Below are 56,222 nucleotides of genomic sequence, written 5' to 3'. Positions count from 1 at the left end.
GCCCTCGAAAGTCCTCATCTCCCAGGCAGGATGGCGCAGCATCTTGCCAGCATCAATTACATAATGATCGAACGGCAGACCAGGAGCATCCTCGCGCCATTGAGCGAGAAAGTGCCCAGCATCGGTGTCCGTCTCGACGAGTGCCTCAAGGGCTCGCAGGTCGCGGTGACTCATCAGGCACAACGGCAATACCCCCGAGCCGCCGAGCATCCCCATCTCCTGACTCCTCTCGATGGCTCGGCGGTGGACGACCTCGTTCCATCCGAGCCCCTCGTTTGGTGTTATTACAATGGGTACGAACCTGGTTCCAGGCGTCGGAGCGCGACCACAGAGCTTCGCCATGCCCCGGCGCAGCAACCGCGCTGTACTGTCGAGTTGCTCAGACTTCCTTTGGGTAAGAACGAGGTCGAGTTCCCGATCGAGTTCGACCGCGACGAGCGATCCATTGACAGCTGACTCTGGCAGCCGCCGTTCGGTCACCTCGACCATTAGCCACGTCTTACCGCAGTCAACGACGAAGTCACATGTCTTCGGGGCACTCCCTTTCCTCCCCCATGCACTTCGCATAGCGGCTTCATCGAAGACCCGACGCGCCAGTGTCCCGGAATTGAACATCCGCTTCAAGGTAGCGCCAACGTCCGCCTCGAAGCTGCTCCTGAGCGCTGCTCGGAAGGCGTCCGCTCGACGAGGGTCGATGCCCTTGAGATAACTCTCGACATCGAAGTATGTCGCGACGCCCAACGCGCGCTCGATGACGAATCCGATGCGTAGGACCAGAAACTCGTTTGACGCCAACTTCACGATCGGGTAACGCCGGAGCGCGTTGAACGCCCACTTGGCTGAGCCGACGCGTGCCCGTTCACTTGCCACAGCAGACCGGAGAGTCACGAGATCGGCAGAAGCAGCCCCAAGAAATAGGTCGACTGCAGCGCGGTCGAGACCGAGCCTGTCGAAGAAGCTCTGAGGAAATCGCACATGCCCGTGTAGCTGTGCTTGAGTCCAAAGATGTACGCAGACAGACATGAAGTCGTCGAGTGACACCTTCGTGGCCTCTTCAAAGAGCTCAGCCGGAGAACCTCCAGCAAGCGCGGCAGTCTTGGCTGCTACGGTCGGCGGCCAGCCTCGACGCCACGTTGTCTCTGCCCAGCTAACCAGGTATGGAATATTGGCTAGCCGATTGAAGTGCTGGTTCGCAACGAGCTCTGATACCAGTCGGACACTCAGTCCGCCCCAAGTCCCACCACCGTCATCTGGTGAAGCACCCGCCTCGCCGGCGATGCCCAGCATTGCCATTAGCACATGGTCAATGCCTTCCAACCCGTCGGAAGCTCGTCCTGCCGGGCACTCGGCAAGGGCTTCGATCGCCGCCAGAAGGAGAACCTGCGGAGCGATTAGGCGCCGTCGGCCCGACACAGCGCGCAGCAGACCAGGATTTAGCGGGGCCCCTGCCGATTTGGCCCAAGCGATCTGGACCGCGTCATGGTCGGCGGACGCCAGATCCAGGTCTCGGAGCATCAAGGCGATCAACGAAAGCGCCTGCTCTAGCGGGACGAGAGCCCACAATTGAGTACGCTCGCGCCTGTCGATGGCCCGACCTAAACGTCCATCGCAGTGAGGTAGACCTGCGCGCGTTGCGCGATCCCGTGGTGCTCGTTTGACATCAGTGCGATCGTACGCCGTCGCACACTCTCCGGCTCCGATCTGGCCAGCGACCACTGGATGGTCAGCTGAGATTGGCCCCGACTGGCCGATGCAGATGCGGGCACTGCCCGACTAAGCGTTGCCAACTGCGCGCGTTAGCCGCGTACACGCGCGGTAGCCCGCGCGAAGAGCTTGGCCGATGGGGTGGGCTAGCCAGTCGACGTGATTTCGATTCAACGGGACACGCCGACCATGGCAGTCGGCGGGCGCGGTAGCGCCCAAGGCGGGCGTTCGCCCGCGAGGGAGCAGGGGGTGGGTGGGCCGGTGCGTAGCACCGGAGGGGGTGAATGTACTTACCGGATGCGCATGCCCGAGATGGCGCGGGAGATGACCAGGCGCTGGATCTCCGACGTACCTTCGAAGATCATGGAGATTACGGCCGCAGCTCGCGGGAGCAGCTGGTCAGGCGTCGGCCTCAGGGTCGTCGGCCGAGAGGCTGTGCCAGATGTCGAAGGCTACGGATGCGGCGCCGGTTGCGTCGCCCGCCTCGATGAGATTGATCAGCTGCTCGTGCCGATCGACCGACGTTCCGCCGTCGACACCGAAGCGCATTCGCTCCGCACGGCGGATCAGCGGGTCGAAGCGCTCGAGGACGGCTTCGAGGGCCTGATTGCCGAGCGCGGCGACCGGGATTCTGTGCAGTTCCTCGTCCGCATCCAGGGCGGCGCCGACATCGCCCAATGCCACAGCCGCTGCGAACCGGCGGTTCGCGTCCCGCATCCGGTCCAAGTCCTGCGGGGTGAGCCGGCCCGCCACCTGCCGCACGGCCAACTCATGCATCGCGGCGACGACGTCTCTCGCGTCTCGCACCACCTGAATGTCGACGGCGGTGACTGTCGTGGATCGACCCGGCAGCGCCACCACCAAGCCACTCGCCCCCAGGCGTAGCAGCGCTTCGCGCACCGGGGTCCGGCTCACCCCAAGCCATTCAGCGAGTTCGCCGTCCCTGAGCTGCTCTCCCGGCCTGAACGTTCCGTCGACGATCGCGTCCCGGAGGCGTCGGTAGACGTCATCGCGCAGGAGGGTGCGGTCTACGGCGGCAGTGCCCGAGGGAATCGGCATGCAACATATTGCACCACATGGCCCGCACCTTCGGACGTGTTGCCGCCCAGAGCGGGGGCTTGCAACAACCGTACTCCCGGTGCAATATATTGCATATCAGAGACGGCGTCCGCCGGATCTTCGCACGATCCGCCCGGGACCTCCCGGTGCGAGATGGGGAGGACCAGACATGAGCACCGACCAGGAGATCCAGAACGTCGTACTGGTGCACGGCGCGTTCGCCGACGGCTCGGGATGGCGTGGCGTGTACGACAACCTGACGGCGCGCGGCTACAAGGTGACGATCGTGCAGAACCCGCTCACCTCACTGGAGGACGACGTCGCCGCGACCACCCGGGTTCTGAACCGGCAGGACGGCCCCACGATCCTCGTTGGTCACTCCTGGGGCGGCACGGTGATCACCGAGGCCGGAGTCCACCCGAACGTGGCCGGCCTGGTCTACGTCTCCGCACTGGCACCCGACGCCGGCGAGACCACGAGCCAGCAGTACGAGGGCTTCGCGGCAACCCCGGACTTCGTGATCGACGTCGGCGAGGACGGCTACGGCTTCCTCAACCACGACAAGTTCAAGGCCGGGTTCGCCCATGACGCGAGCGACGCGGACGCTGCCTTCCTGCGGGACTCGCAGGTCCCGATCAACATGTCGGTCTTCGGTACGGCGGTGAAGAACGCCGCCTGGCGCGACAAGCCCACCTGGGCCGTCATCGCCACGGAGGACAAGGCGTTCGACCAGGCAATGCTCCAGCACATGGCGACCCGCAGCGGCGCGAAGATCACCAACGTGTCCGCCAGCCACGCCCTGTTTATGACGCAGGCCGGCGTCGTCGCCGACACCATCGACGACGCCGCGAAGAGCGCTTCGCGCGCCGGTCGGTGAGCTGCTGATCCGCGGTCACTGCCGCATTCGGTCGGCGTGGCCACGGTTGGAGTGCGGGTCACGCCGGCCACGGGCAGTCGGTCGGGCGCGGTAGCGCCCAAGGGGCGGGCGGTAGCCCGCAACAGAGCAAGGGGTGGGTGGGGCCGGTGCGTAGCACGCGACGAAGGAGCGGGCGTAGCACCGGCGGGGGTGAAAGTACTTACCTGATGCGCATGCCGGAGATGGCTCGGGAGATGACCAGGCGCTGGATCTCCGACGTGCCTTCGAAGATGGTGTAGATCTTGGCGTCTCGGTGCATGCGCTCTACCGGGTACTCGCGGGTGTAGCCGTTGCCGCCGAGGATTTGGATGGCTTCTTCGGTGACCTTGACGGCTACTTCGCCGGCTTTGAGTTTGGCCATGGAGCCTTCGCCGTGGCGGTAGTCGGGGGTTTCGCCTCGCATCAGGGCGGCGGACATGTTGGCGGCGCGCCAGACCAGCAGGCGGGCTGCGTCGATTTCCATGGCCATGTCGGCGAGTTTGAAGGCGATGCCTTGGTTGTCGATGATGGGGCGGCCGAACTGTTCGCGGCCCTTGGCGTAGTCCAACGCAAACTCGTACGCCGCGCGGGCGATGCCTACGGCTTGGGCGCCGACGATGTGGCGGGTCATTTCGAAGGTGGCCATGGACGCGTTGCGGACCTTCGTGGAGCCTGAAGCAGCGGCGGCTTCGCGGGCGCGGGCTAGGCGCTCGTCGAGCTTTTCTTTGCCGCCGAGGACGTTGGCGGCGGGGATGCGGACGTTGTCGAAGAAGACGTCGGCGGTGTGGGAGGCGCGGAGACCGTGCTTCCTCAATTTCGTGCCTTGCTCCAAACCGTGAACCTCAGACTTGGGTACGACGAACGCCGCCTGGCCCTTGGTGCCCAAAGCAGGGTCGACGGTGGCTACGACGACGTGGATGTCGGCGATACCGCCGTTCGTGGCCCAGGCCTTCTGGCCGTTGATGACCCACTCGTCAGTCTTCTCGTCGTACGTCGCTCGGGTGCGGATCGCAGACACGTCGGAACCGGCGCCGGGCTCGGAGGAGCAGAAAGCGGCCACCTTAACGTCGTCGACAGTCCCGTAGCAGCGACCCATCCACTGCGACCACTGTTCCGGGGTGCCGTTGGAGAAGATGGCGGAGGACGCGAGGCCGGTGCCCTTCAACGACATGCCGATGCCGGCGTCGCCCCAGAAGAGCTCCTCGTGGACGAGCGGCATCAGGAGGCCGGAGGGGTCGACGAAGAGGTTGATGTTCATGTCGAGGCCGTAGAGGCCGATCTTGGCGGCTTCCTGGATGACCGGCCAGGGCGTCGTCTCGCGCTCGTCCCATTCGGCGGCGGCGGGGCGCATGACGTCGGCGGCGAAGGCGTGGGTCCAGTCGCGGATCTCGCGCTGCTCGTCGTTCAGGGCGAACGAGAAGGGGCTCCAGCCCGGCTTCGACCGCTCGGCGCCGAGCTCGCCGGCCAGTGCCATCACGTCGGTGGAGACGGCGGGCTTGGGATCGGTCATCGTCATCAACATCCTCCGGCGTACACAACAGGGGTACCGAAACGCATATGTTACCGATGAGTGTAACCGTCGTTTGCACCAGGGGGTACCGGTATGGCTAAGATCGGTGCATGAGCTCCGCGCTGCTCGCGATCGGACGCCGCCGGACCACGGCGGAGCGTCGGCGTGACCGGGAGCGGGACATCATCCGCGCGACCCGGGAGCTGTTCGACGAGCGGGGCACGATCGACGCTCAGATCGACGATATCGCCAAGCGGGTCGGGATCAACAAGGCGCTGATCTACCGGCACTTCGCGGGCAAGGAAGAGCTGTTCGCGCTCACACTGGTCGACTACCTCGGTGAGCTCGACCAAAGACTGCAAGAGGTCGACAACGCGCGCAAAGCACCGCTCAACCGGCTCAAGGCGCTCAGCGAAGTATTCGTCGACTTCTGCCTGGAGTTCCCGGCCTTCACCGACTGTGCGATGAGCCTGCTGAGAAGGACCGGCGAGGAGCTGTTCGGCGAGATCACCGAGCCGGTCATGATCACCCTCGGTACGGCGATGGCCGCAGCCCTCAACCGGATCGCCGTCGTCCTGGAAGCCGGCCAGCGCAGTGGCGCGTTCGCGAAGGCGGACACGGCGTACCTGGCCAACCATCTGTACACGCAGACGCTCGGATCGTTGCATATGGCAAGGGTCGGGCTGATCGTGTCGAGCGGGAAGCCGGGGCACCCGGTGGTGCATCATGCCGAGGTGGCGACGGTGCGGGCGACCGCGATCACCGCGACGTTGGCGACGGCAGTGGGGCGCTTCGCCTATGAGGTTCCCAAAAGAGCACGGAGAGCAGGAGACAAACCATGACCGAGCCCCGCAGGGTGGCCGTCGTTGCCGGCAACCGGATCCCGTTCGCGCGCCAGGACAAGACGTACAAGCACGCGTCGAACTCGGACATGCTGACCGCCGCGATCAACGGGCTGGTCGACCGGACCGGGCTCGGCGGGCAGGAGGTCGGTGAGGTCGTCGCCGGCGCGGTGCTCAAGCACGCTCGCGACTGGAACATGGTGCGCGAGGTGGTGCTCGGTTCGAAGCTGGCCGCGACGACCCCGGCGTACGACATCCAGCAGGCTTGTGGAACCGGTCTCGAGGCGGCGATCCTGGTCGGCAACAAGATCGCGCTCGGCCAGATCGACGCCGGGATCGCGGGTGGCGTCGACACGGCGTCCGACGCGCCGATCGCGGTCAACGACAAGCTGCGCAACATCCTGCTCGATCTGAATCGCGCCAAGTCGGTCCAGGACCGGTTGAAGGTGCTGGCCCGGGTTCGGCCGAAGGACGTCGTACCGGAGATTCCGCGGAACGCGGAGCCGCGGACGCGGAAGTCGATGGGTGACCATGCTGCGCTGACCGCGCTCGAGTGGGGCATCACTCGCGAGGCACAGGATGAGCTGGCGTACCGCTCGCACGTCAACCTGGCCGCGTCGTACGACCGTGGTTTCCAGCAGGACCTGATCACGCCGTACCTGGGTCTCGAGAAGGACCAGAACCTGCGCCCGGACACGACCTTGGAGAAGCTGGGCAAGCTGAAGCCGGTGTTCGGCAAGGGCGAGACCGCGACCATGACGGCCGGCAACTCGACGCCGCTGACCGACGGAGCGTCCGCCGTACTGCTGAGCACGGACGAGTGGGCTGAGGAGCACGGCCTGCGTCCGCTCGCCTATTTGACCCATTCGCAGACCGCCGCGGTCGACTACGTGAAGGGCGCCGAGGGTCTGCTGATGGCTCCCGCCTACGCGGTGCCGCGGATGCTGCAAAGGGCCGGGCTCACGTTGCAGGACTTCGACTACTACGAGATCCATGAGGCGTTCGCCTCCCAGGTGCTTTCGACGCTGAAGGCGTGGGAGGATCCCATCTTCTGCAAGGAGCGGCTCGGCCTCGACGGCCCGCTGGGCGAGATCGACCGCGCCAAGCTGAACGTGAACGGCAGCTCACTCGCCGCGGGCCACCCGTTCGCGGCGACCGGCGGGCGGATCGTCGCCGCGCTGGCCAAGCAACTCGACGAGAACGGCGGTGGCCGTGGCCTGATCTCGATCTGCGCCGCGGGCGGCCAGGGTGTCGTCGCCATCCTCGAGAAGTAGGAGCAACCCCATGACGGACCGCTACCAGACCTTCACCCGGACCCCGCTCGGCCAGACCCTGGTGAAGAACCTGGGTCTGCCCGACCCGGTGCCGCTGCAGCGCTGGACCGAGGGTTCGCGCGTCATCGACGGCTCGGTCGTCTTCGGCGCGATCGGTGAAACCGAGGCAGGCAAGGCGATTCAGGCCCTGCTGCGCGACATCGGCGCCTCGTTCAGTACGGCGACCGAGGGCGTGGCGTCGAGCCAGATCCGGCCCAAGGCGCTGGTGTTCGACGCGACCGGCGCCACCTCGACGGCCGACCTGACCAGCCTCCAGCGCTTCTTCTCCCCCGTCATCCGCCAGCTCGCCCCGGCGGGTCGCGTGATCGTGGTCGGCCGGACGCCGGAGCTCGCGACCTCGACCGAGCAGCACATCGCGCAGCGCGCGCTCGAGGGCTTCACCCGTTCGCTCGGCAAAGAGGTCAAGCGCGGCGCGACGGTCAACCTCGTGTACGTCGCTCCCGACGCGCACGAGCAGCTCGACTCGACCCTGCGCTTCTTCCTCTCCCCCAAGTCGGCGTACGTCGACGGCCAGGTGGCGCGGGTCGGAACCGGTCCCCTGGTCGGCAACGACCCGGAGCGCCCGCTGGCCGGCAAGGTCGCCCTGGTGACCGGCGCGGCCCGCGGAATCGGCGCCGCGATCGCCGACACGCTCGCCCGGGACGGCGCGACCATCCTCGGCGTCGACGTCGCGCAGAACGCGGACGCACTGCGCAAGGTGATCACCCGGCTCGGCGGTTCCGAACTCATCCTCGACGTGACCGCGGTCGACGCTGCACAGCGGATCGCCGCCCACGCCCAGGAGCAGTACGCCGGTCTCGACATCGTCGTGCACAACGCGGGCATCACGCGCGACAAGCGCCTGGCGAACATGCGCACCGACACGTGGGACGCCGTACTGGATGTGAACCTGCGCGCGCCGGAGCGGATCACCGAGTACCTCGTCGAGTCCGGCACGATCCGGCCCGGCGGCTCGATCATCGGTGTCGCGAGTATCGCCGGCATCGCGGGCAACAACGGTCAGACGAACTACGCGACCTCGAAGGCCGGGGTGATCGGTCTGGTCCAGGCGCTCGCGCCGAAGCTGGCCGAGAAGCAGATCCGGATCAACGCGGTCGCGCCGGGCTTCATCGAGACCGAGATGACCGCGAAGGTGCCGTTCGCGATTCGCGAGGTCGGTCGTCGGATCAACTCGCTGCAGCAGGGCGGGTTGCCGGTGGACGTGGCCGAGACGATCGCGTGGTTCGCGGACCCGGCCTCGGCCGGCGTCACGGGCAACGTGGTGCGCGTCTGCGGCCAGAGCCTGCTGGGCGCCTGACATGCCGACCCGTCGGTACGACGACTCCCCCGGCCTCGGTGGTCTCTACGCGAAGACGGTGAAGGCGACGCTGCGGCGTGCGGACTACGAGCCTGATGCGGACGGGCTGACGCTCGAGCTGCCGCATTCGGCGATCGATCAGGATCACTTGGCGGCGTACCGCGAGGTCACCGGCTTCCCGGCCGGCCCGGCTTTGCCGCCGACGTACCCGCATGTGCTGGCGTTCCCGCTGCACCTGGATCTGATGTCGGATCCGTCGTTCCCCTACAAGCCGATGGGGATCGTGCACCTGTCCAACACGATCACGCAGAAGCGGCCGCTGCCGATCCATGCGGAGCCCGCGATCCGCGTGCACAGTACGCCGGAGCGCCCGCACCCGAAGGGGATCGTCTTCGACATCGTCAGCGAGGTGCTCGTCGACGGTGACGTGGTGTGGACCGATCTGACGACGCTGCTGAGCCGCGCAAAGGGGTCCGAAGGCCACGTCGACCTGCTGCCGGATCCCGAGCTGCCGCCGCAGGCCTGGTGGGATCTTCGCGGGAACCTCGGTCGCCGGTACGCCGCTGCGTCCGGCGACCGGAACCCGATCCACCTGTTCAAGCTGACCGCGCAGGCGTTCGGGTTCCCGCGGCAGATCGCGCATGGCATGTGGGCCAAGGCCGCGGCGCTCGCTTCGCTGGAGCGGGCCGGACTGCGTGGATCGGGCGGGGTACCGGAGGCGTTCACCGTCCGGGTCGACTTCCGCAAACCACTGCTGCTTCCCTCCCGCGTCCAGTTCGGGTACGCCGTCGGCGGCAAGACCACCGACTTCGTTCTGTACGACGACGCCCACGAAGTGACCCACCTGATCGGTCAGCTCCAGGCGGACTGAACCGCGGCGGGCACCACCTCTCGGGCGATCTGGTCGAGCACCTCGCCGATGGGTGCGGCGTCGCGGCGGCTGCCGTCGCGTTCGCGGATCGCGAGCTGCCCGGCCGCGGCCTCGCGAGCACCGAGGATCGCCTGGTACGGCGCCAGCCGGTTCTCGCGGATCCGCGCTCCGAGGTTGCCCTCGTCGGCATGGGCGACCTCCACCCGGAGTCCACGGGACGACGCGCGCCGGGCGACCTCGACGGCGAGCTTCTCCTCGTCGTCGGAGATCGGCAGCACCACGAGCTGCACCGGCGCGAGCCAGGCCGGGAACGCCCCACCGTGCACCTCGATCACCTGAGCAACCGCTCTCTCGATGCTCCCGACGATCGCCCGGTGCACCATCACCGGCCGGTGTTTGTTGCCGTCGGCACCGACGTACTCCAGGCCGAACCGCTCGGGCTGGTTGAAGTCGAGTTGGATGGTCGACAGGCTGTACTCGCGGCCGGCCGAATCGACCACCTGGATGTCGATCTTCGGTCCGTAGAACGCGGCGTCGCCCGGCGATTCGACGTACTCGACTCCGGCGTTGTCGAGTACCTCGCGAAGCAGTTCGGCGGCTCGCGCCCAGCTCCCGGCATCGCCGACGTACTTGCTGTTCGGGCTGCCGATGGCTGCGTCCTCGGCCGGGAGCGCGAGCACGTACCGGGCGGCGCTGATGCCGAGGTCGGCGTACGCCTGCTTGATCAGGGAGAGTGCTCCCGCCGCCTCCTCTGCCACCTGGTCCAGGCGGCAGAAGATGTGCGCGTCGTTCAGCTGCATCGCGCGGACCCGGCTCAGCCCCCCGATCACACCGGAGAGTTCGGAGCGGTACTGGCCTCCGAGTTCGGACAAGCGCAGCGGGAGTTCGCGGTAGCTGTGGGAGCGAGATCGGTAGATAAGCGCGTGGTGTGGACAGATGCTCGGCCGCAGGACGAGTTCCTCGCCGCCCATGTCCATCGGCGGGTACATGTCATCGCTGTACTTGTCCCAGTGGCCGGAAATCTCGTACAGCGCTCGCTTCGCGAGCACGGGCGAATACACCTGCTGATAGCCGGCTCGTCGTTCGACTTCGGCGATGTAGCTCTCCAGGGCGTGCCGCACGGCAGCCCCCGCCGGAAGCCAGTACGGCAGACCCGCGCCGATCAGCGGGTCGGAGTCGAACAGGCCGAGCTCGCGGCCGAGTTTGCGGTGGTCGTACATGGTGATGGTCTCCTCGTTGAGATGGGGCGGCACCTCGAGGCAGGCAAGAAAAAACCCCGGGGCAATCGCCCCGGGGTTTGACAGTCAGGTGTCAGCGCGCCGGGACAAACTCCGGCGTCGTCGTCACTACTGCGCGCTGCAACATGCCGTCTACGGTAGCAGATCCGTTCACTTGCTCAAGTCCAGGCCGATGGGTCGGATGAGGCCTTCCTGGGCGACCGACGCGATCAGGCGGCCGTCTTCGGTGAAGAGGCGGCCCATGGCGAAGCCGCGGGCACCGGAGGCCGACGGCGAGGTCTGGTCGTAGAGCAACCATTCATCGGCGCGGAACTCGCGGTGGAACCACAGCGCGTGGTCGAGCGAGGCCGGCTGGATTCGGCGGTCGCCGATGACGATGCCGTGCGGCAGCAGGCTCGCGCCGAGAAGCGTCAGGTCGCTGGCGTAGGCGAGCACACAGGCATGGAGCGCGGGCTCGTCGGGAAGCTTGCCGGAGGCACGGATCCAGAACTGGCGTCCAGTCACCCCGGCCAGGCGGACGTCGAGCGCCGCCCACTCGCGGTCCCAGTCTGCTGCCGCGCGACCGGATCGAGCCTCCAGCACGCTGGCGAGGGTCGGCGCCTCGTCCGGCGGTACGACGTCGTCCGGAATCGGCTCCTGGTGATCGAGTCCGGGCTCGGGCTTCTGGAACGACGCGGACATGTAGAAGATCGGCTTGCCGTGCTGCGAGGCGACGACCCGCCGGCTGGAGAAGCTGCCACCGTCCCGGGTGCCCTCGACCCGATAGATGATCGGTACGGCGGTGTCGCCGCCGCGCAGGAAATAGCCGTGCAACGAGTGCACCATCCGCCCGGCGTCGACCGTTTGACCCGCGGCCGCCAGCGCCTGACCGAGCACCTGGCCGCCGAACACCCGCTGCAGCGCGGTCTGCGGCTGCCGTCCGCGGTACAGGTCGACGTCGATCATCTCCAGGTCGAGCAGCTCGACCAGGTCTTCCAGCGACTCAGGCATGCCTCATCCTGACAGGTCGCTCGATCAACGCCGTGTCATTCCACACCGGGGACCTGTGGATCCCGTCACGCGGACTCTTTCGGTGAGTTTTCGGTCGCTGTGGGTACGGTATTGATTGAGAGCTCAACCACCAAGCGATTGACCGAGGAGACCTGTTGTGAAGCTGCCCCCCATCGCCCGTGACCTCGTCCTGCTGATCTCGAGGGTCGGTCTGGGCGTCGTCTTCGTCGCGCACGGCTGGCAGAAGTTCCGGACCAACGGCATCGACGGCACCGCCCAGGCGTTCGAGAAGATGGGCGTTCCGGCGCCGACCCTCTCGGCGTACTACGCGACCGGAGCCGAGCTGCTCGGCGGCATCGCGCTGATCGTGGGCGTGCTGACGCCGATCGTCGGCGTACTGCTCGCGCTGGACATGGCCGGCGCGTTCGCCTTCGTGCATTTGTCGAACGGCGTCTTCGCCTCCGACGGCGGCTGGGAACTCGTCGCCGTCCTCGGCCTGCTGTCGCTCACGCTCGCCGCGGTCGGGCCCGGCCGCTTCAGCCTCGACCGGCTGATCGTCCGCACGCCAGAACGCGAATCGGTGTCGGTGTAGCCGCGTACGGACGGACTGTTAGTGCGCTGCCCTGGAGCGCCCCGGCGAGCCATGACAGCGTTGAAACGCGGAGGCAACGCCACCTAGTAACAGTCCGTCGGTACAGCACCTGGCCCAACAAAAGCGTCGGCCCACCCCCGCCCCGGGGTGGGCCGACGCCGTCTGGTGGGGACTACTTGTCGTCTTCGCGGTTCAGCTCGGCGAGGAACTGCTCGACCTCGGCGCCCAGCTCCTCCGCGGACGGCGTGGAGTCGGCCAGCAGGCTCTTGCGGCTGACCGAGCCGGCGGCAGCGTCGTACTGCGTTTCGAGCGCGTTGACGACAGCGGCCGCGTCGTCGGAGGCCTCGACCTGCTCGTCGACCATGCGGCCGGTGACCGCGGCCTCGTCGAGTAGGGCCTTGCTAGGGAGCAGCAGGCCGGTCGCGGCCGAGATCGCGTGCACCAGCGCCAACGCGGCACCCGGGAAGCGGTTCTCCGCCAGGTAGTGCGGGACGTGGACCGCGAAGCCCATCGCGTCCTTGCCGGCCTCGCCGAGGCGGACCTGGAGCATCGTGCCCGCGCTCGCCGGGAGGCGCATCTCGCCGTCCCAGATGTTCGAGCGAGTGACCAGCTCGGGGCGGGTGGCGTGGGCGGTGAGACCCAGCGGCCGCGTGTGCGGGACGCCCATCGGGATGCCGTGCACGCCGATGGTGAGGTTCACGTTGTAGAGCTCGATCAGCTGGCGCACCGCACCGGCGAACCGGTTCCAGTGGTTGTCCGGCTCCGGGCCCTCGAGCAGCAGGAAGTCGACGCCAGCATCATCCGTGAGCAGCCACAGGTTGAGCTGCGGCGGCGAGTAGTCGGTGAAGTGGTCCTCGGAGAACGTCACCTCGGGCCGGCGGGCACGGTAGTCGTGCAGGAGGTCGACGTCGAAGCGCGCCAGCAGGCTGCTCTCCAGCGTCTCCAGCAGGTGGTCCGCGGTCACTCGGCCGGCCTGGCCGGCGTCCATGAACCCGTCCAGGGAGTGCACCAGCACCTTGGGGGTCGCCGCCGGGCCGGTCGCCACCGACTCGTCGACGATCTCGTAGAGGTCGTCCGGTCGCAGCATCGTCGTCTCCTTCATCGTCGCCGTCCGGGCGGGTTCGGCGTCGCCACCATCCTGCCCTGTCAGGTGACAACGTCCGGAGTCCGGTCCGGCATTCCGGTCCGCGGGAAAAACCTGAACAATTTTTCCGCCCGCCACGCCCGGGACGCGGTACACCAGGAGACAGGCTGGGAAAGCGCTTGCTACGGTGCTCCTGTGCGCACCGATTCCGCTCCTGCCCTGACCGTGATGCTGGCGATGAACGACGCCAGCCGTAGTCGCGTGCTGGTCCCGCACGTCCGGGCCCGCCTCGACGCGGTCGCGACCGTCCTCCCCGTCGGGCCCGGTACGTCGTTCCTCGACGACCCGGCGATCGCCGCCGCGCTTCCCGACGTGGACGTCCTGCTGACCGGCTGGGGCTGCCCGCGGATCGGCCCCGAGGTGCTGGACGCGGCGCCGAAGCTGCAGGCGATCCTGCACGCGGCCGGTTCGGTGAAGCACATCGTCGATCCGATCGCGTTCGAGCGCGGGATCCAGGTCTCGTCGGCGGCCTTCGCCAACGCGCTGCCGGTGGCCGAGTTCACGGTCGCCGCGATCGTGCTGTCGGGCAAGCGGGCGTTCCGCCTCGCGGCGCAGTACCGGATCGAGCGCCGCAAGGCCGACCCGCACGGGATGCCGGGCAGCTACGGTACGACGGTCGGCCTGCTCGGGGCGTCGCGGATCGCGCGCCTGGTCGCGGAGCGGCTGAAGACGTACGACCTCGAGGTCCTGATCAGCGACCCGTATCTGAACGCGGACGAAGCCGCCACGCTCGGCGCCGAACTGGTCTCGAACGACGAGCTCTTCCAGCGCAGCGACATCCTGAGCGTGCACGCTCCCCTGCTGCCCGAGACCACGGGCCTGGTCGACGCGCACCTGCTCGGCCTGCTCAAGGACGGCGCGGTGCTGATCAACACGGCTCGCGGCAAGATCATCGACGCCGCCGCGCTCGAAGCGGAATGCGTCTCCGGCCGGATCGACGCCGTACTGGATGTGACCGATCCTGAGCCGCTGCCCGCGGATTCGCCGCTGCTCGACCTGCCGAACGTCTTCATCACACCGCACGTCGCCGGCGCGGTTGGTACCGAGATCGCGCGCCTCGGCGAACTAGCCGTCAGCGAGCTCGAGCATCTGACCGCCGGCCGTCCGCTACAACACGCCATCAGCCCGGGCGAGCTCGGCCGCCTCGCCTAACTCCTCCGCAACCAGATCGGATGGTCGAATGAGCCGCCTTATCCTGCCTGACACGGATCGCGTCCTCTCCCGCCAGACCGGCTGGACCCGAGCGCATTGGGAGGCTCTGGCGGATCACTTGCTCGACTCGTTGGTGCCGTACTTCTCGCCTGGGTCGGCGTTGATTGCGTTGCCGGGGCGGGCGAGCCGGTCCGGTACGGCGTCTGACCAGCTCGAGGGGTTTGCGCGGTCGTTCATGTTGGCGGCATTCCGGATCGCGGGCGTGCAGGGCAAGGGCTGCGACGCGCTGATCGAGCGGTACGCGCGGGGCGTGGCGAACGGGGCCAACCCGGACCACCCGGAGTCGTGGCTGCGGTTGACGCCGCGGTCGCAGCAGATGGTGGAGGCCGCGGCGATCGCGGTTGCGCTGCACGAGAGCCGCGAGTGGATCTGGGCCCGGCTCGACGACCGAGCGCAGCAGCACGTGGCCGAGTGGCTTGGTGGGTTCATCGGGTCGACCACGCATGACAACAACTGGCGACTGTTCCAGGTGGTCAGCGAGCAGTTCCTGGCGTCGGTCGGGGCGCCGTACTCGCAGGAGGACATCGACGGCGGGCTGGACCGGATCGAGGACTGGTACGTCGGCGACGGCTGGTACTCCGATGGTGATGGGCAGGCGTTCGACAACTACATCGGCTGGGCGATGCACCTCTACCCGGGACTGTGGGCGCGGATGGCGGCGGCCACGCCGGGAGCGGCGTACGAGGACCGGTTGAAGGTCTACAAGGAGCGGCTGAGTCTGTTCCTCGAGGACGCGGTGCACTTGGTCGGGAACGACGGTGCGCCGATCTATCAGGGGCGTTCGCTCACCTACCGGATGGCTGCGGCGGCGCCGTACTGGATGGGTGCGCTGCTGGACGCCACTCCCCTGTCGCCTGGTCAGACTCGGCGGCTTTGCTCCGGCATCGCGCGGCATTTCGTGCAGCACGGCGTACCGGATGAGCGTGGGTTGTTGACGCTCGGTTGGTACGACACGTTCTTGCCGGCTACACAGTCGTACTCCGGGCCCGGTTCGCCGTACTGGGCTTCGAAGGGGTTCGTCGGACTGATCCTGCCGCCGGAGCACCCGGTCTGGGCAGATCCCGAGGACACGATTCCGCTGGACGATGCCGATCAGGTACGGACGATGCCGGCACCGGGGTGGCTCGTGCATGCGAGCCGTCACGATCAAGTCGTCCAGCTGATCAACCACGGTTCGGACAAGCAGCCGCTGGCGGAGCCCGAGGGCGTTGAGCCGGTAGGCGACCCGCACTACAACCGGCTCGCCTATGCGAACCACGCCGGGCCCGAACTGAGCGACGACGCGCCGCGGATCGACAACCTCATCACTTTGGTCAGCGACGGGCAGGTCAGCGGGCGCGGACGGATCCGCAGGCTCGGGATCACCTCCCGTACGGCGTCCTCGTGGCACAACGCCTGGCTCGGTACCGAAGGCCCCTGGCGGATCGAGACCACGTCGGTGGTGCACAGCGGCTGGGAGATCCGGTGCGCCCTCGTCGAAGGACCGGCCGGCGCTCTCGTGCGCAGCGGCGGCTTCGCTGTCGCCGGCGGTTCCTTGCCGTCGGCAACTGCTTCGACAACTGCGGCGTCCGCGCGCAACGACGAGGGACTACTGTCCGCGATCGTCGGACTGCACGGGTACGACGCGGCCGGCGTGCACCGCGGTCTCGGGGCCAACGCCTTCGGGCCGCACTCGGCGACGCCGTACCTGACCGCACCGCACCAGGGCGAACCGTTGGTGCTGGTCAGCGCCGTGGTGCTGACCCGGGACGCGCTCCGGCCCGAGGCGCTTGCCGAAGGCATCGATGTCGCGGTGACCGGGACGACGGTGCGGATCACGCTGCCCGGCGGCGATTCCGAGGTCGTCACTCTGGGTGGTTAGGCCAGCCTCGCCAACGATGAGAAATCGTCGCGGGAGAACTACATTGACTGCATGAGCACGTACGAGAAGCTTTTGCAGGAGCAGATCCGCAACGAATTCACCGCGTCCCAGCAGTATGTGGCGGTCGCCGTCTGGTACGACGACCAGGACCTTCCGCAGCTGGCCGCGCACTTCTACAAGCAGGCTCTGGAAGAGCGCAACCACGCGATGATGATGGTCCAGTACCTGCTGGACAAGGACATCCGGCCGCACATCCCGGGCGTCGGCGAGGTGGCGTCGGACTTCAAGACCGCGCTCGAGCCGCTGGAGCTCGCGCTGGCGCAGGAGATCACGGTCACCAAGCAGATCGAGACGCTGGCCCGGACCGCGCGCGACGAGAGCGACTACGTCGGCGAGCAGTTCATGCAGTGGTTCCTCAAGGAGCAGGTCGAGGAGGTCTCCGCGATGAACACGCTGGTCAACGTCGCCAAGCGGGCCGGCGACAACCTGTTCCACCTCGAGGACTTCCTGGCCCGCGAGCTCGTCGGCGACGGCGGCAGCGACCCGACGGCGCCGACCGCGGCCGGCGGCACGGTCTGAGCCGAGAGCTGTAAACCCGATTTAACTTTGCTCTGTCGCTGGTGGCTACTTCCGGGTAATGTCGCTGCCATGGTGACCGCGAAGCGCCCGCCCGGCTGGCCGTTGCTCGTCGCTCTGACGAACGGCCGGTCGCGGATTCCGGACGGCCGGCTCGCGGCCGCCGTACGGGATCGGGTCGTGCTCGTGACCGGCTCGTCGTACGGGATCGGTGCAGCGACCGCACGCCGGCTGGCGCGAGCCGGCGCGACGGTGCTGCTGGTCGCGCGGACGGCGGATCAGCTGGCGGCTGTCGCTGCAGAGATTCGCGCTGACGGCGGGAAGGCGTTCGCCTATCCCACCAACCTGGCTGATCCGGCCGCTGTCGAGACGCTGGTGCGGACGATCCTCGAGGAGCACGGACAGGTCGACGTACTCGTGAACAATGCCGGGAAGTCGATCCGCCGATCGGTGGCTGATTCGTACCAGCGGTTCCACGACATCGAGCGGACCAACGCGGTCAACTACCTCGGGCCGGCCAAGCTGGTGCTGGAGCTGTTGCCGTCGATGCGGTCGCGACGCTCCGGTCACATCGTCAACGTCTCGACCGCCGGGGTGCGGACTCCCCCGATGGCGCGCTGGTCGGCGTACTTGGCCTCGAAGAGTGCCTTCGATGTTTGGCTCCGCTGTGTCGCGCAGGAGATCCGCGGCGATGGGGTCACCACGTCGACCGTCTATATGGGCCTGGTGCACACGCGGATGAGTGAGCCGACACCACTGCTGAACAAGATGCCCGGGCTGAGTCCGGAGCAGGCCGCGGACCAGGTCTGTACGGCGATCGCCGAGCGGCCGCACAACATCACGCCGCCGATGGTCCGGCCGGCCGACGTCCTGGGGAATCTGTTGCGGGTACCGACCGATCGGTTGCTCGAGGCCTACTTCCGGAGATCGGATCGGCCGCGCAAACCGCGGAGCGCGAAGTGATTCGATCGGTGGTGCGCAATCTCGGTGAGCTCGGCGGGATGCCGGTGGCCGTGGCCAAGTCGGGCATCTGGCGGCCTGCGCATCCGGCCCACGTGCTCGGGATCGAGCGCGCGTTGCGGCACTGGGGTCAGTCGATGGCGGCGCTCGGCGCGGTCGCCGCGGTGCGGTATCCCGACCGCGCGGCGGTGATCGACGAGGACGGTACGACGACGTACCGGGAACTGGACCGGCGCTGCGAGCGGATCGCGGCCGGACTGCACGCCGAGCACAAGATCGTTGCCGGGAGCAAGGTTGCGGTGTTGTGCCGGAACCATCGCGGCTTCCTCGAGGCGACACTGGCGGCTTCGCGCGTCGGCGCCGATGTGTTGTTCGTGAACACGGAGTTCGCTCCCCCGCAGTTGGCCGCGGTGCTGGAGCGGCATCGGCCGGATCTGCTCGTGCATGATGCGGAATTCGCCGTACCGGCTGGGATTCCCGCCGTACTGTCTGACTTGTCGGAGCTGGTCGCGTCGGAGGCGGATGAGGCGCCGAAGCCGGAGAAGCCTGGGCACATCACGATCCTCACCTCCGGGACGACCGGTACGCCGAAGGCCGCGCCGCGGGTGCCGACCGCGTTGGGTCTGGCCGGGTTGACGGCTAGTGCGTTGCAGCGGTGCGGGCTGCGGTCCGGAGAGCCGGTGATGATCTGTCCGCCGCTGTTCCATGGTCTCGGGTTGTTGACGTCGATGCTCGCGTTGTTTCTCGGGTCGCCGTTGGTGCTGGCACGGAAGTTCGACGCTGCGGAGGCACTGCGGCGGGTGGACGCTCACCGCGTGGGTGTGATCGTCGCCGTACCGGTGATGTTGCGGCGGATGCTCGAGGTGGACGGTCAGCACGATCTGCGGTCGTTGCGGGTGGTGTTGTCCGGGGCCTCGGCGTTGGGTGCGCCGTTGGCGGCGCAGTTCATCGAGCGGTTCGGGCCGGTGTTGTGCGATGCGTACGGGTCGAGTGAGGTGGGGATCGCGACGATCGCGACGTCGGCGGATTTGCTGGCTGCGCCGGGGACGGTTGGGCGGGCGTGTCTTGGAAGCTCGGTGCGGATCCTGGACGAGTCGGGTGAGTCGGTGCCGGTGGGTGAAACCGGACGGATCTTTGTGAGCAGTGGGCTGGTGTTCGGCGGGTACTCCGATGGCTCGAACAAGACGGTGGTCGGGCGGCGGATGAGTACCGGGGACATGGGGCATCTCGACCGGGCCGGGCGGCTGTTCATCGACGGGCGCGAGGACGACATGATCGTCTCCGGCGGGGAGAACGTGTACCCGGCGGAGGTCGAGGACTGTCTCGCCAGTCACCCCGCGGTTGCGGAGGCTGCGGTGGTCGGCGTACCGGATGAGGACTTCGGGCAGCGGTTGATCGCGTACGTCGTACTGCGGGGTGCGGCGACGCCGGACGAGCTGATTGAGCATGTGCGGGCGAACCTTGCGCGCTACAAGACGCCGCGGGAGATCGTCCTGGTCGACGATCTCCCGCGCAACGCTACCGGCAAGGTCCTCCGGACCAAGCTGCGCTGATCACTCCACTGGGGTTGCCCGGGTGGTCTTGAAGACCTTCGGCGCCGCGGATGTCGGCACGGGGAGCGGATGGCCGGCGACCGAGGTGTCCGCGCTGGGCAGTTCACCGGTCAGCAAGTACTTCGTGCCGATCGCGTTCGCCGCCTGGTTGACGGAGGATCGCGAGTTGGCGAAGACACAGTGCTTGCCCGAGTCCCGCTCGGTCACCAGCACCGAGGTCGGCAGCGCGGCATGCAGCCTCAGCGCGCCCTCGTACGGCGTCGCCGGGTCGCCGACGGTGTTGAACATGAGGATGCCCGGCAGGTTGTCACCGGTGATGTCGGGACGGTTCGTGCTTGGGACCGGCCAGCTGTGGCACGGGCTGGTGAAGACGTTGTACCAGGCGAACTGTGACGTCTTGGCCACCTCGGCGGTGTCTCGCTCCCAGGTTGCCCGGTCGTGCGGCCAGACCGAGTCGGAACAGACCACCGCGTTGAAGGCGGCCAGGCCTTCTTCGGCGTCAGCACCCAGGTACGGGGCCGCGAAGTCGGTCAGCGGACCGTCGTCGCCGTTCACGACGTACGCGCTGATCGCGTGGGCGAAGGGAGTCCAGTTGGATTCGGAGTACATCATGCCCGAGGCGGTGCTGAGCAGTTCGCTGCCACCGACCTGGTCGCGCGGGTTGGTGCGGAAGTCGGTCAGCGCCTTGGTCCAGCCGGCGCGGACCTCGGCCGTTGTCTTGCCCAGGTGGAAGACGTTGTCGTACTGCGCGATCCAGGCGAGGTAGCTGTCGAAACGCTTCTGCATCGCGGCTGCTTGGTTCAGGGAAGCCTGGTACCAAACGTCTTCCGGGGTCGGGTCGATGTTGCCGTCGATGATCATGCGGCCGACGTTGTGCGGGTAGAGCTTCCCGTAGACGGTGCCGAGGTAGGTCCCGTAGGAGAAGCCCAGGTAGTTGAGTTTCGCGTCGCCGAGGGAGGCGCGAAGGCCGTCGAGGTCGCGGGCGACGTTCTCCGTGCCGAGGTGCGGCAGCAGCGCGCCGGCTTTGGTGGCGCAACCGTCGGCGTACCCGGCCCAGATCTTCCAGAGCTGGTCGCGGTTGGCCTGCAGGTCGGGGTCGGGCTGCGGCGGACCGAAGTAGTCCGGCTCCGTGCAGCTGATGGCGGAGCTATGTGCGACACCGCGCGGGTCGAAGCCGATCACGTCGTACGCGTCCAGTACGGCGGGCGCCAGGCGGGTGAAGCCGGTGGAGTCCGGCTTGGTCAGGGTGCCGGCGTAAGCGGCACCGCCACCACCCGGGCCGCCGGGGTTGAGGACCAGGGAACCCAGCCGCTTGGCCGGGTCCTTGGCTGCGTGCTTGGTAACCAGCAGGGAGATACGGGCGCCGAACGGACGGCTGTAGTCCACGGGCACTGGCAGGGTGGCGCAGGTCAGTGCGGGAAAGGATTGCGCGATGTCGGTCGGGCAGGCGCCGAACACGAGCGAGGCGGTGGATGCGGGGACTGAAGTCGCGACTGCCGGAGCGGCGAACGCCGGGGCAGCGGGGGCGGTGAGTGCGAGGGATGCGGCGGCGGCAAGCGCCCAGCGGAAACGCATCGGGGAAGGCCTCCTAGCTAGCGGAAGGGACCTCCGCAAGCTATCCGCGAGAAAGTCGGCAGGACAGCGTTTCCATATCGCTCAAAGCTTTCCGCGGGGATGGGGGCGAACGGCAGCGGCGGCGGAATGTGATCGTTAGAATGGTTTCAGTCTAGACCGAATGGCTTGCGGGCATCCGTTAGCTACTGGGGAGGGGGCGCGGACGGGGGCCGGTGTAGGTGGGGAGGATGGATTTGGGGAGCGGGCCTTTGATGCGGGTGGGGTCCTGGGACTGTTCGTGGGCGTGGGCTAATAGGCCGACCGAGCGGGACAGGACGAAGAGGCCGCGGGCCAGTGGGGGTGCGAATCCGAGTTCGGCGTAGATGGTGGCGGTGGCGCCGTCGACGTTCATCGGGATCGGGGCGAGGGCGGACTCCAGGGCGAGAGAGCTCTTCAGATAGGTACCGGAAATGGTGCCGTCGGCAACTGCTTGCTGGGCTGCGGTGATGAGCGGGTCGCGGCGGGGGTCGCGTGGATGGAAGCGGTGGCCGAAGCCGGGGACGTAGGCCTTGCGCGCTTTGTAGTCGGCAACCAGGGCTTGGGGGTCCTGCTCGGTCGCGACCAGGTCGTACAGGAGTTCGAGGCATTGCTGGCCGGCGCCGCCGTGGACGTCGCCGAGCAGGTTGACGCCGGTTGCGATCGCATTGTTGAGCGGCAGACCGCAGGAGACCGCCATCCGGGCGGCGGCGATCGACGGGGCTTGGGGACCGTGGTCGACCGCTGCCACGAGAGTCTGCTCCAGCAGGCGCGCCTGGCCGGGTGACGGGAGGTCGCCGCGAACCATCAGCCAGATCATCTGCGGGAAGGTGACCGCGCCGATCAGTTCCTCGATCGCATACCCGTGGAAGCGGATGCTGCCGGGGGCGATGTCGGAGATTCCGGTCGCCCACCAGTCCGCCGCAGCCGTCATGCCGGCTTCAGAAGCAGAATTCATATGGTGTTCTCCGCGGCTAGTGCTTCTCTTTCGGCTTCGGTGTAGCCGAGGGTCGTGAGGACTTCTTGGGTGTGTTCGCCTAGGCGGGGTGGGCGGGTTGCTGGGCCTACGGGGTGACCGTTGACGTGGACGCTGCTGCCCAGGACTCTCAGGGGGCGGTCGCGGGCGTCGGGCATGGGGAGGTCGTGGATCAGGTGGCGGTCGGCCAGTTGGTCCAAAGCCAGGGCTTCCTCGACGGTGAGGACCGGAGCTACTGGTACGCCGGTGGTGGCGAGGAGGTTGTCCCAGTGGGCGGCGGAGGATTGTTCGAGGGTCTTCTCGAGTTCGGCTTTCAACTCGGTGCGGTGGAGTTTGCGGGATTCGCGGGTGGCGAAGCGGGGGTCGGTCAGGAGGTCGGGGCGGTCCAGTGCGCGGCAGAGTTCGACGTACTGCTCTTGTTTGTTGGCGGCGATGTTGAGGGCGCCGTCGGCGGTGCGGAAGGTGCCGGAGGGTGCCGAGGTGGCGTTTTCGTTGCCCATGGCCCGTGGCGTGCGGCCGCCGATCAGGTAGTCGGAGACGACCCAGCCCATGGCGGCGACGGCGGTCTCCAGCATCGAGACGTCGAGGAAGCTACCGATCCCGGTGCGGGAGCGCTTCACCAGGGCGGCCGAGATCGCGAAGGCGGCGGCGTACCCGCCGAGGGTGTCGGCGATCGGGAAGCCGGTCCGTGTCGGAGCGCTCTCCGGCGTTCCCGTGACGCTCATGATGCCGGACAGGCCTTGGATGATCTGGTCGTACGCCGGTCGCCCGCGCATCGGACCGGTTTGGCCGAAGCCGGAGACGGCGCAGTACACGAGACCGGGGTTCAGTTCGTGCAGGGTTTCGGCCGGGAAGCCGAGCCGGGCGAGCACGCCGGGGCGGAAGTTCTCGAGCAGGACGTCGGCCTCGCGGACCAGGCGCTCGAAGACCTCGCGGCCGGCTGGGTTCTTCAGGTTCAGGGTGAGCGAGCGCTTGCCCGCGTTCTGCGCGAGGAACGAGATGCCGAGGCCGGCGGCGGAGAGCTCGGGGTCTCCCCCGAGGTTGCGTGCCAGGTCTCCCGTGCCCGGCACCTCCACCTTGATCACGTCCGCACCCATCAACCCCAGCTGGTAACCCGCGAACGGCCCCGCTAACACGTTGGTGAGATCAAGCACCCGCACCCCCGCCAACAGATCGGCGGTCAGCCCTCCGGCTTCAGCTCGCACTGAAGCCGCTCCAGTTGGTGGTGTTGATGGTCGCGGCGCACCGCCGTACGGCGTTGATGTAGGCAGGCAGGCGGTCGTCGCTGAAGCGGGTGGTGGGGCCGCCGATGGCGATGGCGGCTACTACCCGGCCGTCGGGGCGGCGGATCGGGGCGGCGACGCCGGAGGCGCCGAGTTCGCGCTCTCCGTGGCTGATCGCGAAGCCACGGGCGTCGGCATCGACCGCGGCCGCGCGGAGGCGTTTGGCGAAGCCGGGTGGGCGCGGGGCCTCCAGGGCGATCTCTTCGATCACGGACGGATCGGCCGACAGCACCGGCGGATCGGTGAGCAGGACCTTCGAGGCGGCGCCACTCCACAGCGGCATCGACGAACCGACCGCGATCGCGTGCCGGATGCTCAACGTGCCCTGGGCTTGGGCGAGACAGACCCGGGTGCGGCCGACGCGGATGTACAGGTTGGCCGTCTCCCCGGTGTCGGCGGCCAACCTGCCCATCGCGGCGCGGACGGCCGGAGGAATCTCCATCGTCGCGCTGCTCAACCGCGACCAGCGCAGGAAACCGGGACCGATCGCGTACTTGCCGGGCCCGATCGCCGCGACCAGACCGCGCTGTTCGAGCGTGGTCACCAGTCGCAGAACTGTTGTCTTGGGCAACCCGCTGGCCGTGGTGAGCGCCGCCAGCGTCCAGCTAGGGTGCTCGTCATCGAAGCGTTCCAGCAGGTCCAGCGCACGGTGCACACTGCGGACCCCGTCACCGTCGGCCATCGAGTTCCCCTCTCCAAGACGTCCCTCCGACGATAACTCCGTCGTACCGCACAACGGAACCTCTGTACCCCCTGGTGGAATGCTGCTACGTTTTCGGCAACTGGCCCCTCTCGTCCCCCGGAGGCATCCCATGGCCCGCCTCAGAACGGCCCGACCCAGGACGGCGCTGGTCGCCGCGGGTCTGACCGTCAGCCTGCTGCTCAGTGGTTGTTCCGCGCTGAGCAAGACACTGGACGGCGGCAGCGTCGCCGGTGACTTCCCCAGCCGCAACGTCGAGATCATGGTGCCCGCGGCGCCTGGCGGCGGCTGGGACCTGACCGCACGGCAGTTCCAGCACGTGATCCAGGAGGACAAGCTGCTGGCCGACCGCTCGGTCTCGGTGGTGAACGTGACCGGCGCCGGTGGCGCGGTCGGAATCTCGAAGCTGGTCACCAAGAACCGCAAGGACCCGCACACCCTGATGATCACCGGGCTGGTGATGGTCGGCGCCCTGACCCTGAACCAGTCCCAGATCAAGGTCTCCGACACCACCCCGATCGCAACGCTCACCGCCGAGCAGGAGGTGATCGTGGTCAAGGCCGACTCACCGCTGAAGACCCTCAAGGACCTGGTCGACCTCTACAAGTCCGACCCGGCGAAGGTCAGCTGGGGCGGCGGCACGATCGGCGGCACCGACCACATCACGGCGGGCACGCTGGTGAAGGCGGCCGGCCTGGATCCGTCGAAGGTGAAATACATCAGCTATTCCGGCGGCGGCGAGGCTACGGCCGCGATCCTGTCCGGTGACGTCACCGTCGGCATCTCCGGGATGAGCGAGTTCGAGGAGCAGATCACCGCCGGCAAGATGCGCGTGCTCGCGACCACCGGCGCCGAGCCGGTCACAGTCGGCGGCAAGCAGCTGCCGACGATGAAGTCCGAGGGGTACGACGCCGAGGTGCAGAACTGGCGGGCGATCGTGGCACCGCCCGGGATCCCGGACGCCGACCGGCAGCGGCTGGTCGAGTTCGTGACCAAGGTGAACAGCTCGCCGGAGTGGGCCGAGATCAGGAAGAAGCAGGGCTGGACCGAGTTCTTCAAGACCGGTGACGACGCGAGCAAGTTCATCGCGGACGAGACGACCCGGGTGCAGGCGCTGCTGAAGGAGCTGGGGATCGTATGAGTGACGTGGAAGCAGCAGAGGTCCGGGCGACCGACGTCGAGGTCGAGGCGTCCCGGCTGGTCCGGATCATCGCGGCGATCGTGCTGATCGTCCTGAGCGCGACGTTCCTGGTGGGCGTCTTCGACATCCGCAGTCCGAAGGGTTTCGATCCAGCCGGGCCGCGGTTCTTTCCGTTGCTGGTGACAACGGCTTGGCTGGTCTTCTCGATCGGCTATCTGATCGAGGGACTGCGATCGCCGAAGGCCGAGACCACCGGCGATCGCAGCTGGTTCGAGCCGGTAGCGGTGTCGGCGTTGCTCGTGCTTTACGCGCTACTGGTGGTCCCGCTGGGCTACGTCATCGCGACGGCGCTGCTGTTCTTCGCGGCGGCCCGGGTACTGGGTAGCCGGCAACTCGTGCGTGATGCGGTCGTGGCCGTCGTACTGACGGTTGCGGTGTATGTCGCGTTCACGCAGTTCCTGGACATCTCGTTGCCGGAAGGGGTGCTGGGCCTGTGATCGCCATGAGCACCGCCAGCGACCTGCTGCACGGATTCGGTACCGTCCTCGACCCGATGAACCTGCTGTGGGCCGTCCTCGGCGTCACCCTCGGCATGCTCGTCGGCATCCTGCCCGGCATCGGCCCGGCGCTCACGATCGCGCTCTTGCTGCCGATCACCTTCAACTTCTCCGACCCGATCGGCGCGTTCATCATGTTCGCCGGGATCTACTACGGCGCCATGTACGGCGGCTCGACCACGTCGATCCTGATCAACACGCCCGGCGAGTCGGCCTCGGTCGCGACCGCGATCGAGGGCCACAAGATGGCGCTCAAGGGTCGTGCTCGCGCGGCACTGGCGACGGCGGCGATCGGTTCGTTCGTGGCCGGCACGATCTCGACCGTGCTGCTGACCTTCGTCGCCAAGCCGATCGGCAACCTGGCCAGTCACTTTCAGGCCACCGACTACTTCGCCGTGACACTGCTCGCGATGGTCGCGGTGACCGCGCTCGTCGGTCACTCCATGGTCCGGGGACTGCTCTCACTGACGGTCGGGCTGTTCCTCGGGCTGATCGGTCTCGACAGTCTGTCCGGCGCACCGCGGTACACGTTCGGTTCGCTGCGGCTGCTCGACGGGATCGACGTGGTGATCGTGATCGTCGGTCTGTTCGCGATCGGCGAGACGTTGCATGTGGCATCGAAACTGCGGTCGACGCCGGATCGGCCCGCCGTACTGGAGAAGGGGCGGTTGCGGACCGGGTACCTGACCAAGTCGGACTGGAAGCGGTCGTGGGCGCCGTGGTTGCGCGGCACCGCGCTCGGCTTCCCGTTCGGCGCGATCCCGTCCGGCGGCGCCGAAGTACCGACGTTCCTGTCGTACTCGATCGAGCGTCGGCAGGCCCGTAAGAAGGGGCGTGACGAGTTCGGCAACGGCGCGATCGAGGGTGTCGCCGGTCCGGAGGCCGCGAACAACGCGTCGTTCTCCGGCGTCCTGGTGCCGCTGCTCACGCTCGGGCTCCCGACCTCCGCGACCGCCGCGGTGATGCTCGCGGCGTTCCAGATCTTCAACGTGCAGCCCGGCCCTCAGCTGTTCGAGAAGAACAGCACGCTGGTCTGGACGCTGATCGCCTCGCTGTACATCGGCAACCTGATCCTGCTGATCATGAACCTGCCGCTGATCGCGATCTGGGTCCAGGTGCTGAAGGTCCCGCGCCCACTCCTGTACGCCGGGATCCTGGTCTTCGCGTGTCTCGGCGTGTACTCGCTGTCGGGGTCGGGCTACGAGGTCCTGATGGCGCTGCTGATCGGCGTGGTCGGCTTCTTCATGCGCAAACTCGACTTCCCGATCGCACCGGTCATCCTCGGCGTCATCCTGGGGCCGACGATGGAAGAGCAGTTCCGCCGCGCACTCGTCATCTCCAACGGCGACGGCAGCGTGTTCTTCACCCGGCCGCTGAGCCTGATCATCATCGTGCTGACCGTGCTCGCCCTGTTCGTGCCGTACCTGCCGCGGATCGTCGCGCGCCTGCGTGGCACCCAGCCCGCGCACCAACGGCTCACTTTCGGCGAGGACGACTAGGGTGGCCCTGTGAAGATCCTGGTCGGTTACGTGCCAACGCCCGAGGGTGAGGCCGCGCTGGCGGCGGCCGGGAGCGAGGCGGCCCTCCGCGGCGCCTCGGTCCTGCTGCTGAACACCAGCCGCGGCGACGCCTACATCGACGCCCGCTACGCCAACGAGGCCGAGCTCGAGGCGGCCGCGGCCAAACTCCGCGGCCACGGCGTCGAGGTGACCATCCAGCAGGCGCTCTCCAACGGCGACGTCGCCGGCGAGCTCCTGAAGGCCGCCGCCGCGGAAGACGTCGGCCTGATCGTCCTCGGCCTGCGCCGCCGCTCCCCCGTCGGCAAACTCATCCTCGGCAGCACCGCCCAGCGCGTGCTGCTCGAGTCCCCGGTCCCGGTCCTCGCGGTGAAGGCACCGTCGGCCCACGACGACTGACCGGGTCGGTGCCGGCCCTGCCAGCGCTGGAAACTCGAACGCTGACTGTCAGGCGGGAAGGGGGATCGCGCTGAACTCGGCTTCGGGGACGGCGCGGTCGACGTACAGGGTCCAGGCTGCGTCGGCGATGTCGGTGGGGTTGAGGGTCGGGAGAGGTACGTCGGGATAGGTCTGGGTGGCGGTGGTGTGGATGTCGCCACCTTGGATGAGGCCGCCGATGGTGAGGGTGGCGGCGTAGACGTTCCTGTCTTTCAGGGCCGCGTTCAAGGTGAGCACGTACATGCGGAGGGCGGCGGAGGCGGGAGCCAGTGCGCCGAGCATGGGGATCGGGTATTTGCCGCTGAGTCCGCCGGGGATCAGGATCGTGCCGGTGTCGCGGGCGAGCATGTCCGGGAGGACGGCGTTGACGAGGTCGACGGCCGGGTGGACGAGCGTCTCGAAGGCTGCGGTGATCGTGGCCGCGGGGGCATCGGTGATCGGGATCGGTCCCCCGCCGTCGGCGGTCACCGGGCCGAAGTAGACGGTGTCGATCGGGCCTAGGTCATTGGTGATCGTGGCGAGGACTTCGCGCAGGGCTTCTGGGTCGCGGACATCGGCGGCGTAGGCGCGCGCTTCAGCTCCTTGCAACTCCTTCAGGTACGCCGAGTGCCGGGCGCTGGTTCGGGAGACGAGGGCGACGGCGAATCCTTCGCGGCCGAAGCGGTGGGCGATCGACAGGCCGAGGCCCGGGCCGGCGCCGAGGACGGCGATGACTTTGCGCATGAACTGCTCCTAAGTTGAGAGTGCTCTCAAGTTAGGCATAAGTTGAGGACAGCGTCAACTTTGCTAGGGTGAGGCTGTGCGAAGGGATGCGGAGCTCAATCGGGAGCGGCTGGTGGCAGCGGCTCGGGAGGTGTTCGCCGAGCGCGGGCTGGATGTCGCGCTGGATGCGGTCGCCAAGCGGGCCGGCGTGAGCATCGGCACGCTCTACAACCGCTTCCCCACTCGCAACGACCTTGTTCGCGCGGCGTTCGCCGACAGCGTGGACACGGTCGCGCGACTCGGCGAGCATGCGCTCGGCCTCGAGGATCCGTGGGACGGGTTCGTGTACTTCGTCGAGCAGGTGAGTCAGCTGCAGGCGGCCGATCGTGGGTACAACGAGCTGGCGGCGCGCGGCGTACCGACGTCCGAGGAGCTGGCGCGCGGGTACGACTTGATGAGCCGGATCGTGGCGCGGGCGCGGGAGGGCGGCGTACTGCGGGCGGACTTCACGCTGGAAGACATGGCGTTCGTGACGTGGTCGATCACGCGCACGATCGAAGCCACCGCCAAGACCGGTACGGCGGTCTGGCGGCGACACCTGGCGTTGATTCTGGACGGGTTGCGGGCGTCGGCGGCGCATCCGCTGCCGGTGCCGCCGTTGTCGCGCGAGGAGCTCGCGGACATCTATCGCGGCTGCTGATCGGGTAAACCACGTGAGCGGCTGGACCGGGCCGCCTAAACTTGGTCACGCCATGCCAGATGCCCGGACCGAGTTGTCGAGTCCTCCCCCAGTCCCCGGTCCCTCCCAGGACTCCGCCACGCCTACCCCCGGTCCTGCCGGCGGCGGGCGCACGCCACGTGATGGCGGCGCAGGTGATCGCCCAGCGGGCGGACGCGCGCCCGGCGATCGCGCACAGGCTGGTGATGCCGAGCCTCGGCCGCGGCGCAGGCGTCGGTCCGGTGGGAAGGGCGGCGCGCGGCGCGACGGGGATGCGGCGCGTGGCGAAGCGGCGGTTGCTGAGATCAACCTCGGCGAGGTGGTCGCTCGGCTGAACGAGTTGACGGCGTACGACCGGGAGCAGCTTGGGCGGCGGCTGGAGCGGGTTCGCGGCACGCAGGACGCGGTGAAGCGGGCCGATGCGCTGCAGGGTGTGCTCGGCGCGATCGAGCAGGCCGAACGGCGGGTCGAGTTCCGGCGGAACGCCGTACCGGAGATCACGTATCCGGAAGAGTTGCCGGTCAGCCAGCTGAAGGACGAGATCGCGGCGGCGATCCAGGCGCACCAGGTTGTCATCGTCGCCGGTGAGACCGGGTCGGGGAAGACGACGCAGCTGCCGAAGATTTGCCTCGAGCTCGGTCGCGGGATCCGCGGCATGATCGGGCACACGCAGCCGCGGCGGCTGGCCGCGCGCACGGTGGCGGAGCGGATCGCGTCGGAGCTCGACACCGAGCTCGGCGAGACGATCGGCTTCGCGGTGCGGTTCACCGACAAGGTGAGTGAACGCTCGCTGGTGAAGCTGATGACCGACGGCATCCTGCTGAACGAGCTGCAGCGCGACCGCGACCTGAGCCGGTACGACACGCTCATCATCGACGAGGCGCACGAGCGCAGCCTCAACATCGACTTCATCCTCGGCTACCTGAAGCAGCTGCTCCCCCGGCGACCCGATCTGAAGGTGATCATCACCTCAGCGACGATCGACCCGGAGCGGTTCGCCGAGCACTTCGCGGACAGCAAGGGCACGCCGGCGCCGATCGTCGAGGTGTCCGGCCGGACGTATCCGGTCGAGGTGCGGTACCGGCCGATCAACGATCCCGACGACCCGAGCACGATCGATCGCGACCAGACGCAGGCGATTCTGGATGCCGTCGACGAACTCGAGTACGAGGCGCCGGGCGACGTACTGGTGTTTCTGAGTGGTGAGCGGGAGATCCGGGACACCGCGGACGCACTGAACGACAAGTACGCCGCGCAGCGCGGCCGGCCGGGCGCGGTCGAGGTGCTGCCGTTGTATGCGCGACTGTCGAACGCCGAGCAGCACCGGGTCTTCCAGACCAGCGGCAATCGGCGGATCGTCCTGGCGACCAACGTCGCCGAGACCTCGTTGACCGTGCCCGGCATCAAATACGTGATCGACCCCGGTACGGCGCGGATCTCGCGGTACAGCCATCGGACCAAGGTGCAGCACCTGCCGATCGAGGCGGTCTCGCAGGCCAGCGCGAACCAGCGCAAGGGCCGTTGCGGCCGGACCAGCGACGGTATCTGCATCCGCTTGTACTCCGAGGAGCACTTCGAGAGCCGGGACGAGTTCACCGATCCGGAGATCCTGCGCACGAACCTCGCCTCGGTCATCCTGCAGATGACTGCGATCGGGCTGGGCGACATCGCGGCGTTCCCGTTCATCGACGAGCCGGACAAGCGCAGCATCACCGACGGCCTGCAGCTGCTCACCGAGCTCGGCGCGATCGAGCCGGCCAAGAGCGGTGAGCGGCATCGGCGGCTGACCCCGGTCGGGCGGCAGCTCGCGCAGATCCCGCTCGACCCGCGGCTGGCGCGGATGATCGTCGAGGCGGACAAGCACGCGTGTGTCCGTGAGGTGATGGTGATCGCCGCGGCGCTGTCGATCCAGGACCCGCGGGAGCGGCCGACCGAGGCGCAGGCCCAGGCTCAGCAGGCGCATGCGCGGTTCCGCGATCCGAACAGCGACTTCCTCGGATACCTCAATCTGTGGGCGTATCTGAAGAAGCAGCAGAAGGAGTTGTCGGGCAACCAGTTCCGCCGGATGTGCCGTGGCGAGTACCTGAACTACCTGCGTGTACGTGAGTGGCAGGACATCTTCGCGCAGCTGCGCCAGGTCGCGTCGCAGATCGGCGTCACGCTGAACAGCGGCGAGCCGGCCGATCCGCAGAGCGTGCACATCGCGCTGATGTCCGGGCTGCTGTCGCATCTCGGAATGAAGGATCCGGCGAACCAGAACCAGTACCTCGGTGCTCGCGGAACTCGCTTCGCGATCTTCCCGGGGTCGGGACTGTTCAAGAAGCCGCCGCAGTTCGTGATGGCCGCCGAGCTCGTCGAGACGTCGCGACTGTGGGCCCGCGTGAACGCGAAGATCGAGCCCGAGTGGGCGGAAGATCTCGCGCCGCACCTGATCAAACGGTCGTATTCGGAACCGCACTGGGAACGCAAGGCCGGTGCGGTGATGGCCTACGAGAAGGTCACCCTGTACGGCGTACCGATCGTTGCCCGGCGCAAGGTCAACTACGGCAAGGTCGACCCGGAGGCGTCCCGGGAACTGTTCATCCGGCACGCGCTGGTCGAGGGCGACTGGGACACCCATCACAAGTTCTTCCACGAGAACCGCAAGCTGATCGAGGAAGTCGAGGAGCTCGAGGAGCGCACCCGGCGCCGCGACCTGCTGGTCGACGACGAGACGCTGTTCGCCTTCTACGACGAGCGAATCGGCCCGGAGGTCGTGACCGGCCGGCACTTCGACACCTGGTGGAAGACGGCTCGGCAGCGCGACCCCGACCTGCTCGACTTCGAGCGGTCGCTCGTCGTCCGCGAGGGTGCGGAGGTGAAGGAGGAGGAGTTCCCGCTGCACTGGACGCAGAACGGGATGACCTTCGATCTCACCTATGCCTTCGAGCCCGGTACGGATGCTGACGGCGTGACCGTGCATCTGCCGTTGCTGGTGCTGAACCAGGTGACGGCGGAGGGCTTCGAGTGGAGCGTGCCCGGGTTCCGCGAGGAACTGGTGACGACACTGATCAAATCGTTGCCCAAGGCCATCAGGCGAAACATCGTGCCGGCGCCGGATCACGCGCGGCAGATCCTGCCGTATCTGGATCCCTCGTCCGGGCCGCTCACCACGGCGATGGCGCACGAGCTGCGGAACCTGCGCGAGGTCGTCATCGACGAGAGCGACTGGGACTGGAGCCGGGTGCCGGAGCACCTGCGGATGACGTTCCGGGTGGTCGACGACCAGGGCAAGACGGTGGCCGAGGGCAAGGATCTCGCCAAGCTGAAGGAGCGGCTGAAGCCGAAGACGACGGCTGCGATCTCGAAGGTCGCGGCAAAGGCGGTCAGTGGGCTGGAGCGGTCTGGGCTGACCGACTGGACGTTCGGTGATCTGCCGCGGACGTTCTCCGAGCATCGCAACGGGTTGACGGTGGCCGGGTATCCGGCGCTGGTCGACGAGGGGAAGACGGTCGCGATCCGGTTGCAGGAAACCGAACGCGACCAGGCCGCGGCGATGTGGAACGGTACGCGACGGCTGTTGCTGCTCACGATGCCTTCGGTGATTGACGTCGTACAGCGTCAGTTGACGAGTGCGCAGAAGCTCACGTTGCTGGCTGGGCCGCACCGCAATGTTGGTGAGTTGCTCGACGATGCGATCGCGGCTGCTGTTGATCAGCTGATGGCCGGCGCTAACGGACCGGCTTGGAATCTGACCGCGTTCTCGGTGCTGCGGGACGCCGTACGGTCGGAGCTTGCGGACACGGTGGTCGCGATTCTGCGGCAGGTGGAGCAGGTGCTCGGGCATGCGCGGACGGTGGACAAGGCGATCTCGCGTGCGTCCAGTCCGGCGTTGCTGGCGGCGTTGTCGGATGTCCGCGGTCAGCTGGAGGCGCTGATCAATCCGGGCTTCATCACCCGAACGGGTGCCGCTCGACTGCCGGACTTGATCCGCTATCTGCGCGGGATGGAACAGCGCCTCGACAAGATCGGCGCGAATGCCATGCGCGATCGGTCCGGCATGGCGATCGTGCAGACGCTCACCGAGGAGTACCAGAACCGACTGCGGGCCATCCCGACCGGGAAGTATCCGTCCCCCGAGCTTCTCGAAGTCCGCTGGATGCTGGAGGAGCTCCGCATCAGCCTCTTCGCCCAGACGATCGGTACGCCGTACCCGGTGTCGGAGAAGCGGATCCGCAAAGCCCTCTCCACGGCCTGACCAGACGCGCGGCTAGCTGTTGAGGAGGCGGTGGGCTAGAGCGTGGACGGCGGTTCGGAGTTCTGGGGGGTGGAGGATTTCGAAGGGCCAGGGGATGCGGGTGGTTTGGAAGAGGAGGGGGGCCAGGTCGTTGGCGGCGAAGCGGAGTTCGCAGGTGGTGGTGTCGATGGGGTCGACGATCACTTCTCGGGGCGGGAGGTGGATGCGGGCTGTTTCGGCGTCTATCTGGACTCGGATTCGGGCTACCAGGTTCCAGGGGGCTATGCCGGTGCCTTCGGCTACTAAGTCGAGGGGGTCGGGTGGGTTGGTGTGTTGGTAGCGGATGCCGGTTCGTTGGAGGTGGGTGATGCGGTCTACGCGGAAGGTGCGCCAGGCGTCGCGGTCGCGGTCTCGGGCTACGAGGTACCAGCGGCGGCCGGTGTGGACTATGCGGAGGGGTTCGACGCTGCGGGTGGAGTCGGTGCCGTCGTGGGTGCGGTAGGAGAAGCGGACGCCTTCTATGTCTCGGCAGGCGGCGGCGAGGGTGGTCAGGATGTCGGCGTCGATGGTGGGGAGCTCGCCTTGGGGTAGTTGGGCTACTTGGGCGCTGATCGCGCCGACCTGTTCGCGGAGGCGGGCCGGGAGGACCTGGTTCAGCTTGGTCAGGGCGGAGACGGCTGCTTCTTCGACGCCGGAGACGGTGGTCATCGTGGCGGCGCGGAGGCCGATGGCGACTGCGACTGCTTCTTCATCTTCGAGGAGGAGCGGTGGCAGACGCCCGCCGGGGCCGAGGCGGTAGCCGCCGCCGATGCCGGCTTCGGCGTCGATCGGGTAGCCGAGTGAGCGCAGTCGCGTGACATCACGCCGTACTGTCCGGGGCGTGATGTCCAGCCTGGACGCCAGCTCGGCGCCGTCCCACTGCGGACGCGACTGGAGCAGCGACAGCAGCCGGAGCAACCTCGTCGCGGTATCCATTTCTCCAGTTTGCCTGAACCTGCGGACCGATCCTGTCCGCAGGTCGTCCTACGGTGACGTCATGACCACGACCTTGGAGAACTTGCTGGATCTGTCCGACTTCGCGTGGGGGCGGCTGCGGGCGCGGGTGCAGGGACTGACGGACGAGGAGTACTTCTGGGAGCCGTTCGACGGTTGCTGGAGTGTGCGCAAGACCGACGACGGGCCTGCGATGGAGTCGACGCCGATCCCGCCGGAGCCGGCACCGTTCACGACGCTGGCGTGGCGCATCAGCCATATCGTCGACATCCTTCAGGAGGATCGGACGGCGACGTGGTTCGGGCACGAGGTGGATGCCGCGGACGGTCAGCCGCCGGTACCGGCGTCGGCGGCCGAGGCGTTGACGGGCCTCGATCACTCGTACGACGTCTGGCGGCGGAGGCTGGCGGCGCTGAGCACGGAGGACCTGGACCGGCCGATGGGCGCGATCGCCGGCCAGTACGCCGAGCACAATGGGATGGACTTCGCCCTGCACATCCTCGACGAGCTGATCCACCATGGCGCGGAGGTTGGGACGGTTCGCGACTTCTATCGCGGGCTGCACCCGGAGGACCCGTTCACCGCGGCTCTTGCTGGAGAGGTGACGGCGGCTGAGCGTCCGGGCTTGGTCGCGGAGGCTGCGGCGGCGCAGCGGTGGGACGTCATTCCGCAGCTCGCCGAACTGGGCTTCGGACTCAACGAAAAGACGACCGACGGGTTCACGGCGGCGCACCTGGCCGCGGGGAACGGTTCCCTCGACACAGTGCGGTTCCTGGTCGAGCGGGGAGCCGATCTGTCGATCACGGATCCGCGCTTCAACGCCGACGTACTGGGGTGGGCGAAGTGGTTCAAGCAGGCGGATGTTGTTGCCTACCTCGAAGCATGAAGAAGCCCGCCCCGGCGCCACAGGCCGGGACGGGCGAGGTGTCATCAGCGAACTGCTACTCCAGGCAGATCCGGAACGGGTGTCCGGCCGGATCGGCGTAGATCCGCCAGCCGCGCGCATTGTCGGCCGGAGGTGGGTCGAGCGGGTCCAGCGGCTCCGCTCCGAGGGCGACCACGGTCGCATGGCCACTGGAAAGGTCCTCGACGATGAGGTCGAGGTGGAGATCCTGCGCATCGGTGCCGGGCCACGTGGCCGGCAAGTACTCCTCCGAGCGCCGGAAGGCCAGCGTCGTGAACCCGAGCGACGAGCCGGGGCCGGTCAGGCTCCGCCAGTCGTCGTCACCGTTCTCGTCGATGTCCAGCCCCAGCAGCGCCGAGTAGAACCGGGCGAGCTCCAGCGGATCCGGGCAATCCAGAACCACCGAGCCGAGCCGCCCGGCAGTACTGCCCGGCTGCTCTGCCACCTGCGTCATCTGTCCTCCAGCTTCGTCACTTCGACTGCCTGCTCCTGTCGGAACAGGACCTACGGGCCTCTCTGGTCGGAAGGCCCGGCCGCCTACGATGACAGGTCGATGGGACAGTTCGCACCTTTCGACACGCCTGCTTGACCGGTCAGGGAGCTGGCAGCGGCGACGTGCATCGTCTTGACGGGGAGAGCGCCTGCCCGAACACTTTCGGTCATGAAGCGACTACTCCGCCCCCGTCGTCCTTTGACCGGTCTCCTGACCGCCGCCCTCCTGACAGCGCCGCTCTTCGCCGTACCGGCCGCAGCACAGCCGGCCGCGGCACCCGCGCTGATCCCGAAGCCCGTCTCCCAACGAGCGCTCTCCGGTGAGACGTTCACGCTGCGGTCGTGGACGACCATCGGCGTCGTCACCAGCTCGAAGGCCCGCAAGGCCGCGTACGGCGTCGCCGAGCGGCTGTCCGCTCAGCTGCGGCGTACCACCGGCTATCCGATCCCCGTCGTACCGGCTGTTGGCACGATCCGCCTCTCGACCAATGGCCCGAGCTCGCTCGGCGCGGAGGGCTACCAGCTTCGCGTCGACCACGCGGCCGTCACTATCACGGCGGCGACGCCGGAGGGACTGTTCCGCGGCGTCACCACCCTGCGGCAGCTGCTGCCGGCCAAGGTGGAAGCGTCGACCCGCCAGGCCGGTCCCTGGAAGATCGCCGGTACCGAGATCTCCGACTCCCCTCGCTTCGCCTACCGCGGCACCATGCTCGACGTCTCCCGGCACTTCTTCTCGGTGGCCGAGGTCAAGCGGTACATCGATCTCGCGTCGCTCTACAAGCTCAACAAGCTGCATCTGCACCTGGCCGACGACCAGGGCTGGCGAGTCCAGGTCGACAGCTGGCCGCGACTGACGACGTACGGCGGCAGCCTGGAGGTCGACGGTACGCCGGGCGGCCACTACACGAAGGCCGACTTCGCGGAGATCGTGAAGTACGCCGCAGAGCGCTATCTCACCGTGATCCCGGAGATCGACACCCCCGGGCACACGAACGCCGCACTCGCGTCGTACGCCGACCTGAACTGCGACGGGATCGCCCCGCCGCTCTACACGGGCACCGACGTGGGCTTCAGCTCCCTGTGTGTCGGCAAGGAGCTCACCTACTCGTTCCTCGACGACGTGTTCCGCGAGGTCGGCGCACAAGCGCCGGGCGACATTCTGCACCTGGGCGGCGACGAGGCGCACTCGACGCCGCACCAGGACTACGTGACTTTTGTGAACAAGGCCACTGCGCTGGTCACCAAGCACGGCAAGCGGGTGATGGGCTGGCAGGAGATCGCCGACACCACGCTGCCGGCCGGGAGCATCGCGCAGTACTGGGGCACTGACGACGACCGCTCCCGTGAGCTCGCCCGGAAGGCGGCCGCCCAGGGCGCGCAGGTGGTCATGTCGCCGGCCAACCGCGCCTACCTCGACATGAAGTACGACGACAGCACGCCGTACGGGCAGGACTGGGCGGGGCTGGTGAGCGTCAAGGACTCGTACAACTGGAACCCGACCACGCTGATCCCGAACCTGCCGGCGAGCGCTGTCGCGGGCGTCGAGGCGCCGCTGTGGTCGGAGACGCTGGACAACCTCGACAAGGTCGAGTTCATGGCGTTTCCGCGGCTGCCGGGTATCGCCGAGCTCGGATGGTCATCCGCTTCGGCGCTCGACTGGACGACGTACCAGGACCGGTTGGCGGGGCAGGGCTCGCGCTGGGACGTGCTGAGCGTGAACTTCTACCGAGCGCCGGAGATCGCCTGGCGCTAGTCAGCTGAGGACGCGGTCGAGCAGCCAGGCGGTGGACTCGTCCAGGTCCTGCTCGGCGATCGTGTGGTGCGTCGCGTCCCCGTCCGGGGTCGCGCGCACCTCCAGCCGGTAGACGTACCTGTCCGGCTGCGGACGGCCGGTGCCGAGCTCGGCGCTCTCGAGCGCCTGGAGGGCCGCCTCCAGCCGCTCTGCGTCGGGCTGGGCGCTCGTGTCGAGCTCGCCCTGGGCGACGAGCCCGGCGAACCCTCCACTGCGGGTCACGGTGACGATCAACAGCTGCTCCTCGGGGCGGTCGGGGCACCACGATTGCGTGCCGTGCAACGAATGTCCAGAGTCGCGCGACACGCCGAGAAATTCGATCATCAACGCGCGCCCATTACCCGGCGTACAGGGCACTTTGTCTCACGTTGCCATCGTCTCCACCATGCTCCGGACGACGAATCAGCAGGTCGGCGCGGGATTCGGGGTGTTCCGAGCGGCTCACGGCAGGGATCCGGCGGGTGAATCCGCGTGAACACGGAGCGTGGCACCCGGCGACAATCAGCGACACGTGTTCTCGATCACCCCTTCCCCGCGGCTCCAGATCGGCTACAGTTGTCGCGTTGCAGTTTTGGACTCCCACTGACTTTCGCTGTGCTGTACGGCCGGTTTCGTCGTCTGGGGCCTTTCGGCGACACGCGGTTCATGAGGTGTGGATCGCGTCTTGTTACAAGCCATCAAGGAGATAGACAACAATGGCTGTCGGTACTGTCAAGTGGTTCAACGCTGACAAGGGCTTCGGCTTCATCACCCCGGATGACGGTGGCGCGGACGTGTTCGCGCACTACTCGGCCATCCAGACCTCGGGCTTCCGCTCGCTGGACGAGAACCAGCGCGTCGAGTTCGAGATCACCCAGGGCCAGAAGGGCCTTCAGGCGGAGAACATCCGCCCGATCTGATCTTCGGATCAAGCTCTTCTGAACTGAGTCAGGGCCACACATCTTCGGATGTGTGGCCCTTTCCTCGTTCCGGGTCCGGCGATTGCCGCAAAGGCGTCAGCGGAATCGGGGAATGACCTCGGCCGCGACCTGTTCGAGCACGTCTTCGCTGCCGGCGTAAACGCCTTCGGCGCGCGGCCAGTGGGTGATGACGTCGGTGAATCCGAGGGCGGCGGCGCGGCCGACGATGTCCTCGAAGGCTGCGACGCTGGACAAGGCATAGGCGCCGTTGTCGATCGAGAGATAGCGGTCGAACGGGCGCTGCTCCCCCGCTGCGGCCAAAACGTCGTCCAGGCGGTGCGTGAGGTCCGTGACCGTGGCGAACCAGCTGTCGAGATCGTCGGCGCGACCGCCGGTGGTGACCCAGCCGGCGCCGTACCGGGCGGCCAGGCGGAGCGAGCGCGGGCCGTTGGCGGCCATCACGAATGGGACGCGCGGCTGCTGGACGCAGCCGGGGAGAGTGCGGCCGTTGCGGACCTCGAAGTACTCGCCCTTGTAGTCGACGCCGTCCGTGGTGAGCAGGGTGTCCAGCAGCTCGACGAACTCGGTGAGCCGGTCGACCTTCTGCCGCGGGGAGAGCTCCGAGCCGCCCTGGATGGTGGTGTCGATACCGCCGCCGGCGCCGATGCCGCAGAGGAAACGGCCGTCGGAGATGTCGTCGACGGCCAGGATCTCGCGGGTCAGGGCGAGCGGGTGCCGGAAGTTCGGCGAGGTGACGAAGGTGCCGAGCTTGATCGTGGACGTCGCCAGTGCCGCCGCGGTCAGCGTGGGCGTCGTCCCGTACCAGGGTGAGTCCTGGAGGCCGCCCCAGGTCAGGTGGTCGTAGGTCCAAGCATGGTCGAAGCCGAGCTCCTCGGCGCCTCGCCAGCGCCGCTCTGCTTCCTTCCACCGGTACTCCGGCAGGATCGTGATCCCGAATCGCATGCTCGCACCCTACCGAGCCGGGAATAGATGAACGCTCAACTACATTGATCTCTGACATGACTACCCCGGTGCTGTACCTGAGCCACGGCGCTCCCCCGCTCGCCGACGACCGCCGCTGGACCGCCGAGCTGGCCGGCGTCGCGGCCGGACTCGAGCGCCCGACCGCGATCCTGATCGTCTCCGCCCATTGGGAGGCCGCCCCGCTCACCCTCGCGGCCACCGAGACCGTGCCGCTGCTCTACGACTTCGGCGGCTTCCCGGAGCGCTACTACCAGGTCCAGTACGCCGCTCCCGGCGCCCCGCAGCTCGCCGACCAGGTCCGCAAGCTCCTGCACTCCCCCGGTACGCCGGTCTACGACGACCCGACCCGCGGTCTCGACCACGGCGCCTACGTCCCGCTGAAGGAGATGTACCCCGACGCCGACATCCCGGTGCTGCAGGTGTCGATGCCGACCCTCGATCCGACCGAGCTCTTCCGCATCGGCGAGAAGCTCGCGCCCCTGCGCGACCAAGGCGTCTTGATCATCGGCAGCGGCTTCACCACGCACAACCTGCGCGAGATCAACTTCCCCGCCGGCACCGACGCCCCCGCCCCGAACTGGTCGATCGAGTTCGACGACTGGACCCGCCGCGCCTTGCAGTCCCAGGACGTCGACTCCCTCATCGACTTCCTCCACAAGGCCCCCGCCGCCACCATCGCCCACCCGCGCACCGAGCACTTCGCCCCGCTCTTCGTCACCCTCGGCGCCGCCGCCCACGAGCTGTCCACCGCCAACTCCGTCATCGACGGCTTCTGGTACGGCTTGTCCAAGCGTTCCTGGCAGATCGGCTAGGGAAAAGAAGTACGATCTTGCCTAGAGGAGGTAGGTATGTCAGCCCTTGAGCACGAGCCCTATTTCGATCCATTGGTCGATCTGGACGGCCTGTGGACCGTGGAATTGGCGGCGCGTCACCTGCCCATCGACGGGATGCCGCCCGCGCGGTACGAGGCAGTAGAGGGAAGGCTCCGAATGAGTCCCCGTGAGGGAAGCGCCAACAGCTGGGCCACGGCCCAGCTCATCGGCCTGTTGCAACCGTCGGCACGGTCTGCGGGACACGCGTTGTACACGGCGCTCAATGTCCGGACCGGGATCAACGGGTGGATCGAGCCCGATTTGGTGCTTCTCAAGAGCCCGGCCAGGAATCAGACCTGGTTCGAGCCTGAGCAAGTGCTGTGCCCCATCGAGATCATTTCCCCGTCCTCCCATCACAGGGATCGGATCGACAAGCCGGCCATCTGCGCCGCGCTCGGCATTCCGTTCTATCTGCACGTGCAGGTTTGGCGGGGTGAGGTGGAACTGGAGTTGCTGCAGCTCGGCTCCGGCGGTCGGTACATCACTCAGGCGCGGGCACGCTCCGGTGAGCTGTTCGAGACCGCTGAGCCGTTCCCGATGAGCTTCGACCCGGCGGAGCTTCTCGAGCCCTAGGGAACGGGCGTCGGGAAGGTGGCGATGGCTTCGCAGCCGATGCTGGCTAGCCAGACGGTGCCGTTGTGTTCGCGGACGCCGGTGGGCATGCGGAAGTCGGGGTGGGTGCCGCGGAGGTCGTGGACGAGGGTGCCTGATTCGTCGTAGGCCTGGAGTTCGATGATGTCGGCGGGCTTGGGCTGGAGGGCGTCGGGGAGGGCCCAGACGAGCTTGCGGAGGATGGGGGGCTTCGGGAGCAGGAGGTCGAGGAGCGCGTTGCGAGGTGAGCCGATGGTGACCCAGATCAGGCCGTCGGAACCGCGGGAGATGTTGTCGGGCAGGCCGGGGACGCGGGTCAGTACGTCGGGCTGCGCGTTCGGCGTACCGAGGTCGAGTTTGTAGACGGCGTACGTCGCGGTCTCGGCCCAGTAGAGCGTTTGGTGGTCGGCGCTGAGGGCGACGCCGTTGGGGAAGGCCCGGTTGGCCGCCAGGCGGGTGACCTTGCCGTCCGGGGTGAGGCGGTAGACGCTGCCGGTGGCCGAGTGCTCGAGCAGGTCGCCCTTCCAGTTCTCGAAGCCGAACCGGGTGGACGAGTCGGTGAAGTAGATCGTGCCCTCGGGGGCGACGGCGGCGTTGTTGCAGAAGCGCATCGGGCGGCCGTCGATCTCGGCCAGCAGGGTTGCGACGCGGCCGTCCTTGTCCAGCGTGAGCAGACCGCGGTTGGCGTCGCAGATCAGCACCTTGCCGTCGGGCAGCCACTCCAGGCCGAGCGGGCGGCCGCCCGTGTCCGCGAGCGTGCTGATCGTCGTACCGTCGGCGCTGACCCGCAGAATGCGGCCGTCCTGCAGGCCGGTCAGCACACTGCCGTCCTCGTCGATCAACGCGTCCTCAGGCCCATGACCCGGTACGGCGACCGTCGTCACGTCGAGGCTTGCCGGATGACGAACCGCGTCGGCGGGCGGCGGGGTCCAGCGCACGGGGGCGATCGAAGCCTTCATGCCCAGACTCTACAAGGCGTCAGAACCCAAGCACACAACGCAACATCCCGGACCGGCCACGAGGGCCGGCCCGGGATGAACTGCGTCAATCAGAAGATGACTTCGCCGCGGGCACGCCGCGCGCGGAGCTTCTCCAGTGCCTCTTCGAGGATCTCGGCCGCCTCCGTCTCGGAGCGCCGCTCCTTCACGTAGGCCAGGTGCGTCTTGTACGGCTCGATCTTCACCGGCGGCGGCGGGTTGTTCACATCGGTGCTGGTCGGCAGACCGCACCGCGGACAGTCCCACGCCTCCGGGACGGCTGCCTCGACGGCGAAGACGGTCGCGGTCTCGTGCCCGTTGGCACAGAAGAACACGACACGCTGCCGGGGCGCGGTGTCGCCGCGCTCCGCTTCGCCCATCGGGCCGGCACCGACCCGGCTGCCACGAATCGCACTACCACCACCAGCCACGGGTCCCTACCCCCTCAGCCGATTTTGTAGAGCAGGCCGAGCGCGACGATGGAGGCGAACCAGATCAGGCCGACGCCGATCGTGATGCGGTCCAGGTTTCGCTCGGCGACCGAGGAGCCGCCCAGGCTGGACGACACTCCACCACCGAACAGGTCGGACAGACCGCCACCGCGGCCTTTGTGCAGCAGCACGAGCAGCGTGAGGATGAGGCTGCAGATGAGCACGACGATCGAGAAAGCGAGGATCACGAGGAGTAGCCTAACTGAAGGTCCAGGTAACGGCAGATGCCGGCGAACTCGTCCACCTGGAGGCTCGCGCCCCCGACCAGACAGCCGTCGACATCAGGTTGGGCCATGATGCCACCTGCGCTGGCCATCTTCACCGATCCGCCGTAAAGAATCCGTACCGAGTCGGCCACCGACGGTGAAATCGTCTCCTCGATCCGCGCGCGGATCGCCGAGTTGACCTCCTGGGCGTCCTCCGGGGTCGCGACCTCACCGGTCCCGATCGCCCAGACCGGCTCGTAGGCGATGACGACCTTGCGGACGTCGTCCTGCTTCAGGCCGGCCAGCCCGGCGTCGACCTGGGCCAGCACGTGCTCGACCTGGCCGTTCTCCTTGCGGATCTCCAGCCCTTCCCCGACACACATGATCGGGACCAGGCCGGCCTCGAGCGCCTTGGCGGTCTTGGCGTTGACCAGCGCGTCGTCCTCGCCGTGGTACTGCCGGCGCTCCGAGTGCCCGGTCAGCACGTAGGTGCAGCCGAGCTTGCTCAGCATCGCCGCCGAGATCTCTCCGGTGTAGGCGCCGGAGTCCTTCGTCGACACGTCCTGCGCGCCGTACTTGATCTTCATCCGGTCACCGTCGACCAGCGTCTGCACGCTGCGGATGTCGGTGAACGGCGGCAGCACCGCGACCTCGACGCGCTCGAAGTCGTGCTTCTTGTCCTGCAGCGTCCACGACAGCTTCTGCAGCAGGTGCACGGCCTCAACATGGTTGAGGTTCATCTTCCAGTTGCCCGCCATCAACGGCGTACGGGCTTCTGCCATGTGTGATCAGTCCTCTTCCAGTACGGCGAGTCCCGGGAGCTCCTTGCCCTCCAGGTACTCGAGGGACGCGCCGCCACCGGTGGAGATGTGGCCGAACGCATCGTCGGCGAAGCCTAGCTGCCGGACGGCGGCCGCGGAGTCACCGCCACCGACGACACTCAGGCCATCCACCTCGGTCAACGCCTGTGCGACGGCCTTGGTTCCGCCCGCGAAGGCTGCCATCTCGAAGACGCCCATCGGGCCGTTCCAGAACACGGTCTTCGCGGCCCCGACCTCGGCGGCGAACGCCTTGGCCGAGTCCGGGCCGATGTCCAGACCGAGCTGGTCGGCGGGGATCGCGTCGGCCGCCACCACGGTGGCCGGGGAGTCGGCCTTGAACTCGGGCGCGACCACGATGTCGGTCGGCAGCACGATCTTGTCGCCGGCCTCCTTCAGATAGCCGCGGACGATGTCGAGCTGGTCCTCCTCGAGCAGGCTCTTGCCGACCTCGTGGCCCTGCGCCTTCAGGAAGGTGAAGACCATGCCGCCGCCGATCAGCAGCTTGTCGGCCTTGGCCAGGAGGTTGTCGATCACCGCGAGCTTGTCGGAGACCTTCGCGCCACCGAGCACGACGACGTACGGGCGGGCCGGCTCCTCGGTCAGCTTCTTCAGTACGTCGACCTCCGCCAGCACCAGGCCACCGGCCGCGTGCGGAAGCTTGCGGGCGACGTCGTACACCGAGGCCTGCTTGCGGTGCACGACACCGAAGCCGTCGCTGACGAACACGTCGGCGAGCGCCGAGAGCTCCTCGGCCAGCTGGTCGCGCTGCGCCTCGTCCTTGCTCTCCTCGCGCGGGTCGTACCGCACGTTCTCGAGCAGCAGGACCTCACCCTCGTCCAGCTCCTGTACGGCGGACTGTGCCGAATCGCCGGTCACGTCGGTCGCGAACTGCACGGTGATGCCCTCGGGCGCCAGCAGCTCGCCGAGCCGCTTCGCGACCGGGGCCAGCGTGAACTCCGGGTTCGGGGTGCCCTTCGGGCGGCCGAGGTGCGCGGTCACGATCACCTTGGCGCCGGCCTTGGCCAGCTTCACCAGCGTCGGCAGCGAGGCGCGGATCCGGCCGTCGTCGCCGATCACGTCGTTCTTGATCGGCACGTTCAGGTCGGAGCGGACGAGCACCCGCCGGCCGGCCAGGTCGCCGAGATCTTCGATGGTCTTCACGGTTCAGGGGTTCCTGTCTACGAAACAGGCATGCGCCCGAAGGAGGACACCAGGGTCACCCTCGAGCGCATGCCGGGACGAAACGTCAGAGCGACTTGCCGACGTAGTTGACCAGGTCGACGAGGCGGTTGGAGTAGCCCCACTCGTTGTCGTACCAGCCGACGACCTTGACCTGGTTGCCCAGGACCTTGGTCAGGCCGGCGTCGAAGATGCAGGAGGCCGGGTCGGTGACGATGTCGCTCGACACGATCGGGTCCTCGGTGTACCGCAGGTAGCCCTTGAGCGCACCCTCGGCAGCGGCCTTGACGGCGGCGTTGACCTCTTCGACCGAGGTCTCGCGGCCGACGTTGACGGTCAGGTCGGTGGCGGAGCCGGTCGGGACCGGGACGCGCAGCGCGTAGCCGTCCAGCTTGCCCTTGAGCTCCGGCAGGACCAGGCCGATCGCCTTGGCGGCGCCGGTGGAGGTCGGGACCACGTTCAGCGCGGCGGCGCGGGCGCGACGCAGGTCGCTGTGCGGGCCGTCCTGCAGGTTCTGGTCCTGGGTGTAGGCGTGCACCGTCGTCATCAGGCCCTGCTGGATGACGAACTCGTCGTGGATGGCCTTGGCCATCGGGGCGAGGCAGTTGGTGGTGCAGGACGCGTTCGAGATCACGGTGTGCTTCTCGGCGTCGTACAGCTCGTGGTTCACACCCATGACGACGGTGAGGTCCTCGTTCTTCGCCGGGGCGGAGATGATGACCTTCTTGGCGCCGTTGTCGGCGTGCGTCTTGGCCTTGGTGGCGTCGGTGAAGAAACCGGTCGACTCGATCACGATGTCGGCGCCGACGTCGGACCACTTCAGGTTGGCGGGGTCGCGCTCGGCGAACGCCTTGAAGCTGTGGTCGCCGACCGAGATGTCGGTGTCGGTCGCGGAGACCTCACCGGGGAAGCGGCCCAGGATCGAGTCGTACTTGAGCAGGTGGGCGAGGGTCTGGTTGTCGGTCAGGTCGTTGACGGCGACGACCTCGATGTCGGCACCGGACGCCTGCACGGCGCGGAAGAAGTTGCGGCCGATGCGGCCGAAGCCGTTGATACCTACGCGTACGGTCACGGGACTACGTCTCCTCGAACTAGCGATCCAGCATGCTCTTCACCCCGAACATTAGCCCAACCGCCCACTCGGCCAACTGGTGCTATCCACAGCAGACCACCCTGACCGGCCGGTAGGTCGTGGTCCAGACCACCACACAGCGAAAGGCCCCGGAAACTCTCCGGGGCCTTTCGGTGAATACCAGTTGTGCCGCTGGTGAGGGTTACGCCGGGTCGAGCATCTCCGGCGTGAGGTTCGCCTCGGTGTTCGGGATGCCGAGGTCGCTGGCGCGCTTGTCGGCCATCGCCAGCAGGCGGCGGATCCGGCCGGCCACCGCGTCCTTGGTCAGCGCCGGCTCGTGCAGCTGACCGAGCTCCTCGAGGCTGGCCTGCTTGTGCTCCAGCCGCAGCTTGCCGGCCACCTGCAGATGATCCGGTACGTCGTCGCCCAGGATCTCGAGTGCCCGCTCGACCCGGGCACCCGCGGCGACCGCGGCCCGGGCGGACCGGCGCAGGTTCGCGTCGTCGAAGTTCGCCAGCCGGTTGGCCGTCGCGCGCACCTCGCGGCGCATCCGGCGCTCTTCCCAGGCCAGCACCGACTCGTGCGCACCGAGCCGCGTCAGCAGCGCGCCGATGGCGTCGCCGTCGCGGATCACCACACGGTCGACGTTGCGCACCTCACGAGCCTTGGAGCCGATCCCCAGCCGGCGGGCGGCACCCACCAGCGCAAGAGCGGCCTCGGGGCCGGGGCAGGTCACCTCGAGCGAGGACGATCGGCCCGGCTCGGTCAGCGAGCCGTGCGCCAGGAACGCACCCCGCCAGGCGGCGACGGCGTCACACGAAGCGCCGGACACCACCGCCGGCGGCAGTCCGCGAACGGGACGGCCGCGGTTGTCGACGAGGCCGGTCTGCCGGGCCAGCGCATCGCCGTCGCGGACGACGCGGACGACGTACTTGGTCTGCTTCCGGATTCCGGACGGGGAGATCACCACCACGTCCGACGGATGCCCGAAGATCTCGGCGATGTCCTTGCGCAACCGGCGCGCGGCGGCGCCACTGTCCAGCTCGGCCTCGACGACGATCCGGCCGGAGACCAGGTGCAGCCCACCCGCGAAGCGCAGCACGGACGACACCTCGGCCTTGCGGCAACAGGGTTTCGTGACCTGAATGCTGGTCAACTCGGACTTCACCTGTGCTGTCATCGCCATAGAAGGCATCCTCCCACCGTTGTCAAAGACCCTCCCACCGAACCCTCAACTCCACACCGGCGAATTGCGTTACGGATGGCTGCAACCTTGTCCGGCGCGGGGTGCGTTCCTTCCGCGACAGCACGAGAGGAGGGGTATGAGAGCACGAGACGACGCCGAGTTCACCGAGTTCGCCGCGACGATGGTCCGGCCGCTGCGGCGTACGGCGTACCTGATGTGCGGCGACTGGCATCGCGCGGAGGACGCGGCCCAGGACGCCCTGGTGAAGGTGTACCGCCGCTGGAACCGGATCGAACGGCGTGAAGGGGTGCGCAGTTACGCCCACCGGGCGGTGGTGACCTCGGTCCTCGACCAGGCCCGCAAGCCATGGCGGCGGGAGCACTCGGGTGACTCCGACGAGAGCGCCCTGGTCGAGCCCGACATCGGCGGACCGGTCGACAACCGCCTGCTGGTGATCAAGGCGCTGGCCCAGCTTGCGCCCAGCCAGCGCGCCTGCGTCGTCCTGCGCTACTACAACGACCTCAGCGTGGAGGAGACCGCCGACATCCTCGGCGTCAGCCAGGGCGGTGTGAAGAGCCAGACCTCCCGCGGCCTCGACCGCCTCCGCGAACTACTCGGCCACACCGAAAGGAGCGCCTTGTGAGCAACGACATCGAACGAATGCTGATCGCCGCCGCCGACGACAGCGACCAGCCTCTGCACACCGACGTCGACCAGATCCTGGCTCGCGGACGGCGCTCTGTTCGCCGTACCCGGATCGCCGTCGGCGCCACCACCGTCCTGACCACGTTGGCCGTGATCGGCGGCGCGACCGTCTGGTCGAACACCCTGCACCAGAGCGACGGCCTGGCCGGTACGCCGAAGGGCGAGACCATCAGCGTCGACCCGAAGACCGGGAAGGTCGTCGACAACGAGACCCGTACGACGGCCCAGGCGCCACCGCCGGTCAGCCCGCTGTCCGATGCCGAAGTGCTGAAGCGCTGCAGCCCCCTCGCCTCGCGCATCGTGAACAAGACGGCCACCGACAACGCCGGACCGGTGGACGCCCGCTGGAAGGTGATCCTCAAGAGCGGCGACCAGCAGCACCTGAACGCGCTGTTCCTGGCACCCGACAAGTCGGTGGTCTTCAGCTGCACGATGCAGGACGCGAAGCGTGGGCGGGCCTTCGGGCGGCACAGCACCGTCGACCCCGGGCCGGACAATGCGGGCCAGCTTCCCAGCGGGCCGCAGGCCGCGGCGGCCGGCGTCATGATTCCGGCCGACGGTGTCAGTCAGGTGCTGGTGAACCTGTCCGGTGAGAAGGCGCCGCGGCAGGCGCTCGTCGCGCCAGGTGGCTTTTACACGCTCGGCTACCCCGACTGGTTCACGTCGGACAAGTCCAACTACGACCCGAAGCTGGGCCAGTTCATCCCGGCCATCCAGCGGATCCGGGCGTACGACGCGAACGGCAAGCGGCTGTATGAGTGGAAGTACACCAAGCCCGAGCCGCCGGAGCAGATTCCCCCGAGCGTGAAGATCAAGACGGCGGCGCCGGTCGAGCCGCGGACCGTGCTGACGAAGGACCCGGAGAACGGGAAGCCGCTGACCGTCGTACCGTTCAGCCCGTTGAGCGATCAGCAGGTCCGCACCGAATGCAAGCAGCCGGACGACGCGTTCTTCAACGGTGGCGGTTCCAAGGACCCCGTGGACCAGCGGCCGTACGACGCCGGCCGGATCAATCCGGACTGGAAGGTCGCACTGAAGGTCGGGAGCGACAAGCGGTTCACAGCCCTGCTGGTCTCCCCCGGCGAGAACGTCGTCGCCTGGTGCTACCGCGCCGAGCAGAACGCCTACGACTACACGCGCCACGGCGTGCAGGCTGATGGAACGTTCGGCGATCCGGCCAAGGAATCGTTCAGCATGTGGGCGATGGTCCCGAACGGCGTCGCACAAATCATCGTGGACCTGCCGACCGGACCGGTGCGCGCCGCGATCTCGAACGGCTACTACCTGTGGGGCACCACCGGTGGCAGCGAGAACTTCAAGCAGGTTCGAGTACGTGGGTACGACGCGGACGCCAAGCTGGTCTACGACCAGAAGATCACGGTGGACGCGAGCTAGACCAACAGCTCACGGTAGACCTTCGTGAGTTTGTCGGGAGCGTGATGAAGGTGCTGGTCGTCGTCGGCAATGTCGGCGACGACCAGTTCGGCGCCCAGGGACTGCGCCGTACGGCGCAGGGAGTCGGGGTCGGGAACGTGGCCTTCGTCGGCGAGGACCACGTCGATGCGGAGGTCCGGGGCGTGGGCGGCGAGGACCTCGAGGTGGGTCTCGGGCGAGAAGCCGTCGGTCTCGCCTTTTTGCTCGCCCAGGTTGAGGGTGAGCAGGCGGCGGGCGCTGGTCTGCTCGAGGCCGCGGCAGAGCGCGGGGACGAGCAGGTTCGGGATGACCGAGGTGAACCACGAGCCTGGACCGACCACGACCCAGTCGGCTTCCGCGATGGCCACCAGGGCCTCGGGGCAGGCCGGCGGATCGGCCGGGTCGAGGGCCACGTCGACGACATGGCCCTCGGTGGTGGCGACTTCGGCCTGGCCGCGGATCTCGGTCATCGCCTCCGGGTGGTCCGGGTCGAGCCCGATCACGCGGGCGGTGATGTCCAGCGGTACGGCGGACATCGGCAGCACTCGGCCTTGAGCACCGAGCAGGCGGCCGACCCAGTCCAGGCCTTCGACTGCCTCACCCAGCAGCTCCCACAGGGCAACGATCAGCAGGTTGCCGACCGCATGGTCGTGCAGCTCGCCGTTGCTGCGAAAGCGGTGCTGCAGAACGTCGGCCCAGGTGCGGCCCCACTCGTCGTCACGACACAGCGCGGCGAGAGCCATCCGCAGGTCACCCGGCGGCAGCACTCCCAGCTCCTGGCGCAGCCGGCCGGACGAGCCGCCGTTGTCGGCAACCGTCACGATCGCCGTCAGCTGATCGGTGACATGACGCAGCGCTGACAGCGAAGCCGCCAAGCCGTGTCCCCCACCCAGCGCCACGACATGTGGGGCCCTCCGCGGGGAGCCGTGGTTCACTCGCGACCGAGATCTCTGTGGACGACCAACGTCGGTGACCCCTTCTCGCGCAGTCTCCGGGCGATCTCTTCGGACATCGCGACGCTGCGGTGCTTACCCCCGGTGCAGCCGATCGCGACGGTGACGAAGCGCTTGCCCTCGTTCAGGTAGCCGGTCCGCAGGGTGTCCAGCACGTCCACGTAGTTCTGCAGGAACTGCTGGGCCAGCGGATGGCCGAGGACGAAGTCTGACACAGGCTTGTCCTGCCCGGTCATCGGGCGCAGGTCGGGCTGCCAGTACGGATTCGGGATGAACCGCATGTCCGCGACCACGTCGGCGTCGACCGGGATGCCGTACTTGAATCCGAACGAGACCACGGTGGCCCGGAGCTCGGCGTTCTCCTCGTCACCGAAGGCGTTCACGATCTTCGCGGCGAGCTGGTGGACGTTCATGTTCGAGGTGTCGATGACCAGGTCGGCGCCGGCCCGGATGTCGCCGAGCAGCTCGCGCTCGCGCTGGATGCCGGTCAGTAGCCGGCCCTCGCCCTGCAACGGGTGCGGCCGGCGGACGCCCTCCTGGCGGCGGACGATCACGTCGTCCGAGGCCTCCAGGAACAGCGTCAGCGGCCGGTAGCCCTTGACCCGCAGGTCGTGCAGCGCGGAGCTCAACTCGTCGAAGAACATCCCGGTCCGGACGTCGACGACGACCGCCAGCCGCGGCTGCGTCCCGGTCCCGATGGTCTGCTCGACCATGGTGGTGAGGAACATCGGCGGCAGGTTGTCGACCACGAACCAGCCGAGGTCCTCCAGCACGTCCGCAACCGAACTCCGTCCCGCGCCGGACATCCCGGTGACGATGATCAGGTTGCCGCTCGTGTCGTCCATCAGTTCTCAGTTCTCCCTGGATCCCCGTTGGACGCCCCGGCCACCGGGACGTCGTCGTCCAGTATCTCGCCTGTGGCCATGTTCACCGACGGCGCCCGGCCGGATTCGGCCTTCGTTGCGGCGGTGTTCACCGCGATGACCACGGACTCCGCCGTACGGCGGCCGAAACCGGGCAGCTCGGCGACCTCGTCGACGGTGGCCTGGCGCAGCTTCTTCAGCGAACCGAAGTGCCGCAGCAGCGTCTTGCGCCGCACCTCCCCCAACCCCGGTACGTCGTCCAGCACGCTCTCGACCATGCTCTTCGAGCGCCGGTTCCGGTGATGCGTGATCGCGAACCGGTGCGCCTCGTCGCGCAAGCGCTGCAGCAGATACAGCCCTTCGGAGGTCCGGGAGAAGATCACCGGATCTTCTTCGTCCGGGATCCAGACCTCCTCCAGCCGCTTGGCCAGGCCGCAGATCGGGATGTCGCCGAGGCCCAGCTCATCGAGCGCCTGCCGCGCCGCAGCGACCTGCGGCGGACCGCCGTCGACCACGACCAGCCCTGGCGTGTAGGCGAACTTCTTCGCCCGGCCGGTCTCCGGATCGACCAGGTACGCCGTCGGGTCCTCGCCGTCGGGAATACCGGCCCGGTCCTCGAGCATCCGCTTGAACCGCCGGGTCAGCACCTCGGCGATCGAGGCCACGTCGTTCTGCCCCTCGACGCCCTTGATCACGAACCGGCGGTACTCGCTCTTCCGCGGCAGGCCGTCCTCGAAGACCACCATCGAGGCGACCACCTCGGTGCCCTGCAGGTTCGAGACGTCGTAGCACTCCATCCGCAGCGGCGCCTCGGGCAGGTCGAGGCCGGCCTGGATCTCCTCCAGCGCCTGGTTGCGGGTGGTCAGATCGCTGGCCCGCTTGGTCTTGTGCATGGTCAGCGTCTGCAGCGCGTTGCGCTCGACGGTCTCCATCAGCGCCTTCTTGTCGCCGCGTTGCGGGACCCGGATCGCCACCCGCGAGCCACGGGTTCCCTCCAGCCACTCGGTCAGCGCCTCGGCATCGTCGGGCACGACCGGGACCAGAATCTCGCGCGGGATCGCGTCGCCGGAATCACCAGCGTACGTCTGCTGGATGAACCGCGAGACCAGGTCGCCGGTCGTCGCCGTACCGTCGGCCTTGTCGGCGATCCAGCCGCGCTCACCGCGGATCCGGCCGCCGCGGACGTAGAAGATCTGGACGGCGACCTCGAGCGGGTCCTCGCTGAGCGCGATCACGTCCGTGTCGGTGCCGTCGCCGAGGACGACCGCGTTCTTCGCCAGCGCCTTCTCGAGGGCGGCGAGGTCGTCGCGGATCTTGGCGGCTCGCTCGTACTCCAGCTCGGCGGCCGCGGCCTTCATCTCCTGCTGCAGGCGGCGCACGTACGTCGTCGTCTGGCCGGAGAGGAACGCGGAGAAGTCGTCGACGATCTTGCGGTGCTCCTCCTGCGACACCTGACCGGTGCAGGGCGCGGCGCACTTGCCGATGTAGCCGAGCAGACAGGGCCGGCCGATCTGGCGGTGCCGGTTGAACACGCCCTTGCTGCACGAGCGCATCGGGAAGACCCGCAGCAGCAGGTCGACCGTTTCCCGGATCGCCCAGGCGTGACTGTAGGGACCGAAGTACCGAATCCCCTTCTTCTTCTGGCCGCGGCCGACCATGACCCGCGGATACTCCTCGTCGAGGGTGATCGCGAGCCACGGGTACGACTTGTCGTCGCGGTACTTCACGTTGAAGCGCGGGTCGTACTCCTTGATCCAGGAGTACTCCAGCTGCAGCGACTCGACCTCGGTGCCGACGACGGTCCACTCGACCTTCGCGGCGGTCGTCACCATCGCCTGCGTCCGCGGGTGCAGATTGACCAGGTCCTGGAAATACGACGACAGCCGGGACCGCAGGTTCTTCGCCTTGCCGACATAGATCACCCGCCCGGCGGAGTCGCTGAAGCGGTAGACACCGGGCGAGTCGGGAATCGACCCGGGCGCGGGTCGGTAGGACGATGGATCAGCCACCCGACAACCCTAGTTCGGGCCGCCGACAAAACCTGAATCCCGCCAAGGTCTCTACTGCGACTTCAATGACAGACTTGAAGGCATGACACCTGACGAACTGGATCGAGTGATCCGTGCCCTCGACGGCGTCCGGGTCCTCGAGGCCCAGGACGACCTGTTCTACCTCTACGACCCGCGGGCCGACCTCCCGCCGGAACGACAGCAGCCCTTCGCCACGATCGTCACCGGCGACCACTACGAACGGGTCTCCCGCCTCGACGAGCCCGGCGCCTGGCGACTCAACCTCGGCCTGACCAAGGCGACGTACACGAGTCTGTTCGGCGCGCCGCCGACCGAGCGCGACACCGACTGGGTGCTCGTCTCGGATCACGACTACGCCGCCCGCGACACGCTGATGCCGCACCCCTTCTACGCCGCGCAGTACTGGGTGGCGATCATCTCCCCCACCGCGCTCGACCCGCTGCTGCCCCTCATCGAGGAGTCATACGACTTCGCCGCCGGCAAGCACGCCAACCGCGAAGCCCGGCGTACCGGCTGACCACAACCTGCCAAGCCACCCGCAACGCACACCAGGCTCCAGACAATGCTTGTATGCACACCGCCCTCTCGTCGCAACTCGCCAACTGGGTCGCCCCCGTTGCACTGGTCGGTATCGGCGTGCTCGTCACAACCGTCGTGCTGCTGAGGAGGCGGGCGCGGGACCGGGCACTCCGGCAGCGGGCCTTCTTCAGGGCCGCAATGGACGATCACGACAGCACACGCTTCGACGAGTTCGTCCGGGCCGGGGACGCACTGAATCTTCGCGATTCCGAGGGCAATACCGCCCTGCATCTCGCGCAGTACCAGCAGCACGAGGAGGCGGTGCGCAGGCTGATCGCCCGGGGCGCCGACGAGACGCTGGTCAACAAGCTCGGGTTCACCCCGGCCGACATGGCGAAGCTCGGATCGTACGAGCGCATGCTGCTGACCACAGCACGCAAACTCACCCTCCAGGGATCGTGGGCGGCCGATGGTCCGGCTGCACGCGAAAGCTACAACCAGCTGCGGCGAGCTCATCAGCGGTTCTACCAACCCGCCCTCACCCGAACCGCGGTCGCGAACCCGCACGAGCGCCGACGGATCGTCGTACTGGCGGTCAAGCTCGGCCGAACGAGCTCGGAGGAGCCACTGCTCGAACTGCTTCGGGTGTGGGGCGATCGGGAGCTCGCCGAGGACTTCCTGAACTGCGGTTCGCCGGCGCTGGCGCGCGGTGCCGAGCGGTGGGCGCGTGCGCACGGCTTCGTCATTCGCCGGTACGGCGGTTCGTCGCGGCCGGTGCGGTGGGGGCGGTACTGACCTTGCGATTGGCCGACGGTCGTGTTGCGGGTTGGGTCATAAGGCCGAGTTGACCCCCGGCTGGGATGGGCGCGGTCCGTAACCTGTGACGCAGGGTAGATGCGCTGGTCCTTTGCGTGAGGCAACAAGGCCTTGCGTTGACTCGAGGGAGTTTCCGCCCATGTCCCTGAAACTCGTCAGACCGCGCGTCGCACTGAGTGCGCTCGCTGCTTCGGCACTGGCCGTTACCGGTCTCGCCACCGCCAGTACGGCGGCGCAGCCGGAGCAGACCGGTGTCGCGATCGGCGGCGCGGGCACCCCGAACGCCGTTGCCGGCAGCTACATCGTCGTCCTCGCCGGGCAGCGTTCGATGGGTGAGACCCGAGCGACCAACCAGAGCCTGGCCAGCACCTACGACGTCGAGGTGCGCGATCAGTACGACTCCTCGATCAAGGGTTTCTCGGCGAGTATGAGCGAGGAGCAGGCGAAGAAGGTCGCCGGTGACAAGCGGGTCGCGTTCGTGCAGCAGAACCAGCGGATCACCGTGGCCCAGGACGATCCGCCGTGGGGCCTGGACCGGATCGACCAGCGCGAACTGCCACTGGACAAGAAGTACACGCCGACCTCGGCGGCCGACGCGGTCAACGTCTACGTGATCGACACCGGTATCTACGCGGCGCACAAGGACTTCGGTGACCGCGCCGCGGTCGGCACCGACACCGTCAAGGACGGCCAGAACGGCGTCGACTGCATGGGCCACGGCAGCCACGTCTCCGGCACGATCGCCGGGACGACGTACGGCGTCGCGAAGAGCGCGAAGATCTTCGGCGTCAGAGTCCTTGACTGCAAGGGCTCCGGCACGACCGAGACCGTTGTCGCGGGCATCGACTGGGTGACCAAGAACGCGAAGAAGCCCGCGGTCGTGAACATGAGCCTCGGCGGCGGAGCCGACAACGCGCTGGACGCGGCAGTGAAGGCCTCGGTCGGCGCCGGCATCACCTATGCGGTTGCTGCTGGCAACGAAAGCGCCGACGCCTGTACGACGTCGCCGGCGCGCGAGCCGTCGGCGATCACCGTCGGCGCCACCGACGACCAGGACAAGAAGGCGACGTTCTCGAACTGGGGCAAGTGCGTCGATCTCTTCGGTCCCGGCGTGGACATCGAGTCGGTCGGGATCAGTGGGCCGGACTCGACCGCGAAGATGAGCGGTACGTCGATGGCCACGCCGCACGTGACGGGCGCGATCGCGCTCTACCTGGCCGAGCACCCGGACGCCAAGCCGGCTGATGTCGCGACGGCCCTGGTCGGCGCGTCGACACCGGACAAGGTCGGCGACCCCGGCACCGGCTCCCCGAACAAGCTGCTGTTCGCCGGAAAGGCGGATCCGGCGTAGCAGCAGCCCTCCCCCGAAAGGCCCGGCCGCTGCGGCCGGGCCTTTCGACGTACTGGGGGGTCAGGCCGTCTGGACGACGTTCGTGCCCTCGACCGCGACGTTGACCGCGGGCAGCGGCGTGGCGGCCGGACCGCTGACCGGCGCGCCGTCGGTGATGCTGAAGTGGCTCTGGTGGAACGGGCAGATGATCTGGCCGTCCTGCACCGAGCCGATCGGGTTGCCCTGGTGCGTGCAGACCGCGGAGAACCCCTTGAACTGTCCGGCGGTCGGCTGCGTCACGACGACCTTGGCGTCGGTGAACACCTTGCCGCCACCGACCGGTACGTCGCTGACCGGACCGAGCACCTTGCCGCCCGCCCCGCTGGAGGGCGGTGCGGACGACGGACCGGTGCTGCCGCCCGTGGTCGGCGCACTGGTCGGCCCGGAACTGGAGCCGGTCGTCGGGCCGGCGCCCGTGCTGCTGTCACCGCCTCCGCAGGCCGCGAGGATCGGGGCGCTGGCACCCACCATCGCGGCGATCGCCGCGCAGCGGAGCACCGACCGCCGGTCGCGCAACAGACCGTCCGACTCGGCGTCCGGTTGCGAGGTGGGTGGTGCCATCGTGTCATCGCTCATGAATCTGGACCTCCAGGAGCTT

53 protein-coding genes (1 of these 53 only partly in view) are annotated in these 56,222 nt (G+C 67.9%); 27 read left to right on the top strand and 26 right to left on the bottom strand.

All coding sequences use genetic code 11. The features are described from left to right. Together ABZS29_RS22165 and ABZS29_RS22160 are read right to left on the bottom strand one after the other, a co-directional pair. A protein-coding gene (locus tag ABZS29_RS22165) for a hypothetical protein (RefSeq protein WP_355464162.1) crosses the window boundary here: on the bottom strand, positions 1-1,293 show its 5' portion. 42 nt of this gene lie to the left of the window's left edge; 1,293 of the gene's 1,335 nt are visible here — the first part of the coding sequence; the start codon lies at positions 1,291-1,293; its stop codon lies off the left edge, out of view. A gap of 810 nt (positions 1,294-2,103) precedes the next feature. Further along, entirely contained in the window at positions 2,104-2,763 is a 660-nt protein-coding gene (locus ABZS29_RS22160) for a GntR family transcriptional regulator (RefSeq protein WP_355464161.1), read from the bottom strand. Positions 2,764-2,932: 169 nt separating this feature from the next. Here ABZS29_RS22160 and ABZS29_RS22155 point away from each other — a divergent pair, with 169 nt between their 5' ends. Next, a complete protein-coding gene (locus ABZS29_RS22155) occupies positions 2,933-3,640 on the top strand; it encodes an alpha/beta hydrolase (protein WP_355464160.1) in 708 nt (235 codons plus the stop codon). 199 nt (positions 3,641-3,839) lie between these two features. On the opposite strand, the gene ABZS29_RS22150 is transcribed toward ABZS29_RS22155, so the two are convergent. After that, the gene (locus ABZS29_RS22150) at positions 3,840-5,168 is read right to left on the bottom strand and encodes an acyl-CoA dehydrogenase family protein (RefSeq protein WP_355464159.1); all 1,329 of its coding nucleotides are present in this window, start codon (positions 5,166-5,168) and stop codon (positions 3,840-3,842) included. 110 nt (positions 5,169-5,278) lie between these two features. On the opposite strand from ABZS29_RS22150, the gene ABZS29_RS22145 reads away from it, so the two are divergent. Genes ABZS29_RS22145 through ABZS29_RS22130 form a run of 4 tightly spaced genes read left to right on the top strand, consistent with a single transcriptional unit; the run spans position 5,279 to position 9,512 of the window. Then, complete coding sequence (locus ABZS29_RS22145; RefSeq protein ID WP_355464158.1) at positions 5,279-6,010, top strand: TetR/AcrR family transcriptional regulator; 732 nt, start codon at positions 5,279-5,281, stop codon at positions 6,008-6,010. Next, complete coding sequence (locus ABZS29_RS22140; protein WP_355464157.1) at positions 6,007-7,284, top strand: acetyl-CoA C-acetyltransferase; 1,278 nt, start codon at positions 6,007-6,009, stop codon at positions 7,282-7,284. Before ABZS29_RS22145 ends, ABZS29_RS22140 begins: the two co-directional genes overlap by 4 nt. 10 nt (positions 7,285-7,294) lie before the next feature. After that, complete coding sequence (locus ABZS29_RS22135; RefSeq protein WP_355464156.1) at positions 7,295-8,641, top strand: 3-oxoacyl-ACP reductase; 1,347 nt, start codon at positions 7,295-7,297, stop codon at positions 8,639-8,641. A gap of 1 nt (position 8,642) precedes the next feature. Further along, positions 8,643-9,512, top strand: a complete 870-nt coding sequence (locus tag ABZS29_RS22130) for a MaoC/PaaZ C-terminal domain-containing protein (protein WP_355464155.1) — start codon at positions 8,643-8,645, stop codon at positions 9,510-9,512. Here ABZS29_RS22130 and thrS read toward each other — a convergent pair. Both thrS and ABZS29_RS22120 read right to left on the bottom strand, forming a co-directional pair. Beyond that, on the bottom strand, positions 9,494-10,765 hold the full coding sequence (gene thrS / locus ABZS29_RS22125; RefSeq protein WP_355464154.1) for a threonine--tRNA ligase: 1,272 nt from the start codon (positions 10,763-10,765) through the stop codon (positions 9,494-9,496). The two genes, ABZS29_RS22130 and thrS, sit on opposite strands and share 19 nt — an antisense overlap. A 135-nt stretch (positions 10,766-10,900) precedes the next feature. Further along, positions 10,901-11,740, bottom strand: a complete 840-nt coding sequence (locus tag ABZS29_RS22120) for an acyl-CoA thioesterase II (protein WP_355464153.1) — start codon at positions 11,738-11,740, stop codon at positions 10,901-10,903. A 157-nt stretch (positions 11,741-11,897) separates the two neighbouring features. Here ABZS29_RS22120 and ABZS29_RS22115 point away from each other — a divergent pair, with 157 nt between their 5' ends. Further along, a complete protein-coding gene (locus tag ABZS29_RS22115; RefSeq protein WP_355464152.1) occupies positions 11,898-12,332 on the top strand; it encodes a DoxX family protein in 435 nt (144 codons plus the stop codon). Positions 12,333-12,504: 172 nt separating this feature from the next. On the opposite strand, the gene ABZS29_RS22110 is transcribed toward ABZS29_RS22115, so the two are convergent. After that, the gene (locus ABZS29_RS22110; protein WP_355464151.1) at positions 12,505-13,419 is read right to left on the bottom strand and encodes a PAC2 family protein; all 915 of its coding nucleotides are present in this window, start codon (positions 13,417-13,419) and stop codon (positions 12,505-12,507) included. 192 nt (positions 13,420-13,611) lie between these two features. Here ABZS29_RS22110 and ABZS29_RS22105 point away from each other — a divergent pair, with 192 nt between their 5' ends. From ABZS29_RS22105 to ABZS29_RS22085, 5 genes are all read left to right on the top strand, one after another. Beyond that, entirely contained in the window at positions 13,612-14,628 is a 1,017-nt protein-coding gene (locus ABZS29_RS22105) for a hydroxyacid dehydrogenase (RefSeq protein WP_355464150.1), read from the top strand. Positions 14,629-14,656: 28 nt separating this feature from the next. Further along, positions 14,657-16,549, top strand: coding sequence for a DUF2264 domain-containing protein (locus ABZS29_RS22100; protein ID WP_355464149.1), 1,893 nt, complete (start codon positions 14,657-14,659; stop codon positions 16,547-16,549). A gap of 51 nt (positions 16,550-16,600) precedes the next feature. Continuing rightward, on the top strand, positions 16,601-17,128 hold the full coding sequence (locus ABZS29_RS22095; protein ID WP_355464148.1) for a ferritin: 528 nt from the start codon (positions 16,601-16,603) through the stop codon (positions 17,126-17,128). A gap of 69 nt (positions 17,129-17,197) precedes the next feature. Continuing rightward, the gene (locus tag ABZS29_RS22090; RefSeq protein ID WP_355464147.1) at positions 17,198-18,088 is read left to right on the top strand and encodes an SDR family NAD(P)-dependent oxidoreductase; all 891 of its coding nucleotides are present in this window, start codon (positions 17,198-17,200) and stop codon (positions 18,086-18,088) included. Continuing rightward, the gene (locus ABZS29_RS22085; protein ID WP_355464146.1) at positions 18,085-19,638 is read left to right on the top strand and encodes an AMP-binding protein; all 1,554 of its coding nucleotides are present in this window, start codon (positions 18,085-18,087) and stop codon (positions 19,636-19,638) included. Before ABZS29_RS22090 ends, ABZS29_RS22085 begins: the two co-directional genes overlap by 4 nt. Here ABZS29_RS22085 and ABZS29_RS22080 read toward each other — a convergent pair whose 3' ends face one another. The 4 genes from ABZS29_RS22080 to ABZS29_RS22065 form a co-directional block, all read right to left on the bottom strand. Beyond that, positions 19,639-21,213 (bottom strand): alpha/beta hydrolase, encoded by a 1,575-nt coding sequence (locus ABZS29_RS22080; RefSeq protein WP_355464145.1) that lies wholly within the window; start codon positions 21,211-21,213, stop codon positions 19,639-19,641. A 178-nt stretch (positions 21,214-21,391) separates the two neighbouring features. Next, complete coding sequence (locus ABZS29_RS22075) at positions 21,392-22,186, bottom strand: citryl-CoA lyase (RefSeq protein ID WP_355464144.1); 795 nt, start codon at positions 22,184-22,186, stop codon at positions 21,392-21,394. Beyond that, positions 22,183-23,409: a CoA transferase gene (locus ABZS29_RS22070; protein WP_355464143.1), complete on the bottom strand. Its 1,227-nt coding sequence runs from the start codon at positions 23,407-23,409 to the stop codon at positions 22,183-22,185. Before ABZS29_RS22070 ends, ABZS29_RS22075 begins: the two co-directional genes overlap by 4 nt. After that, a complete protein-coding gene (locus ABZS29_RS22065) occupies positions 23,399-24,169 on the bottom strand; it encodes an IclR family transcriptional regulator (protein ID WP_355464142.1) in 771 nt (256 codons plus the stop codon). The genes ABZS29_RS22070 and ABZS29_RS22065 overlap by 11 nt, the downstream gene beginning before the upstream one ends. 130 nt (positions 24,170-24,299) lie before the next feature. On the opposite strand from ABZS29_RS22065, the gene ABZS29_RS22060 reads away from it, so the two are divergent. Genes ABZS29_RS22060 through ABZS29_RS22045 form a run of 4 tightly spaced genes read left to right on the top strand, consistent with a single transcriptional unit; the run spans position 24,300 to position 27,801 of the window. Beyond that, a complete protein-coding gene (locus ABZS29_RS22060; protein WP_355464141.1) occupies positions 24,300-25,328 on the top strand; it encodes a tripartite tricarboxylate transporter substrate binding protein in 1,029 nt (342 codons plus the stop codon). Beyond that, positions 25,325-25,825, top strand: coding sequence for a tripartite tricarboxylate transporter TctB family protein (locus ABZS29_RS22055; protein ID WP_355464140.1), 501 nt, complete (start codon positions 25,325-25,327; stop codon positions 25,823-25,825). Before ABZS29_RS22060 ends, ABZS29_RS22055 begins: the two co-directional genes overlap by 4 nt. Positions 25,826-25,830: 5 nt before the next feature. Continuing rightward, on the top strand, positions 25,831-27,384 hold the full coding sequence (locus ABZS29_RS22050; protein WP_355464139.1) for a tripartite tricarboxylate transporter permease: 1,554 nt from the start codon (positions 25,831-25,833) through the stop codon (positions 27,382-27,384). A 9-nt stretch (positions 27,385-27,393) separates the two neighbouring features. Beyond that, positions 27,394-27,801, top strand: coding sequence for a universal stress protein (locus tag ABZS29_RS22045; RefSeq protein WP_355464138.1), 408 nt, complete (start codon positions 27,394-27,396; stop codon positions 27,799-27,801). A 48-nt stretch (positions 27,802-27,849) separates the two neighbouring features. On the opposite strand, the gene ABZS29_RS22040 is transcribed toward ABZS29_RS22045, so the two are convergent. Further along, complete coding sequence (locus ABZS29_RS22040) at positions 27,850-28,563, bottom strand: SDR family NAD(P)-dependent oxidoreductase (protein ID WP_355464137.1); 714 nt, start codon at positions 28,561-28,563, stop codon at positions 27,850-27,852. A gap of 76 nt (positions 28,564-28,639) precedes the next feature. Between ABZS29_RS22040 and ABZS29_RS22035 the strand changes: the two genes are divergently transcribed. Beyond that, positions 28,640-29,242 carry a helix-turn-helix domain-containing protein gene (locus tag ABZS29_RS22035; RefSeq protein WP_355464136.1) on the top strand — a complete coding sequence of 201 codons (603 nt, stop codon included), beginning with the start codon at positions 28,640-28,642 and terminating at the stop codon, positions 29,240-29,242. A gap of 337 nt (positions 29,243-29,579) precedes the next feature. Beyond that, entirely contained in the window at positions 29,580-33,497 is a 3,918-nt protein-coding gene (gene hrpA, locus ABZS29_RS22030) for an ATP-dependent RNA helicase HrpA (protein WP_355464135.1), read from the top strand. A 12-nt stretch (positions 33,498-33,509) separates the two neighbouring features. Here the strand turns inward: hrpA and ABZS29_RS22025 are convergent, their stop codons facing one another. Further along, on the bottom strand, positions 33,510-34,451 hold the full coding sequence (locus tag ABZS29_RS22025) for a WYL domain-containing protein (protein ID WP_355464134.1): 942 nt from the start codon (positions 34,449-34,451) through the stop codon (positions 33,510-33,512). Between the two features lie 61 nt (positions 34,452-34,512). Between ABZS29_RS22025 and ABZS29_RS22020 the strand changes: the two genes are divergently transcribed. Further along, complete coding sequence (locus ABZS29_RS22020; RefSeq protein ID WP_355464133.1) at positions 34,513-35,355, top strand: DinB family protein; 843 nt, start codon at positions 34,513-34,515, stop codon at positions 35,353-35,355. Positions 35,356-35,410: 55 nt separating this feature from the next. On the opposite strand, the gene ABZS29_RS22015 is transcribed toward ABZS29_RS22020, so the two are convergent. Continuing rightward, positions 35,411-35,827: a VOC family protein gene (locus ABZS29_RS22015; RefSeq protein WP_355464132.1), complete on the bottom strand. Its 417-nt coding sequence runs from the start codon at positions 35,825-35,827 to the stop codon at positions 35,411-35,413. A gap of 207 nt (positions 35,828-36,034) precedes the next feature. On the opposite strand from ABZS29_RS22015, the gene ABZS29_RS22010 reads away from it, so the two are divergent. Further along, positions 36,035-37,618 (top strand): beta-N-acetylhexosaminidase, encoded by a 1,584-nt coding sequence (locus ABZS29_RS22010; RefSeq protein ID WP_355464131.1) that lies wholly within the window; start codon positions 36,035-36,037, stop codon positions 37,616-37,618. Here ABZS29_RS22010 and ABZS29_RS22005 read toward each other — a convergent pair whose 3' ends face one another. Then, entirely contained in the window at positions 37,619-37,891 is a 273-nt protein-coding gene (locus tag ABZS29_RS22005) for a protealysin inhibitor emfourin (protein WP_355464130.1), read from the bottom strand. It lies immediately after the preceding gene. 461 nt (positions 37,892-38,352) lie between these two features. On the opposite strand from ABZS29_RS22005, the gene ABZS29_RS22000 reads away from it, so the two are divergent. Then, positions 38,353-38,556 carry a cold-shock protein gene (locus tag ABZS29_RS22000; protein ID WP_012921273.1) on the top strand — a complete coding sequence of 68 codons (204 nt, stop codon included), beginning with the start codon at positions 38,353-38,355 and terminating at the stop codon, positions 38,554-38,556. Between the two features lie 96 nt (positions 38,557-38,652). On the opposite strand, the gene ABZS29_RS21995 is transcribed toward ABZS29_RS22000, so the two are convergent. Further along, positions 38,653-39,519 carry an LLM class flavin-dependent oxidoreductase gene (locus ABZS29_RS21995; protein ID WP_355464129.1) on the bottom strand — a complete coding sequence of 289 codons (867 nt, stop codon included), beginning with the start codon at positions 39,517-39,519 and terminating at the stop codon, positions 38,653-38,655. Positions 39,520-39,575: 56 nt separating this feature from the next. Here ABZS29_RS21995 and ABZS29_RS21990 point away from each other — a divergent pair, with 56 nt between their 5' ends. Together ABZS29_RS21990 and ABZS29_RS21985 are read left to right on the top strand one after the other, a co-directional pair. Further along, positions 39,576-40,352: a class III extradiol ring-cleavage dioxygenase gene (locus tag ABZS29_RS21990; RefSeq protein ID WP_355464128.1), complete on the top strand. Its 777-nt coding sequence runs from the start codon at positions 39,576-39,578 to the stop codon at positions 40,350-40,352. Positions 40,353-40,388: 36 nt separating this feature from the next. Further along, entirely contained in the window at positions 40,389-40,985 is a 597-nt protein-coding gene (locus ABZS29_RS21985; RefSeq protein WP_355464127.1) for a Uma2 family endonuclease, read from the top strand. Here ABZS29_RS21985 and ABZS29_RS21980 read toward each other — a convergent pair. The 7 genes from ABZS29_RS21980 to whiA all read right to left on the bottom strand — a co-directional run bounded on the left by ABZS29_RS21980 (position 40,982) and on the right by whiA (position 46,935). Then, positions 40,982-41,962 carry an SMP-30/gluconolactonase/LRE family protein gene (locus ABZS29_RS21980; protein WP_355464126.1) on the bottom strand — a complete coding sequence of 327 codons (981 nt, stop codon included), beginning with the start codon at positions 41,960-41,962 and terminating at the stop codon, positions 40,982-40,984. The genes ABZS29_RS21985 and ABZS29_RS21980 overlap by 4 nt on opposite strands. Positions 41,963-42,051: 89 nt before the next feature. Continuing rightward, the gene (locus ABZS29_RS21975) at positions 42,052-42,411 is read right to left on the bottom strand and encodes an RNA polymerase-binding protein RbpA (protein WP_355464125.1); all 360 of its coding nucleotides are present in this window, start codon (positions 42,409-42,411) and stop codon (positions 42,052-42,054) included. A 14-nt stretch (positions 42,412-42,425) separates the two neighbouring features. Next, a complete protein-coding gene (gene secG, locus ABZS29_RS21970; protein WP_132403979.1) occupies positions 42,426-42,659 on the bottom strand; it encodes a preprotein translocase subunit SecG in 234 nt (77 codons plus the stop codon). Continuing rightward, positions 42,656-43,459 (bottom strand): triose-phosphate isomerase, encoded by an 804-nt coding sequence (gene tpiA, locus ABZS29_RS21965; RefSeq protein ID WP_355464124.1) that lies wholly within the window; start codon positions 43,457-43,459, stop codon positions 42,656-42,658. The genes secG and tpiA overlap by 4 nt, the downstream gene beginning before the upstream one ends. 6 nt (positions 43,460-43,465) lie before the next feature. Further along, positions 43,466-44,659 (bottom strand): phosphoglycerate kinase, encoded by a 1,194-nt coding sequence (locus ABZS29_RS21960; RefSeq protein ID WP_355464123.1) that lies wholly within the window; start codon positions 44,657-44,659, stop codon positions 43,466-43,468. Between the two features lie 85 nt (positions 44,660-44,744). Then, positions 44,745-45,749, bottom strand: a complete 1,005-nt coding sequence (gene gap / locus ABZS29_RS21955) for a type I glyceraldehyde-3-phosphate dehydrogenase (protein ID WP_355464122.1) — start codon at positions 45,747-45,749, stop codon at positions 44,745-44,747. A gap of 202 nt (positions 45,750-45,951) precedes the next feature. Then, complete coding sequence (whiA, locus tag ABZS29_RS21950) at positions 45,952-46,935, bottom strand: DNA-binding protein WhiA (RefSeq protein WP_171673147.1); 984 nt, start codon at positions 46,933-46,935, stop codon at positions 45,952-45,954. Between the two features lie 136 nt (positions 46,936-47,071). Here whiA and ABZS29_RS21945 point away from each other — a divergent pair, with 136 nt between their 5' ends. Together ABZS29_RS21945 and ABZS29_RS21940 are read left to right on the top strand one after the other, a co-directional pair. Continuing rightward, complete coding sequence (locus ABZS29_RS21945; RefSeq protein ID WP_355464121.1) at positions 47,072-47,578, top strand: SigE family RNA polymerase sigma factor; 507 nt, start codon at positions 47,072-47,074, stop codon at positions 47,576-47,578. Next, positions 47,575-49,035: a hypothetical protein gene (locus tag ABZS29_RS21940; protein WP_355464120.1), complete on the top strand. Its 1,461-nt coding sequence runs from the start codon at positions 47,575-47,577 to the stop codon at positions 49,033-49,035. Before ABZS29_RS21945 ends, ABZS29_RS21940 begins: the two co-directional genes overlap by 4 nt. Here ABZS29_RS21940 and yvcK read toward each other — a convergent pair. The 3 genes from yvcK to uvrC are packed head-to-tail and all read right to left on the bottom strand — an operon-like array spanning position 49,032 to position 52,878. Next, on the bottom strand, positions 49,032-49,952 hold the full coding sequence (yvcK, locus tag ABZS29_RS21935) for a uridine diphosphate-N-acetylglucosamine-binding protein YvcK (RefSeq protein WP_355464119.1): 921 nt from the start codon (positions 49,950-49,952) through the stop codon (positions 49,032-49,034). The two genes, ABZS29_RS21940 and yvcK, sit on opposite strands and share 4 nt — an antisense overlap. 32 nt (positions 49,953-49,984) lie before the next feature. Further along, positions 49,985-50,851 (bottom strand): RNase adapter RapZ, encoded by an 867-nt coding sequence (rapZ, locus tag ABZS29_RS21930; RefSeq protein WP_132404003.1) that lies wholly within the window; start codon positions 50,849-50,851, stop codon positions 49,985-49,987. Beyond that, a complete protein-coding gene (gene uvrC / locus ABZS29_RS21925) occupies positions 50,851-52,878 on the bottom strand; it encodes an excinuclease ABC subunit UvrC (protein WP_355464118.1) in 2,028 nt (675 codons plus the stop codon). The genes rapZ and uvrC overlap by 1 nt, the downstream gene beginning before the upstream one ends. 82 nt (positions 52,879-52,960) lie before the next feature. On the opposite strand from uvrC, the gene ABZS29_RS21920 reads away from it, so the two are divergent. From ABZS29_RS21920 to ABZS29_RS21910, 3 genes are all read left to right on the top strand, one after another. Beyond that, complete coding sequence (locus ABZS29_RS21920; protein ID WP_355464117.1) at positions 52,961-53,416, top strand: DUF6194 family protein; 456 nt, start codon at positions 52,961-52,963, stop codon at positions 53,414-53,416. A gap of 53 nt (positions 53,417-53,469) precedes the next feature. Further along, positions 53,470-54,213: an ankyrin repeat domain-containing protein gene (locus tag ABZS29_RS21915; protein ID WP_355464116.1), complete on the top strand. Its 744-nt coding sequence runs from the start codon at positions 53,470-53,472 to the stop codon at positions 54,211-54,213. A 160-nt stretch (positions 54,214-54,373) separates the two neighbouring features. Further along, the gene (locus ABZS29_RS21910) at positions 54,374-55,585 is read left to right on the top strand and encodes a S8 family serine peptidase (RefSeq protein WP_355464115.1); all 1,212 of its coding nucleotides are present in this window, start codon (positions 54,374-54,376) and stop codon (positions 55,583-55,585) included. A 60-nt stretch (positions 55,586-55,645) separates the two neighbouring features. Here the strand turns inward: ABZS29_RS21910 and ABZS29_RS21905 are convergent, their stop codons facing one another. Then, positions 55,646-56,200: a Rieske 2Fe-2S domain-containing protein gene (locus ABZS29_RS21905; RefSeq protein ID WP_355464114.1), complete on the bottom strand. Its 555-nt coding sequence runs from the start codon at positions 56,198-56,200 to the stop codon at positions 55,646-55,648. Positions 56,201-56,222 lie beyond the last annotated feature (22 nt).

Source organism: Kribbella sp. NPDC005582 (assembly GCF_040605415.1).
In the GTDB taxonomy this organism is placed as follows: Bacteria; Actinomycetota; Actinomycetes; order Propionibacteriales; family Kribbellaceae; genus Kribbella.
This window is presented reverse-complemented; position numbering and strand designations above follow the sequence as displayed.

Excerpts from the sequence above, each read along its gene's own strand:
- ABZS29_RS21920 (WP_355464117.1), top strand. The coding sequence starts at position 52,961 with ATGACACCTGACGAACTGGATCGAGTGATCCGTGCCCTCGACGGCGTC.
- ABZS29_RS21905 (WP_355464114.1), bottom strand. The coding sequence starts at position 56,200 with ATGAGCGATGACACGATGGCACCACCCACCTCGCAACCGGACGCCGAG.
- ABZS29_RS21985 (WP_355464127.1), top strand. The coding sequence starts at position 40,389 with ATGTCAGCCCTTGAGCACGAGCCCTATTTCGATCCATTGGTCGATCTG.
- ABZS29_RS22130 (WP_355464155.1), top strand. The coding sequence starts at position 8,643 with ATGCCGACCCGTCGGTACGACGACTCCCCCGGCCTCGGTGGTCTCTAC.
- ABZS29_RS22110 (WP_355464151.1), bottom strand. The coding sequence starts at position 13,419 with ATGCTGCGACCGGACGACCTCTACGAGATCGTCGACGAGTCGGTGGCG.
- ABZS29_RS22145 (WP_355464158.1), top strand. The coding sequence starts at position 5,279 with ATGAGCTCCGCGCTGCTCGCGATCGGACGCCGCCGGACCACGGCGGAG.
- ABZS29_RS21995 (WP_355464129.1), bottom strand. The coding sequence starts at position 39,519 with ATGCGATTCGGGATCACGATCCTGCCGGAGTACCGGTGGAAGGAAGCA.
- ABZS29_RS22135 (WP_355464156.1), top strand. The coding sequence starts at position 7,295 with ATGACGGACCGCTACCAGACCTTCACCCGGACCCCGCTCGGCCAGACC.
- ABZS29_RS22050 (WP_355464139.1), top strand. The coding sequence starts at position 25,831 with ATGAGCACCGCCAGCGACCTGCTGCACGGATTCGGTACCGTCCTCGAC.
- ABZS29_RS21910 (WP_355464115.1), top strand. The coding sequence starts at position 54,374 with ATGTCCCTGAAACTCGTCAGACCGCGCGTCGCACTGAGTGCGCTCGCT.
- ABZS29_RS22015 (WP_355464132.1), bottom strand. The coding sequence starts at position 35,827 with ATGACGCAGGTGGCAGAGCAGCCGGGCAGTACTGCCGGGCGGCTCGGC.
- ABZS29_RS22060 (WP_355464141.1), top strand. The coding sequence starts at position 24,300 with ATGGCCCGCCTCAGAACGGCCCGACCCAGGACGGCGCTGGTCGCCGCG.
- ABZS29_RS22055 (WP_355464140.1), top strand. The coding sequence starts at position 25,325 with ATGAGTGACGTGGAAGCAGCAGAGGTCCGGGCGACCGACGTCGAGGTC.
- ABZS29_RS22075 (WP_355464144.1), bottom strand. The coding sequence starts at position 22,186 with ATGAATTCTGCTTCTGAAGCCGGCATGACGGCTGCGGCGGACTGGTGG.
- ABZS29_RS22140 (WP_355464157.1), top strand. The coding sequence starts at position 6,007 with ATGACCGAGCCCCGCAGGGTGGCCGTCGTTGCCGGCAACCGGATCCCG.
- tpiA (WP_355464124.1), bottom strand. The coding sequence starts at position 43,459 with ATGGCAGAAGCCCGTACGCCGTTGATGGCGGGCAACTGGAAGATGAAC.
- ABZS29_RS21945 (WP_355464121.1), top strand. The coding sequence starts at position 47,072 with ATGAGAGCACGAGACGACGCCGAGTTCACCGAGTTCGCCGCGACGATG.
- ABZS29_RS22120 (WP_355464153.1), bottom strand. The coding sequence starts at position 11,740 with ATGCCTGAGTCGCTGGAAGACCTGGTCGAGCTGCTCGACCTGGAGATG.
- ABZS29_RS22080 (WP_355464145.1), bottom strand. The coding sequence starts at position 21,213 with ATGCGTTTCCGCTGGGCGCTTGCCGCCGCCGCATCCCTCGCACTCACC.
- ABZS29_RS21990 (WP_355464128.1), top strand. The coding sequence starts at position 39,576 with ATGACTACCCCGGTGCTGTACCTGAGCCACGGCGCTCCCCCGCTCGCC.
- ABZS29_RS22150 (WP_355464159.1), bottom strand. The coding sequence starts at position 5,168 with ATGACCGATCCCAAGCCCGCCGTCTCCACCGACGTGATGGCACTGGCC.
- ABZS29_RS22020 (WP_355464133.1), top strand. The coding sequence starts at position 34,513 with ATGACCACGACCTTGGAGAACTTGCTGGATCTGTCCGACTTCGCGTGG.
- ABZS29_RS22040 (WP_355464137.1), bottom strand. The coding sequence starts at position 28,563 with ATGCGCAAAGTCATCGCCGTCCTCGGCGCCGGCCCGGGCCTCGGCCTG.
- ABZS29_RS22065 (WP_355464142.1), bottom strand. The coding sequence starts at position 24,169 with ATGGCCGACGGTGACGGGGTCCGCAGTGTGCACCGTGCGCTGGACCTG.
- ABZS29_RS22010 (WP_355464131.1), top strand. The coding sequence starts at position 36,035 with ATGAAGCGACTACTCCGCCCCCGTCGTCCTTTGACCGGTCTCCTGACC.
- ABZS29_RS22095 (WP_355464148.1), top strand. The coding sequence starts at position 16,601 with ATGAGCACGTACGAGAAGCTTTTGCAGGAGCAGATCCGCAACGAATTC.
- ABZS29_RS21980 (WP_355464126.1), bottom strand. The coding sequence starts at position 41,962 with ATGAAGGCTTCGATCGCCCCCGTGCGCTGGACCCCGCCGCCCGCCGAC.
- ABZS29_RS22090 (WP_355464147.1), top strand. The coding sequence starts at position 17,198 with ATGGTGACCGCGAAGCGCCCGCCCGGCTGGCCGTTGCTCGTCGCTCTG.
- ABZS29_RS22155 (WP_355464160.1), top strand. The coding sequence starts at position 2,933 with ATGAGCACCGACCAGGAGATCCAGAACGTCGTACTGGTGCACGGCGCG.
- ABZS29_RS22160 (WP_355464161.1), bottom strand. The coding sequence starts at position 2,763 with ATGCCGATTCCCTCGGGCACTGCCGCCGTAGACCGCACCCTCCTGCGC.
- ABZS29_RS22100 (WP_355464149.1), top strand. The coding sequence starts at position 14,657 with ATGAGCCGCCTTATCCTGCCTGACACGGATCGCGTCCTCTCCCGCCAG.
- ABZS29_RS22025 (WP_355464134.1), bottom strand. The coding sequence starts at position 34,451 with ATGGATACCGCGACGAGGTTGCTCCGGCTGCTGTCGCTGCTCCAGTCG.
- ABZS29_RS21915 (WP_355464116.1), top strand. The coding sequence starts at position 53,470 with ATGCACACCGCCCTCTCGTCGCAACTCGCCAACTGGGTCGCCCCCGTT.
- ABZS29_RS22000 (WP_012921273.1), top strand. The coding sequence starts at position 38,353 with ATGGCTGTCGGTACTGTCAAGTGGTTCAACGCTGACAAGGGCTTCGGC.
- rapZ (WP_132404003.1), bottom strand. The coding sequence starts at position 50,851 with ATGGACGACACGAGCGGCAACCTGATCATCGTCACCGGGATGTCCGGC.
- whiA (WP_171673147.1), bottom strand. The coding sequence starts at position 46,935 with ATGGCGATGACAGCACAGGTGAAGTCCGAGTTGACCAGCATTCAGGTC.